40 protein-coding genes, 1 rRNA gene and 1 pseudogene are annotated in these 40596 nt (G+C 70.1%); 24 read left to right on the top strand and 18 right to left on the bottom strand.

The features are described from left to right. Positions 1–430: 430 nt before the first annotated feature. Both MBA17_RS48385 and MBA17_RS48380 read left to right on the top strand, forming a co-directional pair. Positions 431–1381, top strand: a complete 951-nt coding sequence (locus tag MBA17_RS48385; RefSeq protein WP_238505716.1) for a diacylglycerol/lipid kinase family protein — start codon at positions 431–433, stop codon at positions 1379–1381. A gap of 283 nt (positions 1382–1664) precedes the next feature. Then, on the top strand, positions 1665–1919 hold the full coding sequence (locus MBA17_RS48380; protein ID WP_238505715.1) for a WhiB family transcriptional regulator: 255 nt from the start codon (positions 1665–1667) through the stop codon (positions 1917–1919). A gap of 37 nt (positions 1920–1956) precedes the next feature. On the opposite strand, the gene MBA17_RS48375 is transcribed toward MBA17_RS48380, so the two are convergent. Beyond that, a complete protein-coding gene (locus MBA17_RS48375) occupies positions 1957–3441 on the bottom strand; it encodes a sensor histidine kinase (RefSeq protein ID WP_238505714.1) in 1485 nt (494 codons plus the stop codon). A 102-nt stretch (positions 3442–3543) separates the two neighbouring features. Between MBA17_RS48375 and MBA17_RS48370 the strand changes: the two genes are divergently transcribed. From MBA17_RS48370 to MBA17_RS48350, 5 genes and pseudogenes are all read left to right on the top strand, one after another. Next, entirely contained in the window at positions 3544–4707 is a 1164-nt protein-coding gene (locus MBA17_RS48370) for an 8-amino-7-oxononanoate synthase (RefSeq protein WP_238505713.1), read from the top strand. After that, positions 4704–5423, top strand: coding sequence for a GntR family transcriptional regulator (locus tag MBA17_RS48365; protein ID WP_238505712.1), 720 nt, complete (start codon positions 4704–4706; stop codon positions 5421–5423). Before MBA17_RS48370 ends, MBA17_RS48365 begins: the two co-directional genes overlap by 4 nt. 596 nt (positions 5424–6019) lie before the next feature. Next, positions 6020–6538: pseudogene (gene bioD / locus MBA17_RS48360) on the top strand (dethiobiotin synthase); the annotation flags it as partial. Between the two features lie 497 nt (positions 6539–7035). After that, positions 7036–8001, top strand: coding sequence for a thermonuclease family protein (locus tag MBA17_RS48355; protein ID WP_238505711.1), 966 nt, complete (start codon positions 7036–7038; stop codon positions 7999–8001). Positions 8002–8085: 84 nt separating this feature from the next. After that, positions 8086–9732 carry an acetolactate synthase gene (locus MBA17_RS48350; RefSeq protein WP_238505710.1) on the top strand — a complete coding sequence of 549 codons (1647 nt, stop codon included), beginning with the start codon at positions 8086–8088 and terminating at the stop codon, positions 9730–9732. Between the two features lie 31 nt (positions 9733–9763). Here the strand turns inward: MBA17_RS48350 and MBA17_RS48345 are convergent, their stop codons facing one another. Further along, complete coding sequence (locus MBA17_RS48345; RefSeq protein ID WP_238505709.1) at positions 9764–11479, bottom strand: serine/threonine-protein kinase; 1716 nt, start codon at positions 11477–11479, stop codon at positions 9764–9766. Positions 11480–11656: 177 nt separating this feature from the next. Next, the gene (gene bsaP, locus MBA17_RS50885) at positions 11657–11782 is read right to left on the bottom strand and encodes a biotin synthase auxiliary protein BsaP (protein ID WP_455432994.1); all 126 of its coding nucleotides are present in this window, start codon (positions 11780–11782) and stop codon (positions 11657–11659) included. Positions 11783–11871: 89 nt separating this feature from the next. Here bsaP and MBA17_RS48340 point away from each other — a divergent pair, with 89 nt between their 5' ends. Beyond that, positions 11872–12255, top strand: coding sequence for a thioesterase family protein (locus tag MBA17_RS48340; RefSeq protein WP_238505708.1), 384 nt, complete (start codon positions 11872–11874; stop codon positions 12253–12255). 1 nt (position 12256) lies between these two features. Here MBA17_RS48340 and MBA17_RS48335 read toward each other — a convergent pair whose 3' ends face one another. From MBA17_RS48335 to MBA17_RS48305, 7 genes are all read right to left on the bottom strand, one after another. Further along, the gene (locus MBA17_RS48335; protein ID WP_238505707.1) at positions 12257–12469 is read right to left on the bottom strand and encodes a biotin/lipoyl-binding carrier protein; all 213 of its coding nucleotides are present in this window, start codon (positions 12467–12469) and stop codon (positions 12257–12259) included. Between the two features lie 114 nt (positions 12470–12583). After that, positions 12584–13894 (bottom strand): acetyl-CoA carboxylase biotin carboxylase subunit, encoded by a 1311-nt coding sequence (locus MBA17_RS48330; protein ID WP_238505722.1) that lies wholly within the window; start codon positions 13892–13894, stop codon positions 12584–12586. Positions 13895–14097: 203 nt separating this feature from the next. After that, complete coding sequence (locus tag MBA17_RS48325) at positions 14098–15372, bottom strand: HD-GYP domain-containing protein (RefSeq protein WP_238505706.1); 1275 nt, start codon at positions 15370–15372, stop codon at positions 14098–14100. Next, on the bottom strand, positions 15369–16673 hold the full coding sequence (locus MBA17_RS48320; RefSeq protein ID WP_455432993.1) for an HD-GYP domain-containing protein: 1305 nt from the start codon (positions 16671–16673) through the stop codon (positions 15369–15371). Before MBA17_RS48320 ends, MBA17_RS48325 begins: the two co-directional genes overlap by 4 nt. Before the next feature lie 323 nt (positions 16674–16996). Then, complete coding sequence (locus MBA17_RS48315; RefSeq protein ID WP_238505705.1) at positions 16997–17941, bottom strand: NAD-dependent epimerase/dehydratase family protein; 945 nt, start codon at positions 17939–17941, stop codon at positions 16997–16999. A 44-nt stretch (positions 17942–17985) separates the two neighbouring features. Then, the gene (gene rsrA, locus MBA17_RS48310; RefSeq protein WP_238505704.1) at positions 17986–18252 is read right to left on the bottom strand and encodes a mycothiol system anti-sigma-R factor; all 267 of its coding nucleotides are present in this window, start codon (positions 18250–18252) and stop codon (positions 17986–17988) included. Next, on the bottom strand, positions 18252–18785 hold the full coding sequence (locus MBA17_RS48305; RefSeq protein WP_238505703.1) for a sigma-70 family RNA polymerase sigma factor: 534 nt from the start codon (positions 18783–18785) through the stop codon (positions 18252–18254). The genes rsrA and MBA17_RS48305 overlap by 1 nt, the downstream gene beginning before the upstream one ends. A 353-nt stretch (positions 18786–19138) precedes the next feature. Here MBA17_RS48305 and MBA17_RS48300 point away from each other — a divergent pair, with 353 nt between their 5' ends. Continuing rightward, complete coding sequence (locus tag MBA17_RS48300) at positions 19139–19876, top strand: class I SAM-dependent methyltransferase (RefSeq protein WP_238505702.1); 738 nt, start codon at positions 19139–19141, stop codon at positions 19874–19876. A gap of 15 nt (positions 19877–19891) precedes the next feature. Here the strand turns inward: MBA17_RS48300 and MBA17_RS48295 are convergent, their stop codons facing one another. Beyond that, a complete protein-coding gene (locus MBA17_RS48295) occupies positions 19892–20224 on the bottom strand; it encodes a TraR/DksA family transcriptional regulator (RefSeq protein WP_238505701.1) in 333 nt (110 codons plus the stop codon). Positions 20225–20411: 187 nt separating this feature from the next. Next, positions 20412–21152, bottom strand: coding sequence for an SOS response-associated peptidase (locus MBA17_RS48290; RefSeq protein WP_238505700.1), 741 nt, complete (start codon positions 21150–21152; stop codon positions 20412–20414). Between the two features lie 96 nt (positions 21153–21248). On the opposite strand from MBA17_RS48290, the gene MBA17_RS48285 reads away from it, so the two are divergent. The 9 genes from MBA17_RS48285 to MBA17_RS48245 all read left to right on the top strand — a co-directional run bounded on the left by MBA17_RS48285 (position 21249) and on the right by MBA17_RS48245 (position 28860). Then, a complete protein-coding gene (locus MBA17_RS48285) occupies positions 21249–21893 on the top strand; it encodes a Uma2 family endonuclease (protein ID WP_238505699.1) in 645 nt (214 codons plus the stop codon). Between the two features lie 22 nt (positions 21894–21915). Further along, positions 21916–23187, top strand: coding sequence for a 3-phosphoshikimate 1-carboxyvinyltransferase (gene aroA / locus MBA17_RS48280; protein ID WP_238505698.1), 1272 nt, complete (start codon positions 21916–21918; stop codon positions 23185–23187). After that, positions 23184–24236: a ribosome small subunit-dependent GTPase A gene (rsgA, locus tag MBA17_RS48275; protein WP_238505720.1), complete on the top strand. Its 1053-nt coding sequence runs from the start codon at positions 23184–23186 to the stop codon at positions 24234–24236. Before aroA ends, rsgA begins: the two co-directional genes overlap by 4 nt. A 48-nt stretch (positions 24237–24284) precedes the next feature. Next, entirely contained in the window at positions 24285–25088 is an 804-nt protein-coding gene (gene hisN, locus MBA17_RS48270; protein WP_238505697.1) for a histidinol-phosphatase, read from the top strand. 73 nt (positions 25089–25161) lie between these two features. Continuing rightward, positions 25162–25749: an RNA polymerase sigma factor gene (locus MBA17_RS48265; protein ID WP_238505696.1), complete on the top strand. Its 588-nt coding sequence runs from the start codon at positions 25162–25164 to the stop codon at positions 25747–25749. After that, complete coding sequence (locus MBA17_RS48260) at positions 25733–26500, top strand: hypothetical protein (protein ID WP_238505695.1); 768 nt, start codon at positions 25733–25735, stop codon at positions 26498–26500. The genes MBA17_RS48265 and MBA17_RS48260 overlap by 17 nt, the downstream gene beginning before the upstream one ends. Beyond that, entirely contained in the window at positions 26497–27189 is a 693-nt protein-coding gene (locus MBA17_RS48255; protein ID WP_238505694.1) for a hypothetical protein, read from the top strand. The genes MBA17_RS48260 and MBA17_RS48255 overlap by 4 nt, the downstream gene beginning before the upstream one ends. Beyond that, positions 27186–27974: an ABC transporter permease gene (locus MBA17_RS48250; protein WP_238505693.1), complete on the top strand. Its 789-nt coding sequence runs from the start codon at positions 27186–27188 to the stop codon at positions 27972–27974. The genes MBA17_RS48255 and MBA17_RS48250 overlap by 4 nt, the downstream gene beginning before the upstream one ends. Before the next feature lies 1 nt (position 27975). Further along, positions 27976–28860, top strand: coding sequence for an ABC transporter ATP-binding protein (locus tag MBA17_RS48245; RefSeq protein ID WP_238505692.1), 885 nt, complete (start codon positions 27976–27978; stop codon positions 28858–28860). A gap of 147 nt (positions 28861–29007) precedes the next feature. On the opposite strand, the gene MBA17_RS48240 is transcribed toward MBA17_RS48245, so the two are convergent. Together MBA17_RS48240 and MBA17_RS48235 are read right to left on the bottom strand one after the other, a co-directional pair. Further along, a complete protein-coding gene (locus MBA17_RS48240; protein ID WP_238505691.1) occupies positions 29008–29814 on the bottom strand; it encodes a fructosamine kinase family protein in 807 nt (268 codons plus the stop codon). Beyond that, positions 29811–30284, bottom strand: a complete 474-nt coding sequence (locus tag MBA17_RS48235; protein WP_238505719.1) for a low molecular weight protein-tyrosine-phosphatase — start codon at positions 30282–30284, stop codon at positions 29811–29813. The genes MBA17_RS48240 and MBA17_RS48235 overlap by 4 nt, the downstream gene beginning before the upstream one ends. 193 nt (positions 30285–30477) lie before the next feature. On the opposite strand from MBA17_RS48235, the gene MBA17_RS48230 reads away from it, so the two are divergent. The 5 genes from MBA17_RS48230 (at position 30478) to MBA17_RS48210 (ending at position 34908) form a co-directional block, all read left to right on the top strand. Next, positions 30478–31470 (top strand): PstS family phosphate ABC transporter substrate-binding protein, encoded by a 993-nt coding sequence (locus MBA17_RS48230; protein WP_238505690.1) that lies wholly within the window; start codon positions 30478–30480, stop codon positions 31468–31470. Between the two features lie 77 nt (positions 31471–31547). Further along, positions 31548–32411 carry a phosphate ABC transporter permease subunit PstC gene (gene pstC / locus MBA17_RS48225; RefSeq protein ID WP_238505689.1) on the top strand — a complete coding sequence of 288 codons (864 nt, stop codon included), beginning with the start codon at positions 31548–31550 and terminating at the stop codon, positions 32409–32411. After that, complete coding sequence (gene pstA / locus MBA17_RS48220; protein ID WP_238505688.1) at positions 32411–33301, top strand: phosphate ABC transporter permease PstA; 891 nt, start codon at positions 32411–32413, stop codon at positions 33299–33301. The genes pstC and pstA overlap by 1 nt, the downstream gene beginning before the upstream one ends. Positions 33302–33325: 24 nt before the next feature. Continuing rightward, entirely contained in the window at positions 33326–34153 is an 828-nt protein-coding gene (pstB, locus tag MBA17_RS48215) for a phosphate ABC transporter ATP-binding protein PstB (RefSeq protein WP_238505718.1), read from the top strand. Positions 34154–34185: 32 nt separating this feature from the next. Continuing rightward, positions 34186–34908 carry a response regulator transcription factor gene (locus tag MBA17_RS48210; protein WP_238505687.1) on the top strand — a complete coding sequence of 241 codons (723 nt, stop codon included), beginning with the start codon at positions 34186–34188 and terminating at the stop codon, positions 34906–34908. A 62-nt stretch (positions 34909–34970) separates the two neighbouring features. Here MBA17_RS48210 and MBA17_RS48205 read toward each other — a convergent pair whose 3' ends face one another. Both MBA17_RS48205 and MBA17_RS48200 read right to left on the bottom strand, forming a co-directional pair. Next, positions 34971–35951 (bottom strand): serine hydrolase, encoded by a 981-nt coding sequence (locus tag MBA17_RS48205; RefSeq protein WP_238505686.1) that lies wholly within the window; start codon positions 35949–35951, stop codon positions 34971–34973. 162 nt (positions 35952–36113) lie between these two features. Next, positions 36114–37001: a phenylalanine 4-monooxygenase gene (locus MBA17_RS48200; protein WP_238505685.1), complete on the bottom strand. Its 888-nt coding sequence runs from the start codon at positions 36999–37001 to the stop codon at positions 36114–36116. A gap of 124 nt (positions 37002–37125) precedes the next feature. On the opposite strand from MBA17_RS48200, the gene MBA17_RS48195 reads away from it, so the two are divergent. Further along, complete coding sequence (locus tag MBA17_RS48195; RefSeq protein ID WP_455432992.1) at positions 37126–37602, top strand: Lrp/AsnC family transcriptional regulator; 477 nt, start codon at positions 37126–37128, stop codon at positions 37600–37602. Between the two features lie 376 nt (positions 37603–37978). On the opposite strand, the gene MBA17_RS48190 is transcribed toward MBA17_RS48195, so the two are convergent. Both MBA17_RS48190 and rrf read right to left on the bottom strand, forming a co-directional pair. Next, on the bottom strand, positions 37979–39586 hold the full coding sequence (locus MBA17_RS48190) for a substrate-binding and VWA domain-containing protein (RefSeq protein WP_238505684.1): 1608 nt from the start codon (positions 39584–39586) through the stop codon (positions 37979–37981). A gap of 904 nt (positions 39587–40490) precedes the next feature. Continuing rightward, positions 40491–40596: ribosomal RNA gene (gene rrf, locus MBA17_RS48185) — 5S ribosomal RNA — on the bottom strand; the annotation flags it as partial.

Genomic DNA, 40596 nt, shown 5'->3' with positions numbered 1-40596 from the left:
GCGAGGTCATCGCACGCCTCGAAGGCGACGACCTGACCACCCGCCTGTTCGCCGCCGCAGCCGCGGCGAACCTCGCCGGGGGCGACACGAACCCGCTGGAGCATGCCGCCGCCGCGGAGAACGCCGAAATCCGCTCGTTCGCCCAGGAGCGGCTGAGGTCGTCCCGCTGAGGCCGCCCGGCCATCAGGAGGCACGAGGCAGCACGAGGCACGAGGTGCCCGGGTGCCGGCCGATAAGGGCGAGCCGATACGTGTGAGCCGGTGGGTGTGAACCAACGGGGATGGCCGGCGGGTCGGTGTCGCGGCGGCCGGCCACAACCGCTGGAGTGCCATGGGTCCGCGGACCCCCGGCGGCTACGGCGCCGGGCGCCGGGTCGGCTGTGCCGTACGTTCGCCGCCCGTCGCCGCGGGGCGGGGGTTACGCTGGCGGGATGCGTGGCATGTTGCTGGTCAACCCCAAGGCGACGACGACGAATTACCGTACGCGGGATGTGTTGATCCGGGCGCTGGGGGCGGCCGTCGATCTCGTGGTGGAGGAGACGGCGTATCGGGGGCACGCGGCGGCGCTGGCGGCGACGGCGCACGCGAAGGGCTTCGACCTGGTGGCCGTGCTGGGCGGGGACGGGACCATCAACGAGACCGTGAACGGCTTGCTGGCCCCGCTCGACGTCGCCGAGAGCGGGGCGGCGGGGCGGCCGGGGCTGATCGTGATTCCCGGCGGCAGCGCGAACGTGTTCGCACGGGCTCTCGGGCTGCCCAACGAGCCGGTGGAGGCCACCGGGGCGGCGCTGGAGGCGTTGCGGGAGGGGCGCAGACGGGTCGTGGGGTTGGGGCAGGCGCTGTGGGAGGGCGAAAGCCGTTATTTCACCTTCTGCTCTGGGATGGGGTACGACGCGGAGGTCATCCGGGCGGTGGAAGGGCTTCGGGGAGCGGGGCTCCGGGCCACACCCGGCCGCTACGTCGCGACGGCCGTGCGCCACTTCTTCATGACCGACCGTCGCCAGGCGGCGATGACCATCGAGGGCCCGGGCATCCCGAAGGCTCCGCACGTCTACATGGCGATCGTGTCCAATACCACACCCTGGAGCTATATCGGCAACCGGCCCGTCCATCCGACCCCGTGGGCGGGCTTCGAGACGGGCCTCGATCTGCTCGGTCTGCAGCGGATGGGACTCCCGGCGATGCTGCACGTCATCCCCCAGATCCTGGGCGATCGGGAGACGCTGCCGAGCGGCAGGGACCTGGTCCAGCTCCATGACGAGGCGGAATTCACGCTGACGGCGACCCGACCTGCGGCGTTCCAGCTGGATGGCGACTACCTGGGAGAACGCGAGCGGGTGACCTTCCGCTCTATCCCGAATGCGTTACAAGTTCTGGTCTAGTCGGTTACATTCGGTCATAGTGTGACGCATCCGACATCCATAAGGCCCAAAAGTTCCGGCCAAACCCCTTGCGTGCACAGAGCGTGGCTGACAATCTCAGGATTGACGTCGGAACGTAGGACCTTTGAGGCGGCACCCCGCTGACAAGGCTCCCCGGCGATCTCCGAACGGATCCCCGAGCCGAACCTGACCCGGGAACTGTTCGCGTGAGCTAGTGAAACTCTTCACAAAGTACCCCGCCACGGAGCTTACGAAGGCTCCACCTTACGAAGGAGTGGAACGCATGGACTGGCGCCACCGCGCTGCCTGCCGTGACGTGGACCCCGAGCTGTTCTTCCCGATCGGCAACACCGGGCCCGCTCTGTCGCAGATCGAAGAAGCCAAGCAGGTCTGCCGTCAGTGTACGGTCAACGAATCGTGCCTGAAGTGGGCCCTGGAGTCGGGGCAGGACGCCGGCGTCTGGGGCGGCCTGAGCGAGGACGAGCGTCGCGCCCTGAAGCGTCGCAGCGCCCGCGCCCGTGCCCGCGCCAACGTCTGAGCACCCATCACGTCCCCAGGATGCCCCCTGGGGATGATCACTGGGGTGCGGGCAACGGCACGACCAGACTGACCTCGGTGCCACCTCCCTGGCGCGGCTCAACGGTGAGCCGCCCGGAGAGTTCCCCCACGACGAGCGTGCGGACGATCTGCAGGCCGAGACTTGTCGAGGACTCCAGATCGAAATCCTCGGGCAGTCCCTTCCCGTCGTCGGAGACGAGCACGTCGAGCCGCTCCTGGCCACGTGACACGATCACCTGGAGTTTCCCGCTCCGATAGGCGAAGCCGTGCTGCACCGCGTTCTGCAGCAGCTCGGTGAGCACCATCGCCAGCGGAGTGGCGATCGCCGCCGGCAACACCCCGAAGGTCCCCGTTCGCCGGGGCTTGGTCATCGGGACCTCCGCCGAGGACACCTCGCCCGTCATCGCGATCACCCGATCGGCGATGTCGTCGAAGTCGACGAATTCCTCGGGCGCGTGCGACAGCGTCTCGTGCACGATGGCGATCGAACCGACCCGCCGTACCGCCTCCTCCAGCGCCTCCCGCCCCTCCGGTACCTGCAACCGCCTGGCCTGCAACCTGAGCAGCGCCGCGACGGTCTGCAGATTGTTCTTCACCCGGTGGTGGATCTCCCTGATCGTGGCGTCCTTGGTCATCAGCTCCCGCTCGCGGCGGCGCAGCTCCGTGACGTCCCTGATCAGCACGAGAGCGCCGATCCGCCCGCCGCCGACGATCAGCGGAATGGCCCTGAGCTGGACGATCGTGCCACCCGACTCCACCTCGGTCTCCCTCGGCGCCCGGCCGCTCGCCACGATCATCAGCGACTCGTCCACCGGCTCGTCGCCGTAGCAGAGCGCGGCCGTGACCTTCCCCAGCTCGGCCCCGACCAGATCGGCGTTCAGCCCCAGCCGCCGGTAGGCCGACAGCGCGTTGGGCGAGGCATAGGTGACCCGCCCCGCCCGGTCGAGCCGCAGCAACCCGTCTCCCACCCGGGGAGAACGGACCAGGATCGGCTCCTCCCCCGAGAACGGGAACCGGCCCTCGGCCACCATCTGGGCCAGGTCGGAGGCGCTCTGCAGGTAGGTCAGCTCCAGCCGGGACGGCGTGCGGGCCGAGGAGAGGTTCGTCGAGCGCTGGATCACGCCGAGGAAACGGCCCGAGGGGGTGTCGGCCGGACGCCGTACCGGGATCGTCTCCTCGCGCACCGGCACCCCGCTCGACCAGTCGGGATCGCCCTCCCGGCAGATGCGCCGCTCGTTCCACGCCGTGTCGATCAGCGGGCGCTCGTCCTTGGCCACGACCGAGCCGACCACGTCGTGGTGGTAGACGGTCGGGCCGGTGGTCGGCCGCATCTGCGAGACGGCGATCCAGCCGGTTCCCTCGCGCACCGGCACCCAGAGGATCAGGTCGGCGAAGGAGAGATCGGCAAGCAGTTGCCAGTCGGAGACCAGGGAATGCATCCAGTCGAGGTCCGTGGCATCGAGTTCCGTGTGGCTGACCGCCAGGTCGCTGAGTGTCGGCACCTGTGCATCATGCGTGCTCAAGGGCCCGCCGAACAAACCGGCGCACACGATTCGCCGACCCTTCTGCGGACTTCACGCACCGCACTTGCGAAGATGCCCGGTATGCAGCCCAGTTCGACAGACCCCCTGGCCAGGTTCCGCGCCGCCGCCGCCGCCCGCGCGGAAGCGGGACTCAAGCGCCTGCTCCGCCCCCGCACCCCCGACGACGACGGCCTCATCGACCTCGCCTCGAACGACTACCTGGGGCTGGCCAGGGACGCGCGGCTGGCCAGGGCCGCCGCCGACGCCGTCCACCGCTGGGGCACCGGCTCGACCGGCTCCCGGCTGGTCACCGGCTCGACCCGGCTGCACGCCGAACTGGAAGACGCGCTGTGCGCGTTCACCGAGGCGCCGGGCGCCCTGGTCTTCTCCTCCGGTTACCTGGCCAACCTCGCGGCCGTCGCGACCTTCGGCAAGGACGCCCTGGTGGTCTCCGAGGCGGGCAACCACGCCTCGATCGTGGACGCCTGCCGTCTGTCGCGCTCCCGGGTGGTGGTCACCCCGCACAAGGACGTCGAGGCCGTCGAGAAGGCGCTGGCCGACCGCAGTGAGGAGCACGCCGTGGTGGTGACCGACGCGGTGTTCTCCGTGGACGGCGACCTCGCGCCCCTCGCGGCCCTGCACGAGGCGACGCTGCGGCAGGGCGCGCTGCTCATCGTGGACGAGGCGCACGCGATCGGCGTGATCGGCCCCCGTGGGCAGGGCGCGGTCCACGCCGCCGGCCTCGCCGCCGAGCCCACCGTTGTGAGAACGCTCACACTCTCCAAGTCGCTGGGCTCCCAGGGCGGAGCCGTTCTCGCCGCGCCGGAGCTCGTGGACACCCTTGTGGACACCGGTCGCGCGTTCATCTTCGACACGGGGCTCGCCCCAGCCTGCGTGGCGTCGGCACTCGCCGCGGTGGATATCCTGCGTAGCCAGCCCGAGCTGCCGGAACGTGTCAGGAGCAGGGCCAGGGAGCTGGCCGCCGTGGCCACCGCTCTTGGCCTTGAGACCGGCGAACCGGCGGGAGCGGTCGTCCCCGTCGTGCTCGGCCCCCCGCATCTCGCTCTCGGGGGGGCCGCGACCTGTGCGGAGCACGGGGTGCGCGTCGGATGCTTCCGCCCGCCCTCCGTCCCCGCAGGTCGCTCTTGCCTGCGGTTGACCGCGCGGGCCAATCTGAGTTCCGATGATCTCGCGGTGATCAGAGTCGCGCTCACCGCCGTGGCCGAGACGAAGGTGAACGCGTGACAGAAGATCCCCCTCGGGTTCCGAAATACTACGACGTCAAACGGAGCCTGCTGGAGCTGACGAAGAGCCTGCCGCCCGGCAGCGCTCTCCCGCCCGAACGCGCGCTCGCCGTGCGCTTCGAGACCTCGCGCACCACCGTCCGCCAGGCGCTCACCGAGCTGGTCGTCGAAGGCCGGCTCGTGCGCATCCAGGGCAAGGGCACCTTCGTCGCGCAGCCCAAGGTCGCCCAGGTCCTCCAGCTCACGTCCTACACCGGCGACCTGCGCACCGTCGGCCTCGAACCCGATACCAAGATCCTCGACATCAGCTACACGACCGCCGAGGAGACCCTCGCCCGCCGCCTCGGCATCAACCCCGGGGGCCGCATCCTGCGCATCCACCGGCTGCGGCTGGCCAACGGGGAGCCGATGTCCATCGACACGACCCACCTGTCGGCGCGGCGCTTCCCCCGCCTGCGCCGGGAGCTCGAAGGACACTCCTCGCTGTACGAGACCCTGCACAACGCCTACAGCGTGCGGCTGACCGACGCCGAGGAGATCATCGAGACCGTGCTGGCGACACCGTACGACGCCCAGGTCCTGGGCGTCGACGTCGGCCTCCCCATGCTGCTGCTGACCCGCCACGCCTTCGACGCGGACGGCAACCCGGTCGAATGGGCCCAATCCCTCTACCGCGGCGACCGCTACAAATTCATCACCCGGCTGCACCGACCGTGAGCCTGCGGATGTCGTACGGCAAGCCCAGTTGACGCCGACCGCCGCCTGTAGCCGGCGTCCGCGGGGTCCACAGCACGCCAGCGGCTGTGCCGCGGCGCCGTGACGACCCATACGGATACAGATGTCGTACGGCAGGCCAGGTTGACGCCAACCACCGCCGGTAGCCGACGTCCGTGGGTCCACAGCACGCCAGCGGCTGTGCCGCGGCGCCGTAACGACCCATACGGATACAGATGTCGTACGGCAGGCCAGGTTGACGCCAACCACCGCCGGTAGCCGACGTCCGTGGGTCCACAGCACGCCAGCGGCTGTGCCGCGGCGCCGTAACGACCCGGCCGTTGACGGAGTTCTCTGGTTCACACCCGTGCTGCGGCCTCGAACCGAACGACGATCACGGTAGTGCCCGAATGACGGTCACAGTTCGAACCGGAGGACGATCACGGTTTTGAAGCGAAGGGAATGGGCGGGCCTGCCGATGCGGCGCGCGGCCACCTCCGCCTGAGAAGCGTTGACCCCACAGGCCCCCGCCACGTACGGCGCCTAGTGGAAACGTGGCGCGCCGTGATGGGCGGGAGCGAGCCCCTACGCTCGGGGGAATGAGCGTTCTGGTGGTGTCGGGGACCGATACCGGTGTGGGGAAGACGGTGGTCACCGCGGCGGTGGCGGTGCTGGCGCTGGAGCGGCAGGTGTCGGTGGCGGTGGTGAAGCCCGCGCAGACGGGGGTGGCTCCGGGCGAGGCGGGGGATCTCGACGAGGTGATCCGGCTGGCCGGTGTGACGACGACGTTCGAGTTGGCCCGGTTTCCCGATCCGCTGTCGCCGGCCGCGGCGGCGCGCAGGGCGGGGGTGCCGCCGGTGTCGCTGACCGAGGCGGCCGAGCGGATCCGGGAACTGGCGGAGACCCACCGGCTGGTGATCGTCGAAGGCGCGGGCGGGCTGCTGGTCCGGTTCGACGAGGACGGCGGCACGATCGCGGACCTGGCACGGATGCTGGCGGCGCCGGTCCTGGTGGTGGCCAGGGCCGGCCTCGGCACGCTCAACCACACCGCGCTTACGCTGGAGGCGATGGCCAACCGCGGCCTCGAACCCGCCGGCGTGGTGATCGGCTCCTGGCCGGTCGGCGGCCAGGATGCCCGCCATTACGACGGGTCCGCCTGGCTCGGTGCCCCGCTGGACGACCGGCCCGCACGTCCCGGGGGCGAGGACAGCGGACCCGGGGGTGACGACGGCAGGCCCGGGGGCGACGACGGACCAGGGGGCGAGGGCCGCGGGCCCGGGGATGAGGACGGCGGGCCCGGGCTGGCGGAGGAGTCCAATGTGGCGGATCTGGAGATGCTCGCCGCGCGTCCGCTGGCCGGGGTGCTTCCCGAAGGAGCCGGTCGCCTGGGCCGGGACGACTTCGCGCGGGTGGCGCGGGCGGGGCTGAGCAGTTCGCTCGGGGGGAGGTTCGACGCCGCGGAGTTCCGGGAGAGCCTCCGGCTGCGGTGAGGACCTCGGGCTGCTCGCCGGCCTTGAGCGCCGACCTTAAAATGCCGACCAAGGCACTATCCGGCACGCTCTAATCACGGGTCCAGACCATGACAGATCGCCAGGCCGTGCTCATGATGTGAGACATGGCCAAGGCGATCGAACAACCCGTGCCCGGCATCACCGTGGGTCACGCCCTGCTGGCGCGGACCAAGGGGGTTCCGCAGCCGGTCAGCACCGTCGTGCACGACGGCGACACGATCAACGTCGCCGCCGACGGCAACCTCGGCGTGCGCCTGCTCGGCGTGGACGCGCCCGAGGTCAGTTTCCAGCTGCCCGCCAACCCGACGCTTCCCGATCAGCCGAAGGGATTCGTCAAGATCAGCCATCCGGCGTGGACCGCCTTCCTCGCCGACCCGTTCGCGGCGGGCTACGCGCCCCTCACGCTCCGCGCCGCCCTGCGCACCGAGCTGCTGACACGGCTGGACGCGACGACCGCGCCCAACCACGCGGAGCACGGCGGCCACTCCACCCTGGCGCTCCGGAAGATGATCACGGATGACATCGCAGAACAGGGCCTGACCCCCGAGACCTTCAAGATCAGGCTGGCGTTCGCCCACGAGATCCTCGACCGGTACGGCAGGATGCTCAGCTACGTCAACCGGGATCAGAAGGTGCCGCCCCGGCCACCGGCCTACAACGAGCGCCTCCTCGCGGCGGGTCACGTCATGCCCTACTTCATCTGGCCCAACGTCGATCCCTTCGTCCGCCAGGAGGGCACCGTGGCCGCCGCCGTACCCGCTCCCGGCAGCGGGCGCGAACTGGGCGAGACGGGAGCCCTGGGCCGGGCGCGGCGGGCCGTACGGGACGCGCGGGCGGCGGGTTCCGGGCTGTGGAGCGCGGTGCCGCTCAAGCTGCAGCCCTTCGAGCTGCGTTTCCTCGCGCAACGGCGGGCCCCGGACCGCTACGTGCTGGATCTGTCCGACAATGCGAACGAGTTGCTGCACGCGCAGAGCTACTTCCGCATCCCGCACCCCGAGGACCGCCTGTTCGTCAACGCGGAACACGCCCCGCTCTTCCACGAGAAGGGCTGGTCGGTGCCCCAGCCGTAGAGGTGTGGCAGGGGGGAGAACGGGGCATGAGGAGGCCCACGAAGAGCCCTGTCCCCCTATGTGACCGACTGGTAGGTTCGCCGCATGGAGTCTTCCAAGCACGCAGGTGACATCGCCGTCGCCGTCTCCAAGGCCTATGGCATCGACACCATGTTCACCCTGTCGGGCGGACACGTGTTCCCGCTCTACGACGGTGCGGTCCACGAGAAGATGCCGATCCTGGACGTGCGACACGAGCAGAGCGCGGTCTTCGCCGCCGAGGCGACCGCACGGCTGACGAGAAAACCCGGACTGGCCGTGCTGACCGCGGGCCCCGGCATCACCAACGGCGTCAGCGGGGTCGCGACCGCCCACGCCAACGGCTCCCCCGTAGTGATCATGGGAGGGCGCGCGCCGCAGTCCCGCTGGGGTTCCGGCGCGTTGCAGGAGATGGACCATCCGCCGCTGTTCGACACGATCAGCAAGCTCTCCTTCACCGCCGGGTCCGCCGAGAACGTCGGGCAGGACGTCGAGAGCGCCTTCCGCACCGCCATCGCCCCGCACCGCGGCCCGGTGTTCCTCGACTTCTACATGGACCACCTGTTCGCCCCGGCGCCCGTGCACAAGGTGGAGACGCTCACCCCGTCGCCGCTCGAACCCGACCCCACCTCGGTCGCCGCGATCGCCAAGCTGATCGCCGAGGCCGAGCGCCCGGTGCTCGTGCTCGGCTCCGACGTGTGGATGGACCGCGCCGAGGAGGCCGCCCGCGACTTCGCCGAGGAGTGGCGGCTGCCCGTCGTCCCCAACGGCCAGGGCCGCGGCATCCTGCCCGCCGGTCACGAACTGCTGGTCACCCGGGCCAGGAGCGTCGCGTTCGGCCAGGCCGACCTGGTGATCGTCGCCGGCACCCCGCTCGACTTCCGCCTCGGCTACGGCTGGTTCGGCGGCAAGGAGGGCGCCCCGCTGGCCAAGGTCGTGCACCTCGCCGACGCCCCGTCCCAGCTCGCCACGCACGTCGGTACGGCGGGCACCGCGGCCGGCGACCTCTCCCTGCTGTTCTGGAGCCTCAGCGCGGCGTGCGGCACCGCCGGCGTCTCCCCCAAGGCGTACGCGCCCTGGGTGACCAGGCTGGCCGAGACCGCCGCCGCCGCGGTCACCGGCGACGCCGAGCTGCTCCAGGCGGGCGGCGACCCGATCCACCCGATGCGCATCTACGGCGAACTGAACCGGCTCCTCGCCGACGACGCGGTGGTGATCGGCGACGGCGGCGACTTCGTCTCCTACGCGGGCAAGTACATCGAGCCGAAGCAGCCCGGCTGCTGGCTCGACCCGGGCCCCTACGGCTGCCTCGGCACCGGCCTCGGATACTCCATCGCCGCCCGGCTCGCCCGGCCGTCCTCCCAGGTGGTGCTGCTGCTCGGCGACGGCGCGGCGGGCTTCTCGCTGATGGACGTCGACACCCTGGTCAGGCACCGGCTGCCGGTCGTGATGATCTGCGGCAACAACGGCATCTGGGGGCTGGAGAAGCACCCCATGCAGCTGATCTACGGCTACGACGTGGCCGCGGAGCTGCAGCCGCAGTGCCGCTACGACCAGGTGGTGACCGCGCTCGGCGGCGGCGGCGAGCTGGTCACGTCACCGGACGAGATCGGCCCGGCGCTGCGCCGGGCCTTCGACTCGGGCATCCCCTACATGGTCAACATCGCCACCGACCCGTCGGTCGCCTACCCCAGGAACACGACGGGGATCTGAGCCGTGCGCTCCCCGATCGGGAGCGCACACCTCAGGCGGGTTTGGACGACGGGGGTTTGTACGACAACGAGGGCGTGGGCGACGGGTCGGCCGAGGCGCAGCCCGCCTCCGGGTCGACCACGATGGAGACGGTCTTCTTCAGCTCCAGTTTCACGCCGTCACCCGGGTCCTGCTGCACGACGAGGTAGCAGTCCTTGGGCTCAAGATCACCGCTCACATGGGTTTCGACCTGGAAACCGGCCCGGGACAGCACCGAGCGGGCCTGGCCCAGGTTGAGGCCGAGCACCGGCGGAACCGCCTTCTTCACGGCGGGCGTGGGAGTCGGGGTCGGAGTGGGCGTGGGGGTCGGCGTCGGAGTCGGCGTCTTGGACTGCCTGCGGGTGGGCGTGGGCGACGGGGTCGGCGGCTCCGGCTCCACCGGGACCTGGACCTTTGTGGCCTTCGGCGTCTGCCGGGGCGGCCGGGAGGTCTTCGGGGTTTCGAGCTCCCTGGTGACCTCGGTGTTCGGCTTGCCGTCACCCTCGGCGCCCACGTTGGTCGTCGGCTCGGGCTCGCCGAAGTCGGCCAGGGCGACGGCCGCGCCGCCGACGCACAGCACGGCGGCCACGGCGACCGCGCTCAGCACCCCGGCCCTGCTCCTGCCGGGCGCCTTCTTGCGTCCGCGCGAAGGACCTGACACGGTGTCGAGACCATGCGGGTCACCCGGCCCCGGCGGACGGCCAGCGGGGGACGACGTCTCCCGGTAGGGACCGGTCGGGGGCGGATAGGAATCCGTCGGCTGCGAGTAGTTGCCCGTGGGCGGTCCGTAAGCGCCCGTAGGCGTGCCGTAGGCGTCTTCTTGGGGCCGCTGGGGGGTGTGGGACTCCAGAGGCGTGAGAAAGCCGCCTGGCGGCCCCGTGCCGTAAGCGTCCGGAGCCTCGCCGTGGGCCGCCTGCTGCGCGGCCAGGCTCATCGCCGCCGCGTCGGGGAACCGGCGGGCCGGATCCTTCGACAGGGCCCGCTCCACCAGGCGGCGCACGCCCAGCGGCACGTCCGCGGGAAGCGGCGGCGGCTCCTCCCTGATGTGCTTGAGCGCGATCGTCACCGGTGTGTCACCGTCGAACGGCCGCTGGCCCGCGACGCACTCGTACGCCACCACGCCGAGCGCGTAGATGTCGACCGCCGGCGTCACCGGGGCGCCCTCCGCCTGCTCGGGCGCGCAGTAGGCGGCGGTGCCCAGCACCATGCCCACGTCGGTCAGCCTGCTCGCCGCGTCCGAGCGGGCGATGCCGAAGTCGGTCAGCACCAGCGTGCCGTCCGCCCGCACCAGCAGGTTGCCCGGCTTGATGTCGCGATGCACGATTCCTTGCGCGTGCACCGCGTGCAGCGCCGAGGCGGCCTGCGAGATCAGCTCCATCGCCGACTCGGGCGAGATGCGCCCCAACCGGGTGAGGAGCCGGTCCAGCGGCTCGCCGTCGACGAACTTCATCACCAGGTAGACCTGCGCCCCCGCGCCCGGCACCTGGTCCACACCGTAGTCGTAGACGTCGACGACACCTGGATGGTTGATCGTCGCCATCGCCCGGGCCTCGCCGCGGAAACGCGTCACGAACCCCGGATCATCGGTACGGCCGGGCAACAGCACCTTGACGGCCACCGTGCGGGCGAGGACGACATCCTCGCCACGCCATACCTCGCCCATGCCGCCCGCGCCGATGCGGACGTCCAGGCGATATCGCCCCGCCAGCGTCGTCCCTTGGGCCACCATGATTCCCCCGCTACCCCCTTGTCGCGTTCAACCTCTCCCACCCCAGAGTTCTCCAACAAAGCGGATTAGTATCGCGGGGAGATAACACCGAGGTCACGAAACCCTGTGTGCACGTGCGCTCCTCGACACCCGATGGGGGGTCGATGCGCCCAGAGGGTGATAAAGGGTAAGGCGCCGCTAGCCTACTCGGATCCCGTGTTCCACGCAGCTTGCCGCCCATCCTGGGGGTGTGACCTGCACGACCATCCCGGGCCGGCGGGCGGGGCAGCAGCGTGGCGGCTCCATCGAACGTACGGCCGGCAGGCCGCGTGCTCCCCTCCGCCAGCGGGACCCCGCAGTGGTCGCGGTGGTCGCGGTACTCGCTCACAGTAACCGACCTTAAACTGGCCACCATGACGCTCGCTCCAGGTCTGCGCGGACACGTACTCATCATGGTCGAGCGCGAGGACACCGCCGCGAAGATCGGCAGCGGCGACGTGCCCGTGCTGGCCACCCCCCGCCTGCTCGCCGTCGCCGAGTCGGTGACCGTGAGTGCCGTGCAGGACCATCTCGCTCCGGGTCAGACCACCGTCGGCACCCGCGTCGAGCTGGAGCACCTGGCGGCCAGCCCGATCGGCACGCACATCGAGGTGACGGCCGAGCTGACCAAGGTCGACGGCAGGCGGCTGGTCTTCGGTTTCACCGCCCGCGACAAGGACAACACGCTGGTGGGCACCGGCACCATCGAGCGGGCGGTCGTCGATCGCGAGCGGTTCCTCAACCGGCGGGGCCGCTGAGTCACTCGATGACGGCGATCAGGTCGCCCTCCTGGACCACGTCGCCCTCGGCCACCTTGAGCTGCGCGATCACTCCGGGATCCTCGGCCAGCACCGGGATCTCCATCTTCATCGACTCCAGGATGACCAGCGTGTCGCCCTCGTCGACGACGTCGCCCTCGGCGGCGACGACCTTCCACACGTTGGCCACCATCTCCGCGCGTACCTCAGCCATCTGCCACTCCCATCGCAATCATCAAAGTCCCGCTCGCCCGCGACACCGGAGGGGTGTCGCGGTCACCGCCGTCGCCTCCGCGGCGCCGGTCACCGCTCGTGAACCAGGCCCGGCTCAGCGCATCCGCGAAACCAGGCCGGTGTCGTAGTCGCCGCTCTCGAACTCGGGCCGGTCGAGCAGCTCCGCGCAGAACGGCAGGTTGTTCTTCGGCCCTTCGACCGTGAACGACGCCACCGCCAGCCGCGCACGTTCCAGCGCCTGTGCACGGGTCTCGCCGTACACGCAGAGCTTGGCCATGAGCGGGTCGTAGAACGGCGTGACCGTGGTGCCCGCCTCGTAGCCGGAGTCGACGCGCACCCCCTCGCCGGACGGCTCGCGCCAGACCTCGATCTTGCCGGGGCCGGGGAAGAAACGCTTGGGGTCCTCCGCGTAGACGCGCATCTCGATGGCGTGGCCCCGGGGCGCCGCCACCGGGCCGACCGGCTCCCCCGCCGCCACCAGCAGCTGGGCCTCGACCAGGTCGAAGCCGGTGACCAGCTCGGTCACCGGGTGCTCCACCTGGAGCCTGGTGTTCATCTCCAGGAAGACGAAGTCCTGCTGTTCCGCGTCGACCAGGCACTCCACGGTGCCGGCGCCGCGATAACCGACCGCCTCACCCGCTCTGACGGCCGCCGCGAGCATGCGTTCACGCAGTTCGGGGGTGATGCCCGGGGAGGGCGACTCCTCGACGACCTTCTGGTGCCGGCGCTGCACCGAGCAGTCACGCTCGCCCAGCGCGAGGACCCGGCCGTCGGCCAGCCCGAGGATCTGCACCTCGACATGCCTGGCCCGCTCGATGTAACGCTCTAGCAGGATGGCGACCTCGCCGCCGAACCTGGCGGCCGCGCGCGCCGCCGCGTCGAACGCCTTGGCGAGCCCCGCGTCATCGCGGGCGACGCCCATCCCGATGCCGCCGCCACCGCCCGTGGTCTTCACCATGACCGGGTAGCCGACCTCGGCGGCGGCGATCAGCGCCTGCTCGATGTCGGTGACCGGCTCCCGGTTGCCCGCCGCGACGGGCACACCCGCCTTCTCCATCAGGTTACGGGCGTTGATCTTGTCGCCCATCTGCTCCATGGCCTCCGGCGACGGGCCGATCCACGTCATGCCGGCCGCGGTCACGGCACGGGCGAACCCGGCGTTCTCCGCGAGGAAGCCGTATCCGGGGTGGACGGCCCGCGCCCCGGTGCTCCGCGCGGCCTCCATGACCTTGGCCACGTCGAGATAGCTCTGCGCGGGATTGGCCGGCCCGATCAGGACCGCCTCATCGGCCTCGCGCACGTACGGCAGGTCGGCATCGGCCTCGGAGTAGACGGCGATCGCCCGAACGCCCATCCGCCGAACAGTCCGGATGACCCGCCGCGCGATCTCACCCCGATTCGCCACGAGAACGGACTCGAACACTATGTGTTCTCCCTCAGCGGTTGACGGTAGCGACTGAACGCTCCCACCCTGGGACAGGTGCTCAGACGAGCCTTTCCCCCAATTAGCACCGTTCCCAGCTTCTGGATCTGTGGAAACCCTACAGAGTCGGAGCCCCCCGCTCCACCCTTGCGGGCACTTGATCCTCACGACCGCCGAACGGGAGGTCAGAGGCGGTTGAGCGGAGCGAGGCGATCCACCAGGTGCGACATCGCCTCGACCACCTCGGGGTCGTACTCCACCGTGACGCCGAGGCGCAGGCGTTCCAGGGCGGCGCCGGCGCGGTCGCGGTCGGTGGAGCCGCCCACCAGGTCGTCGTAGTCGTTGGCCGCCTTGATGATCCGGCTGGCCATGGGCGGGGAGTCGGCGCAGGGCTCGCACTGGCGGCGGACCACTTCGGCGACCGTGCCGAGCACGCCCGTCTGCCTGATCACCTCGGCGCCCAGCTCGGCGATCCGGCGGGCCTGGTCCCTGTCGGTGAGGACGGTCGCCCCGCCGGGGATCGGGTCGCTCAGGGAGAGCTGGCCGATGTCGTGCATCAGCGCCGCGTACTCCAGCTCCAGCAGTTCCGACTCGGCCATGCCCAGCTCCCTGCCGACCGCCACGGCGAGGACGCTGACCCTGCGCGAGTGGCCGGGCTCGACGTAGCCGCCCACCTCGGTGACCCGGGACAGCGCCCGGACGGTCTGCAGATAGGTCGCCCTGATCCCGGCGTACTTGCGGAAGGCGACCTGGGTGACCAGCAGCGGCGCGGCGAAGACGAGCAGGGCCGCCATGTCCATGCTGTGGGCCGCGAGGGCGAGGAGCATGCCGGACGCGGCCACCGCCGCGCTCAGCGGCGCGGCCATCCGCAGTTCGTCGTGGATCGCGACCGCCAGCGCCGCGCGGACCTGGTCGGCACGGAGCATCGCGGCCACCACGATGTCGGTGAGCAGCGCCAGCACGATCATCGCGGCCATCACGCCGAGCGCGGGCGACCAGGTCATACTCGGGCCCATGGTCAGGTCGAAGAGCGGCCCGGCGAGCGGCCGGAAGGCGAAGGCGAGCAGCGCCCCGGTGAGCAGCCGGCGGGCCATCGCGTCGAGTCGCGGCGGGCGGCCCACCGCCAGGTGCGGCAACGCCCCGGCGAGCATGCCCACCGCGAGCACGGCGACGACCTGGAGGGCGGGGTGCTCGACCTGGCGGCCTCCCATGTCGAGCAGCAGCGTGTAGCCGAGCGCGGCGGCCGTGCCGATCGGCGCGACCTCGCGGTTGCCCGGCATGGTCAGCCGGGCCAGCTCGCCCGTCGCGATGAGCGCGCCGAACCCGACCGCGATCGGCGGGTCGAGCAGCCCGGCCGCGGCGGTGTGCGCGACCCCGGCGACCGTGACCAGTCCCGCCATGCAGATCAGCAGGAGCTGCCCGGAGTCGAGTGACCGCCATGGCCGGATCGGGGGGGTCATCGCTCGGACACCACCTGGATGGGCATGGTCGGGTCGTCGTGGTCCTTGACGATGGGCTCCGCCTCACCGGACGGCGGCGCGGGCACCTTGCCGGGGGCCTCCCAGCCCGCCCGCTCGACCGCCTTGATGAACGCGGTCACCATCTCCGGGTCGAACTGGGTGCCCGCCCCCTTGCGCAGCTGGTCGATCGCCACCGGAACCGGCCTGGCCCCGCGGTAGGAGCGGTCGGAGGTGATCGAGTCGAAGGCGTCGGCCACCGCGATGATCCGGGCGAACTCCGGTATCTCCTCGGCCGCCAGCCCCATGGGATAGCCGGTGCCGTCGTGTTTCTCGTGGTGGTGCATGATCCCGGCGAACGCCTCGTCGAGGAAGTCGATTCCTCTGACGATCTCCAGGCCGCGCATCGGATGGAGCTGGATCGCGGCGTACTCCTCCTCGGTGAGCGGGCCGTCCTTCTGCAGGACCTTGGTCGGCACGCCGAGCTTGCCCACGTCGTGCAGCATCCCCGCGTAGCGGATCGCGCGGGTCCGCTCCGACCCCATGCCGATCTCCTCGGCGATCATCGTGGAGGCCAGCGAGACCCGGGTGCAGTGGCCGCGCGTGTAGTAGTCCTTCGTCTCCACGGCCTGGCACAGCGCGGCGATCGTCGCGTCGTAGGAGCGCTGCTGGGCGAGATACTGCCCGAATCCCCAGCGGGCCACGAACAGCGGCAGCAGCACCAGCACCGCGGAGATCGACTGCACGGTCGCCCACAACCCGGCGATCAGCAGGCCGAACGTGGCGTATCCCAGGTAGGAGACGAGCAGCTGGGCCACCCCGCGCACCGGCACCCGGTCGACCTGCCCGGCCAGCGACAGCATGACCGCGATGAGCGCGAAGTTGAGCGGCACGTAGACGCCCGCCGCCCCCGCGAAGGGCAGGATCAGCTCGTCGAACCTGTCGACGTCGGGCACCCCGGGCCGCCCGCCGAGCAGCTCGAACGTCCACCCCGCGGCGTACCCGCAGATGGCGAACTGGGCGCCGTTGAACAGCCTCTTGGTGAGCGGCAGCCCCGGCCGCACGCTGAAGACGGCGGTCATGCCGACCAGCGCGGCCCCCTCCGGGCCGACGAGCACCACCGCGGCCAGGGCGGCGGAGAAGCTGACGGAGATGGCCGCCTGCTTGACGTTGAGCAGGGTGGGCACCGACTCGCACACCAGGAACAACAACGCCAGCACAAGAAGGGTGGGCCACTCCAGCCGATCGAAGCGGCCCCCCACGAGGGCGCTGTGGCCGAAGAGCCCGAACGCCACTCCGATCACGGCAACCAGATAAACCTTGGCAAACCACGGCAGTCCACGCAATTGCGGCCACCTTACGGTGTTACAGGCGCGCGCTCACGTCCAGGAGAGGCCGGAAGGCGCACTCATCGCGCTCGCCAGCACCAGCACCGGGGCGAACAGCACCAACGCTGCCACCAGCCGGGTGGCCATACCCTTGAACATGTGCTGCCTCCACGTCGATTTCGCACCTCAGGCTACCGAAGCCGACACCGCTGAGGTGGGCAACTCCGCGAATCGCAAGCAAAGCGTAATCAAGCCGTCACCGCACGCCACTTGCCCGGACACCCCAAACCGGATGAAAGCTACCGAATCGAGAGCCGGCCCCTGGCCCACTCGGCGGTGGCCTTGAGCCCCGCGGCCAGGTCGGTGCGCGGGCTCCAGCCCAGGGCCTCGGCGGCCGGTCCCGGATCGACGGCCATCGCGGGCAGGTCGCCCAGGCGCGCGGGCGCGAGCTCGGGCTCGTCGCACGCCCCGACCGCCTCCGCGACCAGACTGTGCAGCCGCCGGTCCGTGGTCTGCACCCCGGTGCCCAGGTTGAACCTGCGCCCGTCGCCCAGCTCGCCGCAGGCACGGACGAACCCGTCCACGACGTCGTCCACGTAGATGTAGTCGCGAGTCTGCGAGCCGTCGCCGTACAACACGGTCGGAGTGCCCGACAGCAGCCCGTCAGTGAAGATCGCGACGACGCCCGCCTCGCCCTCCGGCGACTGCCGCGGGCCGTACACGTTGGAGAGCACCAGCGTGGTGTACTCGATCCCGTGCAGGGCGCGGTAGGCCGACAGGTAGATCTCCGCGCTCAGCTTCGAGGCCGCGTACGGCGAGCGGGGGTCGGTGGCCGCGTCGACGGGGACCGGAATGACCTCGGGCCTGCCGTACACCGCTACCGACGAGGCGAAGACGATCTTCCGTGCGCCGCCCTGGCGGGCCGCCTCCAGCACCGACGCGGTGCCCTCGACGTTGAGCCGTGCGTCGTGGACCGGGTCGGCCACGCTCCTGCGCACGCTGATCTGGGCCGCCAGATGGCAGACGACCTCGGGCCGGAAGTCGGCGGCGAGGCCGATCAGCGCCGGATCGCGGATGTCGAAGGCGTGCAGCTTGAAGCGCGGGTGGCGGGCCGCCTCCGCCAGGTTGCCCCGGTCGCCGGAGGAGATGTCGTCGACCACCGCGACCTCGTTGCCGCCGGCCAGCAGACGGTCGACGAGGTTCGACCCGATGAAGCCGGCACCACCGGTAACCAGCACTCTCATGCGCCGCGCCCCCCTGTCTCCGTGAATACTGAGATCCTAGGAGATCACTCGGTGAGGTCGGCGCGTACCTGGTCGATTCTGGTGAGGACTTTGGCCCGCAGATCGGCCGGGACCGACTCGCAGCCGCAGTGTTTGGCGATCAGTTTCTTGACCGCCTCCTCCAGGCCGTACTCCGCCAGGCACGGGCCGCACTCGTCGAGGTGCACGCGGATGTCGTGGCAGTTGTTCGCGTCGAGCTCGCCGTCGAGGTAGGTGTAGACCTTGTCCAGCACTTCTCGGCAGTCGGTGTCGTGGTGGTTGCCGCAGCTCATCAGGACCCCTCCGCCGGGACCAGCCCGCGCTCGCGCGCGTAATCCTCCAGATGCGTCCGCAACTGCCGGCGGCCACGGTGGAGCCGGGACATCACGGTGCCGATCGGCGTGCCCATGATGTCGGCGATCTCCTTGTACGGGAAGCCCTCGACGTCCGCGAGATAGACCGCGATGCGGAAGTCTTCGGGCAGCGCCGCGAGAGCGTCCTTCACATCGCTGTCCGGCAGGCGGTCGAGCGCCTCGATCTCCGCCGACTTCAGACCCGCCGACGAGTGGGACTCGGCGCGTGCGAGCTGCCAGTCCTCGATCTCCTCGGTGCCCGACTGCTTGGGCTCCCGCTGCTTCTTGCGGTAGGTGTTGATGAAGGTGTTGGTGAGAATGCGGTAGAGCCATGCCTTGAGGTTCGTGCCCTCCTGGAACTGGTGGAAGGACGCGAACGCCTTGGCGAAGGTCTCCTGTAGGAGATCCTCCGCATCCGCTGGGTTCCGGGTCATCCGGAGCGCGGCAGAGTACAGCTGGTCCAGATACGGCATTACGTCGCGCTCGAACCTAGCGCTCCGCTGCTCCAGAGTCTCCGCGCCTGTCGCAGGGACGGGACCCACCCCCTTAAGATCACCGGTGCCCGGCCGAAGCGGGATACCGTACTCAGCGGAGGATACCCGCTCGGCAGGATCCAACCGCTGACCGGGGCGGGTGCCGGGTTCGAGAAGCGCTTGCATGCTCGGACAACCTCTCGGGAGTAGATCGTGCGTCGTCGTGCTGCAACATCCGCGGAGGATCGTCTGTTCCCACAAGATAGAAGGTGACGATCGACCCGGTGCGGGGAAAAAGAATACGTACCGGTAGGTAGCCCCAAACCCCGGATACCCGACGCCAGGAGCCGCGTGTGCTGCCCATTCCGGCCGAAGAACTGAACGGCACAGGAACCCTGGGGCCGTACTGGAACTTTTATCGCGCGGTCGCCGCCGAGCAACTCGACCGGTGGCTCCCCGCCCGGCCGTCCGTCGTGCTGGACCTCTCTGGAGGCGGCGGTCAGTGGGCCGCACAAGCCGCCAAGTCCGGACATCGTGTGATAGAAGTCATCGACTTTCGGCTGGCCGGGCGCGCCACCCTGCGCGACCCGGACGGCGTGCGGCAGATCCGGGCCGACGACCTCGGCTTCCTCCCCGACGAGAGCGTCGACGCCGTGGTCGCCGAGGAGCGGGCGCTGTCCGTCGAGCTCATGGCGGAGTCCGCGATCGGCGACGTGGCCCGGGTGCTGCGCCCCGGCGGCCGCGCCCTGGTCTGCGTCGACTCCCTCGTCCTCGGCATGGCGATCCTGGCCGAGCAGAACTACTGGGCCCACCTGCGCCAGACCGGCGAGGTCATGCTCGTGCCCTGGCCCGACGGCAGCATCACCCGCTGCTTCACCAGCGCCCAGCTCCGCGAACTGCTCGCCGGAGTGGGCCTGGAGGTGGAATGGGTACGGCCGCGCACGGTCCTGTCCCCCTCGACGGTCGACCACGTCCTCGCCGCCGACGCCCAGGCCATGACCTGGCTGGTCCGCACCGAGCTCGAAGCCCATCCCGACGACGACGACACGGTGGGCATCCACCTCGTCGCCAGCGCCAGGAAAGCCGGTTGACCCCGGCGGCCCGGGTCAGCGGCGGCGTTCCCGCCTCGACTGGCAGCTGACGCACCGGCTCGCCTCGGGACGGGCCTCGAGGCGGCCGTCGGGGACCGGCTTGGCGCAGTCGACGCAGTGCCCGTAACGGCCCGCGTCGAGCCGTACGAGAGCGTCGAGCACGGCCGCGCGCTGCCGGGTGGCGACGTCGAGCATGGCCTCGGCGCGGTCGGCGTCGAAGAGGTCGGCGCCCCCGTCCGCCTGCGAACGGTCTCTGATCGCGACCGGGTCGCCCCGTAACACCGCGATCGACCGGTCAAGCTCGGTGAGCATGCTCTGCAGGCGCATACGCGCGGTCGTGTCGTCCACGAATCCGCACCTCCGGGAAGAGATAAGGCCTCGCGGCGGGATTCCCCGGATCTCCCGTCGTGCGCGGGGGGCTGGCGGTATGAGGCGGCGCCCCCTTACGGAAGGCAACCGCTTTCCTCACCGGATGCCCATTCGGCGATGGTCTTACACCGATGTGAGCCCGGCTTTTCGCCAACCAGTTGGAGAACTAGCCGAGCGGGCTTTCCTCGGCGGGCTCCAGGGGCTCAAGCAACTCCGGACCGTTGTTGCGCACGTTGTTGACCGCCGTGGAGACCGGATACGCCTCCAGCCGGCCGGGCGCCGCCGGGACGAGCAGGGAACGGGCGTCGTCAGGGGCGGTGAGCGTGGGGTCGAGCCATTCGTCCCACCGCTCGCGCTCGATGAACATCGGCATCCGGTCGTGGATCTTCCCCAGGTCGTCCTCGGCCGTGGTGGTGATCACCGTGCAGGTGACCAGCCAGGCGAGCGGGTCGTCGTCGGGGCGCCCCTTGTCACGCCAGAACTCGTACAGCCCCGCCATGGCCAGCACGCCGCCGTCGGCCGGATGGATGAAGTAGGGCTGCTTGCGCTTCTTGTCCACCGGATACCACTCGAAGTAGCCGTCGGCGGGCAGCAGGCAACGCCGTTTGGCGAACGCCTGCCGGTAGGCGGGCTTGTCCGCGACGGTCTCGACGCGCGCGTTGATCATGCGCGAGCCGATCGACGGGTCCTTCGCCCACGACGGAACCAGCCCCCACTTCACCACCCGCAGCTGGCGCACCCCGCGCTCGGCCTCCTTGGGCACCCGGCTCAGCACCGCCCAGACGTCCTTGGTCGGCGCGACGTTGTAGTCGGCCCCCAGCTCACGCTCCGGCGCCCCGTCGAGCTCCACCCGGAACTCCTCCAGCAGGTCGTGCTTCTTCCGCGCAGAGGCGTATCTCCCGCACATGGCCCCCACCCTGCCACGTCCCCTTCTCGCTCGCATGTGCGATGCGCATGGGGAATACTGTGCGTGTCAGCGCGGACACGAAGGGACACCAGGATCATGGTCACCACCTCTCGACGCCCCCACGCCCGTTCCGCTTCGGCCCCCGAGCCGGAGTCCGCCCCGACCGCCGAACCCACCCCCTCCCCCCAGGGCGAGCAGGAGTTGACGACTCTTCGCGAGATCTACGACTCCCTCGTCGGCCGCACCAAGCTGCGCGCCGAGATAATCAACGGAAGGTTGATCGTGAGCCCCGTCGGCACCCCCGAGCACCAGAGAGCCGCCGCCCGTCTGCTTCGCACGCTCTACGACCACGTCGAGAGGCGGGGCTGGGACGCCTTCGCCGGGCTCGACGTGTGCATGGACGGTTCGCGCGACCCGTACGAGCCCGACCTCGTCGTCGCGCCGCCCGACGCACCCCGCTGGGGCGGCCGTGAGCTGTTCGTCAGTGGGCTGATCATGGTGGCCGAGGTGGTGTCGGAGAGCAGCGTCCGCGACGACCGCGAGGAGAAGCCCGGCATCTACGCCACCGGCCGCATCCCGGTCTTCCTGGTCGTCGACCCGATCGCCGACCCCGCCTCCGTCACCGTCTACAGCGCTCCCAAGGACGGCCAGTACACCACCTCGACGACCGTCACCATGGGCAAGGAGATCCACCTCCCCGACCCGATCGACTTCACCCTGGACACCGCCGTCTTCCTCTGACCGCGTCCCTTAGAATTCGACCATGTCCTCATGGCCCGCACCGACCACCACCGAACCCGTCACGGCGACCGTGACACTGCCCGGCTCCAAGTCGATGACCAACCGCGCGTTGCTGCTGGCCGCACTCGCCGACGGGCCCAGCGTCGTACGGCGGGCGCTGCGCAGCCGCGACGCCGACCTGATGGCGCAGGCGCTGCGCGCGCTGGGAGCCGGAATGGTCTCCTCCCGGGAGAGCGCGTCGAGCGTCGACTGGCAGGTCGCGCCCGGCCCGGTCCGCGGTGGGACGCGCATCGACGTGGGGCTCGCGGGCACCGTGATGCGGTTCGTGCCGCCGATGGCCGCGCTGGCCGACGGCGAGGTGTTCTTCGACGGCGACGCACACGCGCGCACCCGCCCGATGGGCCCGTTGCTGGGCGCGCTGCGCCTGCTGGGCGCGCGGATCGACAGCGACTCCCTGCCGTTCACCATCAGGGGCCCGATCCAGGGCGGTGAGGTCACCCTCGACGCCTCCGCCTCCTCACAGCTCGTCTCCGGCCTGCTGCTGGCCGCCCCGAGGTTCGACAAGGGCGTCACCGTACGGCACGCGGGACCACCCGTCCCCTCCATGCCGCACATCGAGATGACCGTCCAGATGCTCCGCCTCCTCGGCGCCCGGGTCGACGACTCCGAGCGCGACGTGTGGCGGGTGGAGCCCGGCCCGATCGCCGCCGCCGACGTGACCGTCGAGCCCGACCTGTCCAACGCGGCCCCCTTCCTGTCCGCCGCGCTGATCACCGGCGGCACGGTCACCATCCCCGGCTGGCCGGAGCACACCACCCAGCCGGGCGACCACCTGCGCCACCTGCTCGCCGAGATGGGCGCGGCCGTGGCACGCACGCCCGAGGGGCTGCGGGTCACCGGCACCGGCCGGATCACCGGCCTCGACGCCGATCTGCACGAGGTGGGCGAGCTGACCCCGACGATCGCCGCGCTCGCCGCGCTGGCCGACTCGCCGAGCACGCTGCGCGGCGTCGCGCACCTGCGCGGCCACGAGACCGACCGGCTGGCCGCGCTGGCCACCGAGATCAACCGGCTGGGCGGCGACGCCCGTGAGACCGACGACGGGCTGGTGATCCGGCCACGCCCGCTCACCGGCGGGGTGTTCCACACCTACGACGACCACCGGATGGCCACCGCCGGCGCGGTGATCGGCCTGGCCGTCCCCGATGTCCAGGTCGAGAACATCGCGACCACCGCCAAGACACTGCCCGAGTTCACGGGCATGTGGATGGAGATGCTGGGAATGGATCGCTGAGAAAGCGGGAGTACGACGAGGACGACGTCAGGGTACGGCCGGGAAAGGGATCCAGGCCGCGTACCCGGATTCGTCCTGCCCACGAGGACGCGGTCCAGGGTTTCGTGGTGGCCGTCGACCGCGGCAGATACACCTGCCTGGTCGAGGCCACCGGCGAGACCGGGCGGCGCCGTAAGAAGGACAGGCTGTCCGGCGCGGAGATGAGCGGCCGGGTCGTCGTCGCGATGAAGGCGCGGGAGCTCGGCCGCAAGGGCATCGTGGTGGGCGACCGGGTCATGCTCGTCGGCGATGTCACCGGCCGGCCCGACACCCTGGCGCGCGTCGTCAGGGTCGAACCGCGCGCGTCGATGCTCCGCCGTTCCGCCGACGACACCGAGGACACCGACGGAATCGAGCGCCCGGTGGTCGCGAACGCCGACCAGCTCGTGATCGTGACCGCGCTGGCCGACCCGCCGCCGCGCCCCCGCATGATCGACCGCATCCTGGTCGCGGCCTTCGACGCGGAGATCGACGCGCTGCTCTGCCTGACGAAGTCCGACCTGGCGCCGCCCGACGAGCTGGTCGCGCTCTACGAGCCGCTCGGCGTCTCGCACGTGGTGCTGCACAAGGGCGGCGACCTCGACGAGATCAGGGAGCGGCTCGCCGACCGGATCAGCGTGCTCGTCGGCCACTCGGGGGTCGGCAAGTCGACCCTGGTCAACGCGCTGGTGCCGGCGGCGGACCGGGCGGTCTCGCACGTCAACCAGGTCACCGGGCGCGGCCGGCACACCTCGACCTCGGCGGTCGCGCTGGAGCTGCCCGCGGGCGGCTGGGTCATCGACACGCCCGGTATCCGCAGCTTCGGCCTGGCCCACGTCTCGGCCGACACCGTGTTGCTGGCCTTCCCCGACCTGGTGGAGGGCTCGGTCGAGTGCCCGAAGGGGTGCAACCATCTGACCTCGGAGTGCGCCCTGGACGCCTGGGTCGCCCAGGGCCACGCCGATCCCGTACGGCTGGCCTCGCTGCGCCGCCTGCTCGCCAGCCGTGAGGGCGAGCCCGATCCCGATTGAATCCCCGCCACCCGGCGACCACCCCTCGACGCGATAGCGTTTCCCCCCGTGACGGGATATAGCGACGATCTGCGCCTCGCGCACGTCATGGCGGACGCCGCCGACGATCTGACGATGCGCCGGTTCAAGGCGGTCGACCTGCGGGTCGAGACCAAGCCCGACCTCACTCCGGTGAGCGACGCCGACGAGGCCGTGGAGGAGGCGATCCGCGGCTCGCTCCGGCGCGCGCGGCCACGTGACGCCGTGGTGGGAGAGGAGTTCGGCACCACCGGGTACGGCGCGCGGTCGTGGATCATCGATCCCATCGACGGCACCAAGAACTACGTGCGGGGAGTCCCCGTCTGGGCCACCTTGATCGCCCTGATGGACCAGGGGCGGGCGGTGGTCGGCGTGGTGTCGGCCCCCGCGCTGGGCCGGCGGTGGTGGGCGGCCCGGGACGGCGGCGCGTGGGCCGGCCGCAGCCTCACCAAAGCCACCCGGTGCCGCGTCTCCTCGGTCGGCAAGCTGGAGGACGCCTCCTTCTCCTACTCCGACCTCGAAGAATGGGAGAAGGCCGGCCGGCTTGACGCATTCCTGGACCTGACCCGCGCGTGCTGGCGGACCCGCGCCTACGGCGACTTCTGGTCGCACGTGCTGGTGGCCGAGGGCGCGGCCGACGTGTCCGCCGAGCCCGAACTGTCCCCGTGGGACATGGCGGCGCTGACCGTGATCGTCGAGGAGGCCGGCGGCGTCTGGACCGATCTGTCAGGCGTTCCCGGCCTCGACGGCGGCAGCCTGGTGTGCACCAACGGCGCGCTGCACAGCGAGGTCCTGCACCGCCTCGGCGGCGGCCCGCTGACCCTTCCCGTCTAACGCGTCCACCGGTTCGCCGTATCAGCCGTATCACCGGTGAACCTCGGACCGGTCCCCGCGCTACCTACGTCCGATGGGCCCGCGAGACGAGGAGACGCCGTGCCGGCCCGGTGACGCTGAGCGCCGTTCGCGTGCCGGGACGGAGGACACGCGTGTTCTCGCCCGGATCGCGGACGGGGAGACCACCGCGTTGGCCGAGCTGTACGAGCGCTACGCCGGCCCGCTGTTCGCCTTCCTCTACCGGCTCGCCGGAGACCGGGGCACGGCCGAGGAGATCCTGCAGGACACGCTGCTGGCGGTGTGGCGTTCGGCGGCCACGTTCCAGAGCCGCTCCAGCGTGAGCACCTGGCTGTTCGGCGTGGCTCGCAGGCAGGCCCACAACAGACTGCGCGCCGTACCTCCTCCGCCGGCGGCCGAGCCGTACGAGCGGGCCGATCTCGTGGCGGGGCCGGAGGAGCTGGCCGTGGGCGGGGATCGGGTGCAGGCGGCGCTGGCCCGGTTGCCGATGGCGCAACGGGAGGTCGTCGTGCTCTCGTTCCTCGACGATCTGAGCCATCAGGAGATCGCCGAGGTGCTCGGCATCCCGGTCGGCACGGTGAAGAGCCGGCTTCATCACGCGCGCGCGACCCTGAGGGGGTGTCTCGATGAACGAATGGCCTGAACTCCATGGACTCCGGGAGGGTGTGCCACCGCCCCCTCCGCCACCCGAGATCGTGCGGGCAGCCCTACTCTCCTCCGCCCTGGACGGCGGCCTCGGCGACGTGGCGGCGCACTCCGCGTCTTCGCCGCGACGGGCCTGGGCGCTGCTCGTGATGGAGGCCCGGTTGCTGCATCCGGCGCTCTGGACGGCGTCGTTCGCGGTCATGGCGCTGATCGTGGTGTTCGTCATGATCGGAGGCGACATCGCCGAGACCCTGCTGGCTCTGGCCGCTCCCCTGATCGCCGGGATCGGCGTGGCGGGCCTGTACGGTCCCGAGCACGATCCGGCCTTCGAGCTCGTCGCGGCCACCCCGACCTCGCCCCGGGTCATCCTGCTCGCCCGGGTCACCCTGGTCTTCGGCTACGACCTGGCCCTGACCCTGCTCGCCTCGGCGGCGCTCACCGTGACGGGCGCGACCTCCGCCGGCCTGACCACCCTGGTCGTCGCATGGCTCGGCCCGATGGCGCTGCTCTCGGCTCTCAGCCTGCTGTTCTCGGTCTGGTGGAATCCCGAAGCGGCGATCGGCGTCACGCTCGCGGTGTGGAGCCTGCCCCTCCTCGCCCACCTCGACCTGCGGATCGCCGACGGGCCGACGAGGTGGGAGAACGGCCCTCTCACCTTCGGCCTCGCGGTCGTGCTCACCGTCGCCGCCCTCATTCTCGCGGGCGGCGGTGAACCCGTCCGGCGGACGCGCGCTACTCACCCGTCGTGAAGCCCATCGCTCTCTGGGCACACGAGGTACGGCTGGCAGGCCTCCCCGCGCTGCTGGGGCCCCCGGCTCTCGCCGTCCTCATCGTGCTCCTCATCTTGTTCGACCCGTTGCTCGGCTCACCCGACGCGAGGACGGTGATGTTCCTGATGATCCTGGTGGAGGCCGGATTTCCACTCCTGGCCGGAATGGCGGCGGCTTCGCTGCCGAGCCGCGACCCGACCGTGGAGCTGCGGCTCACCCTGTCCGGCGGATACCGCCCTGTCCTGCTCCGCCGCCTGGCGGTGTCGATCGGCTGGTGCGCCCTGTGCGCCCTCGCCGTCACCGCGCCGCTCGCGTCCAGTGGCTGGTGGAACCCCGCGTACGGCGGGCCGGCCGGCCAACTCGTCTGGCTTTCCCCACTGCTGTGGCTGAGCGGCCTGGGACTTCTCGCAGCCGTAGCGCTCCGGAACAGCGCCGCCGCCGGCTCGGTGGTCGCCTTCGTCTGGACGCTCGAACAGGTCGTCGCCGGCCCTCTGCAGGAGAACGTCGTGTCCCGACTGCTCTACCTGTTCGCCACCACCCGCGGCGCCGCCTCCGAAGGCTGGGCGGGCAATCGGCTGACCCTGCTCGCCACCGCCCTGCTGCTCGTCCTCGCCGCCTGGTTCCTGCTCCACGACCCCGAACGCGTCCTCGAAGGTGAACCAGAATGACCGCCACTCTGCGCTACGAGTTTCTGATGCAGATCCGCCGCCCGTCCCTGTGGATCGTGTACGGCCTGGTCTTCGCGGTGCTCGTCGCCACGCTCCCGTACCTGACGCTAGATCTGGGCTTCAGGGACGCCGACCTCGTCAAGGCGGCCATGACCACCGCAGCCAAGCTGATCATGACTCTGCTGCCGATCGTCTATGGGTGCATGGTCGCCGACCGGCTCGTCAGGGATCGGCGGCTCGGCGTCGACGCGGTCCTGGACAGCACTCCGGCCGGCCGGACCGGCCGCCTGATCGGCAAGTATGTGGGCGTCTGCGCGGCCACCGCCGTACCGCTCGCCCTCGTCTACTTCGGGCGTGCCGTCGTCTACACGGTGACCGAGGGGAAGCCCGCCGCGCTCGGCTGGTCCGCGGTGGTCTTCCTGACCTCCATGCTCCCCGGCCTGATCTACCTCGGCGCGCTCGCGCTCATCGGGCCGCTGCTGGTGCCGCCGATGCTGTTCCGGGTGCTGTTCGTGATCTATTGGTTCTGGGGGAACCTCATCCCGGCGACCATGATGCCGACCCTGTCACGCACGATCTTCTCGGCGACCGGCGACTACGCGTCATACGGGTTCTTCCTGCAGGAGCGGCTGGCCCTGTACGAGGGCGAGCCGGAGGCGGCGCTCGACTTCCTGCGCCCCGCGTTCTCGCCCGCCGTCGCCTGGCTGTGGATGGGCGTGATGGTCGCGCTCGCCGTGGCCCTGCTCTCCGCCGCCCGCCTGCACGCCATCCGAAGTGAGTCCTGACATGCGCATCGAGATCTCCCAGCTGACCAAGACCTACAAAGGCGGCGTGCACGCCCTCGACGGCCTCGACCTCGACGTCCCGACCGGCATGTACGGCCTGCTCGGCTCCAACGGAGCGGGCAAGACGACCCTCATGCGGATCATGGCCGGGTTGCTCCGGCCCACCTCGGGAAGCGTGCGCATCGGCGGCCATGACATCACGACCACCGACGGACGGCTCGCCGTACTGCGGGCGCTCGGCTATCTCCCGCAGGACGTGGGGGTGTACCCGGACCTGACCGCCCGGCGTTTCCTCGACTACATCGCCCTGCTCAAGGGGCTCGACTCCCGGTCGGCACGGCGGCGCAGGATCGGCGAACTGCTGGAGGTGGTCGCGCTCACCGAGCAGGCCGACCGCAAGCTCAAGGGGTTCTCCGGCGGCATGCTGCGCCGGGTCGGCATCGCCCAGGCGCTGCTCGCCGACCCCCGCCTGCTGATCGTGGACGAGCCGACGACCGGTCTGGACCCCGAGGAACGCATCCGGTTCCGCACCCTGCTCTCCCAGCTCGCCGGGGACCGCACGGTCCTGCTCAGCACCCACATCGTCGACGACGTGGCCCAGACCTGCCGCTCCCTGGCGGTGCTGGCGAAAGGGCGGCTGCTGTTCCGCGGCGGGGTCGGGGAACTGGTCGCGTTCGCCGACCGCCGGGTGTGGACGGTGTCCACCGCCGGCCCGGCGCCCGCCCAGGGGCGCATCGTGGCCGCACTCCCCGAGGGAGCGGGGATGCGTTACCGGATGGTCTCCCTCACCCGGCCGGCCGCGAACGCCGAACCGGCCGAGCCGACCCTGGAGGACGGCTACCTGGCCCTGATGGAGTCCGCCCAGGCCACCGTCCCGACGCCCTGACCGCGACAGGGCCGGCCGCACTGGAGTCGCTCGCGTGCTTCCACGCCGCACCCCACGCGGAAGTACGGCGCCGACCAGGGGACACGCCGGGATCAGGTCAGCTCGGGTAGACCAGAGCGGGGCCGACCGACTGGCATGGGGCCGGGGTCAGGCCAGTTCGAGTGCGCCCGCCGCGGCGGTGAGGAGGCTGCCGCGGTAGGCCTCGCCGTACAGGCAGACGTGCACGAGGAGGGGGTGGAGCTGGTGCAGGGGGACGCGGGCCCGCCAGCCGTCGGCGAGCGGGGCCGTGTCGCGGTAGGCGGCGAGGATGGCGCCCAGGTGCGGAGCGCCGAAGAGGGCGAGCATGGCGAGGTCGGTCTCTCGGTGGCCGCCGTGCGCGGCCGGGTCGATGAGCACCACCTGGCCGGGCGTCCACAGCAGGTTGCCGCTCCACAGGTCGCCGTGGATCCTGGCGGGCGGCTCCGCAGGTCCGGCGAGGGCGGGGAGGTTCTCGACGACCTCGTCGAGGAGTGCGGCGTCGGCGGCCGTGAGCTGGCCTTCGTCGCGGGCCCGCCGGACGAAGGGCAGCAGGCGGCGGCTGGCGTAGAACTCGGGCCAGTCGGCGGCCGGCGCGTTGTCCATGGGCAGCTCGGCGATGAAGCCGGGCCAGGGCGCGCCGAAGCCGTCGGCGCCCGAGCCGTGCAGCCGGGCCAGCTCGTGGCCGAACTGCTCGGCGACCGCGGCGGTGGCGTCGCCCGTCTCGACCCAGTCGAGCACCAGCCGGTCGCCGGTGACCTCGATCACCTCGGGGACGGAGACCGCCCCGGCCTCGCCGAGCCAGCGCAGACCGGCGGCCTCGGAGGTGAACAGATGGGAAACAAGCCCTGTCTTCACAAAGGCCCGGCGCCCGCACGGCAGCTCGGCCCGGTGCAGGCTCCAGCTGTGCGAGGCGCCCAGATCCTCGACGATCTTCACCTCAGCGTCTCCCCCAGGTGCTTGGCCAGACCCTCGGAGGCGGCCCTGACCAGGCGCAACACCTCGTCGAACCCGTCTTGGCCGCCGTAGTAGGGGTCGGGCACCTCCGCGTCGGCCGGCGCCGCGGGGTCGAAGGAGCGGAAGAGCCGTACGTCGGCGCCCTCGGGAGCCAGCCGGCGCAGCGCGCGGAGGTTCTCGGTGTCCATCGCCAGCACCAGGTCGGCCCGCGCGAACCAGTCGCCGAGGAACTGCCTGGCCTGGTGGCGGGAGCCGTCGTAACCGTGCGCCGCCAGCGTCGCCGCGGCCCGCTCGTCCATGGGATCGCCCTGGTGCCAGCCGCCGGTCCCCGCGCTGTCGACCGTGACCAGCCCGTCGAGGCCGTGGTCGGCGAGGGTCTGGCGGAGCACGACCTCGGCCATCGGTGAGCGGCAGATGTTGCCCATGCAGACCAGGCACACGTGGTGGCTCATGACCACCAGCATGCCGTACGGCTGCCCTTGACCCACCATGCTGACCAACATCTGACGACTTTGACAGCGTATTCATACAGCACCGTGAACCTCTTCCAGCTTCGGTCATGGCTCGTTTCATTGCCGTTCACTTTCACCCAGTTGTCTCTAGGTGTAACGGCATGGACCTCACTACGGAGAAGGACGACATACCGTGACCAGTGGACAGCGCCGCCTGAGCGCGGCGGCGATGGCAGCCCTCGCGGTCGCATTCGCGGCGGGCTGCGGCGGTAGCCCCAGCACCGGCAGCGAAGGCACCTCCTCGGCCGCGCCGGCCGAGGGCTCCGCCCTTACGGGCGAGGTCAAGGTCGACGGTTCCAGCACCGTCGCTCCCCTCACTCAAGCCGCGTCCGAGTTGTTCGGGGAGGAGCAGGCGCAGGTCAAGGTGCCTGTCGCCACTTCCGGCACCGGCGGCGGCTTCGAGAAGTTCTGCAACGGCGAGACCGATATCTCCAACGCCTCCCGTCCGATCAAGGACGAGGAGAAGGCGATCTGCGACACCAAGGGCATCAAGTTCTCCGAGCTGACGGTCGCGACCGACGCCCTCACGGTGGTCGTGCCCAAGGAGAACACCTGGGCCACCTGCCTCACCACCGACCAGCTCAAGAAGATGTGGGAGCCGGCGGCCGAGGGCAAGGTGAAGACCTGGAAGGACGTCGACGCCAAGTTCCCGGCCGAGGAGCTCAAGCTCTACGGTCCCGGCACCGACTCCGGCACGTTCGACTACTTCACCGACGAGATCAACGGTGAGGAGGGCGCGAGCCGTAAGGACTACAGCCCGAGCGAGAACGACAACGACATCGTCACCGGTGTCCAGGGCGCGAAGGGCGGGCTGGGCTACTTCGGCTTCACCTACTTCGAGGAGAACGCCGACAAGCTCACCGCGGTACAGATCGACTCGGGCAAGGGCTGCGTCTCGCCGAGCGTCGAGACGGCCCAGGACGGCACCTACGCCCCGCTGTCACGGGCGCTGTTCCTCTACCCGTCCGCCGCGTCGCTGAAGCGACCCGAGGTGGCCGCGTTCCTCGACTACTACGTCGCGAACATCAACGCCATCGCCAAGGACGCGAAGTACATCCCGCTCAACCCTGAGCAGGAGGCCAAGCTCAAGTCCGACCTCACCAGCCTGAAGAGCCAGGCGGGCTGATGGCCGCCCAGGACCAAGCGACCGCACCGGGGACCAGCAGGTCTCTGGCGCGGTCGCGCCCGCGTTACGGGGAGTCCGTGATCAAAGTCGTGCTGATGGCGGCCGCGATGATCTCGGTCGCCACCACGATCGGCATCGTGGCCGCCCTGCTCGAACCGACCATCGAGTTCTTCTCCGAGATCAGCTTCGGCGAGTTCTTCGGCTCCACCACATGGGGCCCGCTGTTCAACCCGGCGCACTTCGGCGTGTGGCCGATCATCGTGGCCACCCTGGAGATCACGCTGATCGCGGTGGTGGTCGCCGTGCCGCTCGGGCTGGCCGCCGCGATCTACCTCTCGGAGTACGCCACCCCCCGGGTCCGCAAGATCTTCAAGCCGGTGCTCGAAGTCCTGGCGGGCGTCCCCACGGTCGTCTTCGGCTTCTTCGCCCTGGCCTTCGTCACGCCGCTGCTGCGTGACTGGTTCCCGTTCCTGGACCTGGAGGCGAAGAACGCACTCGCGGCCGGTCTCCTGGTCGGCGTCATGATCGTCCCGATCGTCGCCTCGCTCTCCGAGGACTCCATGGCGGCGGTGCCGAACGGCCTGCGTGAGGGCTCGTACGCGCTCGGGGCGTCCAAGATGCTGACCTCCGTGCGGGTCGTGGTGCCCGCCGCCTTCTCCGGCATCGTCGCCGCCGTCATCCTGGCCATCTCCAGGGCCATCGGCGAGACGATGATCGTGGCCATCGCGGGCGGCTTCAAGGCCGTGTTCACCTTCAACCCGACCAACGAGATGTCCACGATGGCGGCCTTCATCGCGCAGGCCGGCTCGGGAGACGCCTCAGTGGGGTCGATCGCCTACAAGACAATCTTCGCCGTCGGCTCGCTGCTGTTCATCATGACCTTCGTCATGAACTGGTTCAGCGCCCGCCTGGTTCAGAAGTATCGCGAGGTATACGACTGATGTCCGTCCTCTCGACGCCCCGCTCCGCCGTACGGCTGGCGAGCAAGGGGACGCCCCTGCGGGAGCACGTCTTCCGGATCGCGCTGCTGTCCAGCCTGGTGATCGCGCTGGGCTTCCTGCTGATGCTGCTCATCTACGTGCTGGAGGAGGGCTGGCCCAGGATCGACGCGACGCTCTGGGAGAACATGCCCTCGATCCGCCGCCCGGAGACGGCCGGCATCCAGTCCGGGATCATCGGCACCCTGTGGATCATCGGCCTGACCGCGCTGATGGCCCTCCCCACCGGCGTGTTGGCGGCGATCTACCTGGAGGAGTACGCCGACAGGACGAAGTGGTACAACCGGGTCATCGAGCTGAACATCTCGAACCTGGCCGCGGTCCCCTCGATCGTGTACGGCATCCTCGGCCTCGGCATCATCGCCCGCTGGCTCGACTTCGGCTTCACCGTGATGACCGGCGCCATCACGATCTCGTTGCTGGTGCTGCCGATCGTCATCATCTCGGCGCGCGAAGCGATCCGGGCCGTGCCGCCGTCGATTCGCGAGGGCTCGCTCGCCCTCGGCGCCACCCAGTGGCAGACGATCTACCGGCAGGTGCTGCCCTCCGCCGTCCCCGGCATCGCCACCGGCTCGATCCTGGCGCTCTCGCGGGCGATCGGCGAGGCCGCCCCCTTCCTGATGCTGGGCGCGGCGACCCTGGTCCGCTTCAACCCCGAAGGGGTCTGGAGCAGCTTCACGGTGCTCCCCCTGCAGATCTACAGCTTCATCAGTCAATCCCGCGAGGAGTTCCACATCCTGGCCTCCGCGGCGATCGTCGTACTCCTGGCGATCCTGCTGCTGATGAACTCCGTCGCGATCTGGCTTCGTAACCGCTACCAGAAGCGTTGGTGAGAAATGTCTGAGATAGGAATCTCCATGCAGAACGTCAGCGTGCGTGGACCGGAGGTCCCCCGCAACATCGAGGCCCTCGACCCGGTGTTCACCGTCTCCGATCTCAGCGTCTTCTACGGCGCCTACGAAGCCGTCCGCGGCGTGGACCTGACCATCGGCAACCGCGAGATCACCGCCATGATCGGGCCGTCCGGCTGCGGCAAGAGCACGGTGCTTCGCTGCTTCAACCGGATGAACGACCTCATCCCCGGCGCCCGCCCGGCCGGGAAGATCTTCTTCCACGACGAGGACCTCTACGGCGACCACGTGGACCCGATCGAGGTCCGCCGCCGCATCGGGATGGTCTTCCAGAAGCCCAACCCCTTCCCCAAGTCGATCTACGACAACATCGCCTACGGCCCCAAGGTCAACGGCATGAAGGGGAAGATGGACTCCATCGTCGAGGAGGCGCTGATCAAGGCCGCCCTCTGGGACGAGGTCAAGGACAAGCTCAAGCAGAACGCGCTGTCCCTCTCCGGCGGGCAGCAGCAACGCCTGTGCATCGCCCGGGCGATCGCCGTGAAGCCTGAGGTGATCCTCATGGACGAGCCGTGCTCCGCGCTCGACCCGATCGCCACCACCAAGATCGAAGACCTGATGCAGGAACTCGCGCGTGACTACACGATCGTGATCGTCACGCACAACATGCAGCAGGCCGCCCGCGTCTCCGACCGCACCGCCTTCTTCACCGCCGAGGTGGACGACGCCGGAGAACGACACGGCCGCCTGGTGGAGTTCGACGAGACGAGCCGCATCTTCACCAACCCGAGCGACAAGCGCACCGAGGACTACATCACCGGCCGTTTCGGCTAGAACCGCGCGGCCTACTCAACTGGAGGAACCGGGTGATCCAGCCGCAGACGGCAGCCGCGGTGGACGGGGAGACGCGGACGGCGCCCGTGTTGCTGGTGGCCGATCCGGACACAGCGCTGGTCGAGCGGCTGGCCGCGGCCCTCGAACGGGAAGGCGTCGAGGTCGCGGGCGCCGCCGACGGCGCCCAGGCGCTGATCCAGGCCGGGGCCCTGCGCCCCGACCTGGTCCTGGTGAGCGCCACGCTGCCCGTCATCGGCGCGGTCGACTTCGTCAGAGCCGTACGGCTGTCGCGCGCCGTCCCGGTGCTGCTCGGCGTGGGAGAGGGGGATGCCGAGCAGGTGGTCCAGGCCCTCGCCGCCGGCGCCGCCGCCTGCGTGGCCAGGCCGTACCGGGTGCCGGAACTGCTGCCGATGGTGCAGGCCGCCTTCACCGGCGACGCGGGAGCCCGGCGGCTCCTGGTGGTGGGCGCGGTGGAGCTCGACGTGCACGCCTACCAGGTGCGGGTGCTCGGGCGAGGGGTGCATCTTCCGCTCAGGGAGTTCGAGCTGCTGCACTATCTGATGCGCAACGCCGACCGTACGGTCACCCGCGAGCAGATCATGCGGCATGTGTGGAACTCCACCGAGAGCACGTCGACCAACACCATCGCGGTGCACGTCAAGCGATTGCGGGCGCGGCTGGGCGACAACGACGACCAGCTGATCCAGACGGTCAGAGGGGTCGGATACCGGCTGGTGACGCCGCAGGCGGAGTGACCGTTCCATCGGGGGTACGGTCATCCACCACGGCCCACCGGCACCATTCGTGTCGGCACACGCTAGCGGATGGAGGCTCCGTACGGCAGACGGCCGGCCGTGCAGCCGTCCTTGCCGCGGAAGGCGGCGAGGATTCGCTTGGCGACGCCCTCGATCTTGGCGATGCCGGCCTCCATGGAGAAGTTGTCCTCGGTGAGCACCGCGATGGCGTAGTGGTGGCCGTTGCCGCTGATCACCCCCGCGCTCACCACCGCCCAGCGCATGTTGGAGACGTGCCGGAGCCAGCCGTTCTTGAGCGCCACCACGTCGTCCTCACAGGCCGCCGCGCTGACTCCCCACTTCTGGTCCCTGATGACATGTTGCATCAGTCTGAGCACCTGGTCCCGGTCCGCGCGGTCCACCGGGCTCTTCTCCGCCACGAGTTGCGAGACCAGCTTGACCTGGTCCTCGGCGGAGGTCTTCGTGATGCCCCAGCAGTACAGGTCGATGCACCGGCCGTCGATCGCGGTGGTGTGCCGCAGGCCCAGCCTCCGGTTGGCCTTGGTCAGGCCGTACGCGCCGCCGATGCGGAGCCAGAGCCGGTCGGCGGCCCGGTTGTCGCTCTCCTTGATCATGAGCGTCGCGTCGTGCCTGGTCTCCGCGCCGAGCCTGCGCCACGGTGTCTTCAGCAGCAACGCCATCAGAATGTCGATCTTCGAGGTGCTCGCCGTGGGGAGTCGCAGGTTCCGCTGGTAGCGGTACGTCCGGCCGGTCGTCACGTCACGGACCATCGCCGACACGCGGCCACGGCCTTCGAGGAAGCGATCGAGGATCCGGGTCACCCGGGAAGAGACGATCTTCGGCGGGCTCGGGAGCCTGAATGCCGCCGGGTCGCGCGGCACGTTCGTCTCCTCCACGCGCGGCACGTTCGTCCCCTCCACCCGGGGACGCGACGACTCAGGCGACAGGCTGGTGACGACCCGCACGGGTTCAGGATGCGAGCCCCCGCCACAACCGGCGAAGATCAGTACGGCCAGCACGGCCGCCGCCAGGGATCGGAGCATCACCACCGGCCCGCCTCTCACTCGCGGCCGAGGAACCACCGACCCCCGACCCTCCTCGATCGGGATATCTCCCCAGGATGCGAACAAAAGAATATGATCGCGCTGAGCCTAGCCCTAATGGGGCGTATCTCCTTAGACCCTCGCGAAACCCGCAACCGACATTTAACGCACAGGCGGGATTAGCCGGGCAATAGTGTCGTCGTCACAGGTGTCCCAGAAGCCGCCCACGACGTCCTCCAGATGGTCGAGCGACTCGGCCCGAAACAACACATCCTGATATTTCGTGATGTCGTAGTGAGTGGTGGCCATCGCCGCTATGTCCAACGGGCGGATGTTCATCCCCCGGAACTCCTCGATCTCCCCGTACGAGGACAGGATGCCCGCGCCGTACGCCCGGAGTTCCCCTCGCTCCGCGAGCACACCGAACTCCATGGTGAACCAGAACACCTTGGAGACCGCCTCCAGCGCCGCCTGTCCCTCCACCCGCCTGGCCGCCTCGCCCGCCAGCCGGTACAGACGTGCGAACCGGTCGGAGGCCAGCGCGTTGGCGTGTCCGATCACCTCATGGATGACATCGGGCTCGGGTGTGTAGAACGGCACGGAATGATGGCGAATGTACTGCGTCGAATAGAAATATCCGTCCCGCAGCACGCCGTAGAATTCGCGCAACGGCACCAGGCCGGCGGCCGGCAAGTACCGGAATCCGGTCAGCGGCGCGAGCAGTTCGCCGACCTCCTGCAACTGGGGGATCCGGTCGCCGGGCAGGCCGAGCCGGGCGACCCCCGCGAGATACTCGGCGGCGGCGTACTCCTGGTGCTTGCCCGCCAGTTCCGCCGTCACCATCCGCCAGACGGCGTGCTCCTCCTCGGAGTACTCCGCGATCGGGATGGGCGTGCCCGGCACGTGACCGGCGGCGAGTCCGGCGATGGCGTTGCGCCGCTCCCGGTAGACCTGGTCGGCGAAGCCCGGATGCCCGGCCGCCAGTTCGACGACCACCGAGCCGTCGTCTGAGGCCGACACCGGGGCGAAGTACTGCGCTTCCTCGAACATCCCTAAATGAGAGCAATATACGAATCAGCTGGCAATAGCGAGCAATCCCACTGAGCGAAACTGTCAGGATCGTATCGATGAGACCGGGTTGTGCTGGTCGTTTCGTCCAGCCATAGTGCTGTGGGTGACCTCTCCCTCGATCGACACGCTGGACGCCCGCCTGCTCGAAACCATGCGCGCGCATCCCCGCATCGGCCTGACCGAGTTGGCCCGCCTGCTCGGCGTGGCCAGGGGCACCGTGCAAGCCAGGGTCGACAAGCTCACCACCCGCGGCGTGATCACCGATTTCGGCCCCACGGTCGCCCCCGAAGGACTCGGCTACCCGATACTCGCCTTCGTCTCACTCCAGATCGCCCAGGGCCGACTCGCCGAAGCCGTCCACGACCTCGGCGCCCTGCCGGAGATCCTGGAGGTGTACGGCACCAGCGGCCAGGCCGACCTGCTCTGCCGGGTGGTCGCCCAGAGCACCTCTGACCTGCAGGAGGTCATCGCCAGGATCCTGGCCTCACCCGCCGTGCAGCGGACCGACACCACGATGGCGCTGTCCACACAGATCCCCTACCGCATCGAGCCGCTCCTACGCACTACACCGCGCACATGACCACCGCCACCCACCACGTCCGGCACAACCACCGGCCCGCACCACACCGAGCCATCGCCGCCCACCACCCGACGCACGACCACCGCCCACCGCCCACCACACCCGGCTCGCAACCACCGAACCCGGCCACACCGAGCCGCCGCGCACCACCCCGGAGGCACGACCACCGCCACCCATCACACCCGGCACACAACCACCGGCCCCCGACCACATCGAGCCGCCGCACACCGCCCGGAGGCACGGCCACCGCCACCCATCACACCCGGCCCCAGACCACACTGAGCCACCGCACACCGCCCGAAGGCACGACCACCGGCCTCCGACCACACCGAGCCGCCGCCGCACACCGCCCGGGACTCACGACCGATGCCGCGTACTACGCAGGGCACTTGACCATGCAGACCCGGCGCGCGATGAGGTCCGCTATCACCCGCTGCGCCGCCGCGAAATCCTGCACCAGGTACGCCTTGCCGTTGGTCGCGCCGGTGATCCGCTTCAGCTCGTCGGCGCCGACGTCTCCGCCGTAGCCGACTACCGCGATGTTGACCGGCTTCTGTTCATCGAACTCCTTCCGCAAGGTATCGACGAGTTCGTCCAGCGTGATGCCTTTGGCGCCCGGGTCGTTCCGCCCATCGGTGAACACGAGCAGGGTGCTGACCTTGCCTCCGCCGCTGGACGCCGACGCCTCGCGGAAGGCGGCCAGGATCGAGTCGTACAAGCCCCTGCGACCGCCGACCTTCCCCGGCAGCGAGTTCAGGACTTTCTCGATCCGGTCAAGCTGCTTCTCGACCGGGCCGATCGGCAGCAACTCCTTGTGGTCACGGTCGCCGTCGAGCTCACCGGCGAACTGCCAGACCCCGACCTCGCTCTCCTCCGGGAGCATCGCCACGCTGTCCCGTGCCAACTCCGCCATCTTCGACATCCGCGTGACCTGCGTACCCGGCACCTTCTGGGCCATCGACCATGACGTGTCGAGCAGGAGCAACGCACGCGTGGGGGCCAGCAGCAGGCGCAGCGACGCCAGGGCTCGCGCGGTCACCTCGGCGGGCGGGCCGGGAATCCTCTCCGGTTCCTCGGCACGCAGGCCGTACTGGTCGCCCATCCGCGGCCCGGCCTTTCCGTCCCCCGTACGGAACCCCGCCTCCCGCACCGCCGTACGGCCGCGCGCCGAGGTGAGGGTCTCCCTGAACTCCAGCGCCGCGGCCCGCTTCCTGGAGTCATCGACGGTGACGATGTAGGGATAGTCGAGGCTCATCGCGCCCTCGGGCGGGTAGAGCCCCACCGCCAGGCGGTCGGGCCGTGCGACGTTACGCGCGTAGAGCGTCTGTTCGGTGGCGACCACGGCCGGCTTCGTCCCGGGCCCCGTCGGGTCGGCCTTCTCGTCGTCGAGCACACCGAGCAGGGCCTTCTGGTCGGGCATGATCGAACGCCCGAGGTCGGGGATGACCTCCGTCATGACGTCCATCAGGTCCGGCCGGTCCTGCATGGCGGCGGTGAAGACGTTGACTACCGCGAGTCCCGCAGCGGAACGGCGGGGATCCGGCAGCATCACATTCAGGTCGTGCTCCTTGCGGACCTTGTCGCTGGGCGTCAGGACGTTCCACGTCGGCTTGTCCCCCATGACCGCGATCTTCGTCGCCAGCTCCTGCCGTACCGCCATGATCACAGGTGTCCGCGCGATCGACGGCGCCTCCGCGTCCCGTAACCTCGGCGACGCCCCCTCGGCCACCGCCAGATCCCGCCAGACGGACGCATCCGGGATCCACACCTCGGGTGCCGGCCCGCCCTTGGCCAGCTCCGCCGACACCTCGGACGACGCCTTCGCACGCACCGCGACACACTCACTGTCACCGGCCAGCTCCCGCAGAACGGGCGTGATCTCCGGGGACGCCGTCACGGTCACCGGCTGCGCGCACCCCGGCGTCCCCAGCACCGCCCACGCCGCTCCGCCCGTCATCGCCGCCGCCATCACGACGACCGACATCGCCACGGCTCCTCGCCCGCCACGCCGCCTCGGCTCCCTCCTCGCAGGAGTCACGGCGCGTGGGGGCCCGGCCTCGGGAGTACGTGGGCCGGGCGCGGGAGTTCGCGGGTACTGGACTCCGGCCGCTGGGGGCAGGAGGGTCGGCATGGGTTGCGGTTGCGGTTGCGGTTGCGGTTGCGGGGAAGGTGGGAGCGGCCAGGGTGGTGTGACCGGCGGTGGCAGTGTGACCGGGGGTGGCGTCGTGTCGCGAACCGGCGGCGAGGCGCTGGGGATCGGGTGATCGTCCCATGCCGCGTCGTTCCAGAACGTCTGCTCACCTGGGGACGTCTGGTCGTCTAGGGGCCACACCTTCTGCTGATAGGGCGTCTTCGCGTTGCCTGGCCGTACGGACTGCCCCCATGGGTGGTCGCCCTCTGGGGGTATATCCGACGTACGGTGCCGTTCGCTCACTCCTCCACCTTCAGCGGTAGATGTCGTCCGAAACCCCTGATTCAGATGGGATCTTAGCGACCTGAGTGCCACGCGACACAGCGTTACCATTGGGAGGCCGGATTACTGTCAGGTTCCGCCTGCTCTTCTCCCACACCATCGCGACGGTCACCCAGCGGCTCCGCCCGACACGCTCACCCAGCTGATCCCTCGCACAGAGCAATATCCTTCAACCCGTACGGCTCCCGCGACGCAGCCATCACTGAGCGTCACGAACGCGGTCATATCTGTCCAGAAGGTCTTCGACGGGCAGCTGTGGGCCGGCCGGGTCCTTGGCCTCGTCGTCCCAGCAGCGCGATCGCGTCCCCGCCCCACGGGTCCGGAGAAACTGAACAGAAAGACCCCAGAAATAGAAGAAGGCCCGCACGGAAACCGTGCGAGCCTAACTTCCAACAACGACAAACATCAAATGTTTGTCCGGCGGTGACCTACTCTCCCACACCGTCCCCGGTGCAGTACCATCGGCGCTGGAGGGCTTAACTTCCGGGTTCGGAATGTAACCGGGTGTTTCCCCACCGCTA

It is taken from the genome of Dolomitihabitans soli, from assembly GCF_022213955.1.
GTDB lineage: Bacteria > Actinomycetota > Actinomycetes > Streptosporangiales > Streptosporangiaceae > Streptosporangium_A > Streptosporangium_A soli.
This window is presented reverse-complemented; position numbering and strand designations above follow the sequence as displayed.

What these genes read in the sequence shown, in the direction of transcription:
- aroA (WP_238505698.1), top strand. Translation starts at nt 21,916, where the DNA reads ATGTCCTCATGGCCCGCACCGACCACCACCGAACCCGTCACGGCGACC.
- pstB (WP_238505718.1), top strand. Translation starts at nt 33,326, where the DNA reads ATGCAGAACGTCAGCGTGCGTGGACCGGAGGTCCCCCGCAACATCGAG.
- MBA17_RS48385 (WP_238505716.1), top strand. Translation starts at nt 431, where the DNA reads ATGCGTGGCATGTTGCTGGTCAACCCCAAGGCGACGACGACGAATTAC.
- MBA17_RS48350 (WP_238505710.1), top strand. Translation starts at nt 8,086, where the DNA reads ATGGAGTCTTCCAAGCACGCAGGTGACATCGCCGTCGCCGTCTCCAAG.
- MBA17_RS48200 (WP_238505685.1), bottom strand. Translation starts at nt 37,001, where the DNA reads ATGTTCGAGGAAGCGCAGTACTTCGCCCCGGTGTCGGCCTCAGACGAC.
- MBA17_RS48235 (WP_238505719.1), bottom strand. Translation starts at nt 30,284, where the DNA reads ATGAGCCACCACGTGTGCCTGGTCTGCATGGGCAACATCTGCCGCTCA.
- MBA17_RS48345 (WP_238505709.1), bottom strand. Translation starts at nt 11,479, where the DNA reads ATGGTGGCCCAAGGGACGACGCTGGCGGGGCGATATCGCCTGGACGTC.
- MBA17_RS48335 (WP_238505707.1), bottom strand. Translation starts at nt 12,469, where the DNA reads ATGGCTGAGGTACGCGCGGAGATGGTGGCCAACGTGTGGAAGGTCGTC.
- MBA17_RS48340 (WP_238505708.1), top strand. Translation starts at nt 11,872, where the DNA reads ATGACGCTCGCTCCAGGTCTGCGCGGACACGTACTCATCATGGTCGAG.
- MBA17_RS48250 (WP_238505693.1), top strand. Translation starts at nt 27,186, where the DNA reads ATGACCGCCACTCTGCGCTACGAGTTTCTGATGCAGATCCGCCGCCCG.
- MBA17_RS48315 (WP_238505705.1), bottom strand. Translation starts at nt 17,941, where the DNA reads ATGAGAGTGCTGGTTACCGGTGGTGCCGGCTTCATCGGGTCGAACCTC.
- MBA17_RS48305 (WP_238505703.1), bottom strand. Translation starts at nt 18,785, where the DNA reads ATGCCGTATCTGGACCAGCTGTACTCTGCCGCGCTCCGGATGACCCGG.
- MBA17_RS48370 (WP_238505713.1), top strand. Translation starts at nt 3,544, where the DNA reads ATGCAGCCCAGTTCGACAGACCCCCTGGCCAGGTTCCGCGCCGCCGCC.
- rsrA (WP_238505704.1), bottom strand. Translation starts at nt 18,252, where the DNA reads ATGAGCTGCGGCAACCACCACGACACCGACTGCCGAGAAGTGCTGGAC.
- MBA17_RS48290 (WP_238505700.1), bottom strand. Translation starts at nt 21,152, where the DNA reads ATGTGCGGGAGATACGCCTCTGCGCGGAAGAAGCACGACCTGCTGGAG.
- MBA17_RS48260 (WP_238505695.1), top strand. Translation starts at nt 25,733, where the DNA reads ATGAACGAATGGCCTGAACTCCATGGACTCCGGGAGGGTGTGCCACCG.
- MBA17_RS48190 (WP_238505684.1), bottom strand. Translation starts at nt 39,586, where the DNA reads ATGTCGGTCGTCGTGATGGCGGCGGCGATGACGGGCGGAGCGGCGTGG.
- MBA17_RS48285 (WP_238505699.1), top strand. Translation starts at nt 21,249, where the DNA reads ATGGTCACCACCTCTCGACGCCCCCACGCCCGTTCCGCTTCGGCCCCC.
- MBA17_RS48325 (WP_238505706.1), bottom strand. Translation starts at nt 15,372, where the DNA reads ATGACCCCCCCGATCCGGCCATGGCGGTCACTCGACTCCGGGCAGCTC.
- pstA (WP_238505688.1), top strand. Translation starts at nt 32,411, where the DNA reads ATGTCCGTCCTCTCGACGCCCCGCTCCGCCGTACGGCTGGCGAGCAAG.
- MBA17_RS48245 (WP_238505692.1), top strand. Translation starts at nt 27,976, where the DNA reads ATGCGCATCGAGATCTCCCAGCTGACCAAGACCTACAAAGGCGGCGTG.
- MBA17_RS48380 (WP_238505715.1), top strand. Translation starts at nt 1,665, where the DNA reads ATGGACTGGCGCCACCGCGCTGCCTGCCGTGACGTGGACCCCGAGCTG.
- MBA17_RS48205 (WP_238505686.1), bottom strand. Translation starts at nt 35,951, where the DNA reads ATGCTCCGATCCCTGGCGGCGGCCGTGCTGGCCGTACTGATCTTCGCC.
- MBA17_RS48265 (WP_238505696.1), top strand. Translation starts at nt 25,162, where the DNA reads ATGGGCCCGCGAGACGAGGAGACGCCGTGCCGGCCCGGTGACGCTGAG.
- MBA17_RS48355 (WP_238505711.1), top strand. Translation starts at nt 7,036, where the DNA reads ATGGCCAAGGCGATCGAACAACCCGTGCCCGGCATCACCGTGGGTCAC.